Genomic DNA, 57,671 nt, shown 5'->3' with positions numbered 1-57,671 from the left:
AGCACATCAATTTTTTTCGGTTTGTGTTAACAGTTGTTATGTAAAACTAGCTAAACAACAACTAAAAAATACTACAGTAAAAGTATGTAGTGTTATTGGGTTTCCGTTAGGCGCAATGTCTACGGACGCTAAAGTGGCAGAAACAAAAGCCGCCTTAAAAGATGGCGCAGATGAAATTGATATGGTTATAAACGTTGGACTATTAAAGAGTAAAGAGTTTGATGCTGTTTGGAAAGACATTGAGGCTGTAAAAGCTATAATGCCCAACAATGTTTTAAAAGTTATTTTAGAAACCTGTTACCTTGAAGAGGTTGAAATTATTAAAGCCAGCGAATTAGCCATACAAAGCGGTGCCAATTTTATAAAAACATCTACAGGGTTTGGTACAGGTGGCGCTACTATTAATGATGTTAAACTCATGAAAAGTGTTTGTAAATCTTGCGTAAAAATAAAAGCTTCAGGTGGTATTAAGGATAAAAAAACAGCTTTAGAATATATAAATTTAGGTGTTGAAAGACTTGGCACATCATCGGGAATTGCAATTATTAATGACGAAACTTCTAATTCAAATTACTAAAACATGAGCGTACATATTAATGCTAAAAAAGACGCTATAGCAGAAACCATTTTATTACCCGGTGATCCTTTACGTGCTAAATGGATTGCCGAAACATTTTTTGATAACCCTGTTTGTTTTAATGATGTTAGAGGCATGCTTGGTTTTACAGGTACTTACAAGGGTAAACGTATTTCTGTAATGGGCACAGGTATGGGGTTACCTTCTATTTCTATTTATGCACACGAGTTAATAAATGAATACAATGTTAAAAATTTAATACGTGTGGGTAGCGCAGGTTCATATAAAAATGATGTTAAAGTAAGAGATGTGGTTTTAGCCATGGCTGCCTCATCAAATTCTGGTTTAAACAAACAGCTATTTAATGGTGCCGATTATGCTCCTACCGCAAACTTTGAATTATTTCAAAAAGCGGTTGAAGTTGCTAAAACTAAAAATATTCCTATTAAAGCGGGAAATGTTTTGACTTCGGATGCTTTTTATGCTGATAATTTTGAAGATTATAAAAAGTGGGCAAATTTTGGCGTACTTTGTGTTGAAATGGAAACCGCTGGTTTATACACCATTGCTGCTAAGCACAACGTTAACGCTTTGAGTATTTTAACAATTTCCGACTCTTTAGTTACAGGAGACAGATTACCAAGCAAAGACAGAGAAACTACATTTAAAGAAATGATAGAAATAGCCTTAGAGTTGGCTTAATTTACTGCAACTTCTTTTAATTCAATCTTAGATAATAGTTTTAACTTGTTGGCTTCAAACAGAGTTTCTAAGTCTTCCAATTTTGCCTCTCCTTCAAATTTGTAGTTGTTGTAATCTACAAAACGTATCCCTTTTATAATCCGCTCATTGTAAGCTTCTCTAAATCGTAAGCCAATACCATGATCTTCAGCATAGGAATAAGCTAAATAGTCTACTTTAAAATTTTCTTTATTTACGTAATATAGGAATACATCATCAAAGTCCTCTCCTCCTCCATCTTCATTAAATGTAATTCTGATTTTATGGTATGTTTCTCCTTTAATCTTAACTTCACTTATGTAGTTCTTATTAACGGCAGCATCATTTAAACCATATGGTAATACTGAAAAATAATGTACAGAATTAACTGAAGCAGAATACCTTGAAACCATGCTATCAGCAACCTTAATTAATTCTCTGTTTACTGTTCTCTGAAAACCGATATTAGTTAGCCAATCTACAATGGTATCATTCTCTTTTACAAATGTTCTCCCAAGCTCGAATATGCCATTATTTCTATGAGCAGTGTAATGAATATCCCTGAAATTAAATTCTATAGTTGAATTGGAAACTTTGTTACCTCCAGATACCTCAATTGTGCTATCAATGATAGTTTTTGCAGTTAATTTTTCGTCTTGTTTACAGTTAACCAAAACACTAGTGATAAAAACAATTAAACAGATTCTTCTAAGCATATATTTTATTTTGGGTTTTTGTCGTAAACTTTTATAACTAATTACTATTCCTTAAAAGTTTCTTTATGAACGATATTTCCATCTACATCGTAATGAAGAAATTCAATAAATGGTTTATCTCTTTTACGATATACCTTGGTGGCTAAAAAGCCTCCTTTTACTCTTAAAAATTTGTGCTGTGGTAGCACATTACTTTCTTCCCAACCACCAGCATGAAAATCACTCACGGCACCTTGACTAAATTCTCTTAGGCCACTAATAGAGTCTACCGATGCATATTGCCAATGCCTATCGCCATTTACTACAAAAACCTTGTTTTCAGCCAAATACGACCTTAACCAAGCGCCTTCGGTTTGAAATGCTTTGTTTGAATGGTTATCATTCTTTCCTGTTGGCCTATCTGGACCCACAATTGGAGTTGGGCTTATTAAGACTTTAAACGTTGCGTCAGATGCTTCAATAGTTTCTTTAAACCATTGTATTTGTGCTTTACCCCAAATTGTTTTTTCAGCACTATCTTCAATTGTATTATCTGATCTAAATTCTCTAACCTCAACAAACCAAACTTGTAAATCTTTACCCCATCTCTGGGTTCTGTAAGGTTTTTTTCCAATTGGAGTTTGTTCATACCACAGAGCTAATCCGTCTTCAAAAGTAACTTCTCCTAAAGGTGCTCTTCCTGGATACGCATCATCTCTTAACAAGTCATGGTCATCCTTTTCAATGTACAACGGCGTTTGCATATAAAACTCTTTTAAAGAAGGCCACGAGTTCATTGCATGCCACTTATGTCTGGCCATTTCAATAGTTTTAACAAAAGGTCCTGGTTTATCGTAATAGACATAATCTCCTGTTTGTGAATGAAACTTAGGCTTAAGCTTTTTCATTTCATCATAAATTTTGAATCCGCGTTTAGGATCGTCATAACTCCAAAATAATTGACAAGTAGATGACGTAAAAAGAACAGGTTCTATGTCGTTTGGATCTGGAGCTGTGAAAAAACTACCATATACCACAGTCTCTGAAAACTCTGCACCTTTTCTACCGGTTAGCTTAATGTTATAAAAAGTATTAGGTTTTAAGTTTTCAACTTTCCTTTTATAGGTATAATCCTTTAGGGCAGATACAAAAGCCCAATCAATGGAAATAGTATCTTTTGCAGAAAATAATTCTATTTTAACCTCTCCAAAAGTACCTCTAACAGCACCATCCATTTCATCTACAGGAGCATTATTATTAAAATTTATTGGTGGCCTGAATGTTTTTTCTTTTTGCTGGTGGTGAATAGGGACAGGAATCGAATCGGCACATAACCTCGTCCAAATGATAGCAGAACTGTTAGAAACTTCACCTATTTTAAATCCAGTTGTAAAATATACGTTTTCACTTTCCGTTTGCGCACACGCTATGTAAACAAAAACTAAAAAACTTATAGATAATAATAATCTTTTTAAACCCATTTTTACTAATTTAAATTTCTTAATCACAAACTTAAGACTCTTTAAGGAGAAAAACGTATTTATAAAATATTCGTTTTAAAAGTTATTATTTGCCCTGTATATTTTTGTGAAAGTATATTAATACTTGATTCTGAAAGCTGTAAAACTCTTGGGTAACCTCCTGTTGTCTGGCAGTCACGCATTAAAACTATAAGTTTTCCAGAAGGTGTTAGCTGTACTGTACCTGGTTTTACCAAAGAGGTTATTATAGGTTTTAATGTATTTTCTAACACTTCATTAAGTTGATAAGCCATTCTATTATTATCTTTTGAAATACTGAATGTATTACTTAACAAATACTTTTTTTGGTCTTCGGAAAGTTGATCAAACTCAGGACCTTTGGCAACTTCTAGTTTATTTGTTTCTAAATATGTATCTGCTACCTTTATTGAAGCGTTAGCCAGCATTACACTATCTTTAAAAGAAGCAATTTTTAAAACATCACCTTTTTCTACGCTACTTTTAAGCGTGATATTTTGGTACATACTATAACTTTTTAAAACGTTCTCTGTTTTAAAACCTCCTTGAACAGATAGATAAGCACGAAAGCCTTTTTTTAGTTTTCCAAAGGAAAGCACATCGCCCGCTTCAACTAAAATTGACTTATTATTAGAAATAATTTTGTTATTTAATTTTGGCGATATATTTGCTCCAGAAATGCAAATCCTCGTCTTAGTTTCAAATTGTAATTTGGGCCCTAACATGGTAATTTCCATAACTGGTAAATCTAAAGAGTTACCCAAAATAGCATTGGAAAAGGAAGCAGATTGTTTGTCCATTACACCAGAATATGGTATGCCATAATTTTGCACACCAAACCTGCCAAAATCTTGAATAGTAGTGTATAATCCTGCATTTAAAACCTTAATCATTAATCACCTCACTTTCTATTTGATATACACCGGCTTCAACTAAAGTTTTAATATTACTATGTATTTCTTTTGAAACCTGATAAAACTGAATTTCATCTCCTGCATTGGCAAAACATGGAGTTTGTGCTTTTATGTCAAAGAAATTAATTGGAGAATTTCCAATAATATTCCAACCTCCAGGACTTTCACTAGGATATATACCAGTTTGCCCTCCTCCTATAGCTACTGCGCCTTTCTCTATCTTTAATCTTGGAGAGGCTTTCCTTGGTGTATAAAGCGTTTTATCTAAGCCTCCTAAATAAAGGAAACCTGGTAAAAAACCAATAAAATAAACAGTATAACTTATTGTTGAATGGCGCCGTATTACCTCATCAACTGATAGATTATTGGTTAAAGCTAATTCGTGTAAATCTATTCCAAAATGAGTATCGTAACATACTGGTATACGCCATCTTTTAAATGCATATTTATTAACTATATGCGCCGTATTATAAATGGCTTCTAACTCGTTTATTTTAGATTCTAAACCATTGGTAAAATCATTAAAACTAACCAATAACGAATTATATGCATGATTTACGTCATGGATTCTTTTTTCTGCCTCTAACTTAGCTTTAAAACTTAAAACATCTTTAAGGATTTCTTTACTTATAATTTGAGGCCATTCTATTAAAACTGATTGTTCCCCAAACGGTTTATATTTAAGTTGGTACGTCACCTATTGTACTTTAATATTATTTTCTAGCAGGCGTTTATGAAGTTGTTTCACGAGTTCTATGGCTTCAGGATTATCTCCATGAACACAAACGGTTTCTGCTAAAATAGGAATTTCGGTATTATTAATGGTTTTTACCTTTTTGAAAGCCACAAAATTTAAAACATGATTTACCAAAGTATCTGCATCATGTATTACAGCATTCTTTTCTTTTCTAGATACTAAACTTAAATCGTCATTGTAGTTTCTATCAGCAAATGCTTCGTAAGTAATGGCAATACCGTTTTCTTTGGCCAGTTGCGCAATAACAGATTTATAAGGTACATACAATTGCACAGGCCTATGCATACTTTTAACAACTTCAATAATAACATTAGCAACCTTTTCATCTTTAGCTGCTAAATTATAAAGTGCTCCGTGTGGTTTTATATGATGAAGCGTGGCATTTTCTTTGTATAACACACTCAATAAATCTGTAATCTGATGCTTTAATGAAGTGAACAAAGCCGCACAAGATATATCCATTTTTATACGTCCGAAATTCTCCCTATCGGGAAATGATGGATGCGCTCCTATTTTAACTTTATGAGTTTTGGCAAGTTTTACAGCATCGTGCATAGACGTATCATCTCCAGCATGCCCACCACAAGCAATATTGCAAGACGACAGGTAAGGCATTAAATCAGCTTCATTTCCAATACCTTCACCTAAATCGGCATTTATGTCAATAACAAGATGGTTCATAAAAAATACTATAAAAACACTTTACCTAAGGCTACTGCCGAAAGTAAAATAGTTATTCCTAAGATAAGAAATCCTAAAATATTTTGTTTGGTATTATTCTTATATTTTCCAAGAACAGAGGTTTTATTCATAATATATATTAAAATCACTGCTATTACTGGTAATAAAATGCCATTTGCTACTTGGGCAAATTTTATAATTTGAATTGGTTTGATGTTAGTAGATGAAAACGCTACACCCAAAACCAAAATAAACATCCAAACACATCTAAATTTTATAGATTTTAAATTAGAAGACCACCCTAAGCATCCGCTAGCTACATAAGCGGCAGCTAAAGGCGCTGTAATTGCACTGGTTATACCTGCTGCAAACAAACCAATAGCCAAAACGTATTTAGAAAAACTACCAAATAAAGGCTCTAATCCTTTAGCCAAATCTGCAGCACTACTAACAGATTCGCCTTGTATGGCAGAGGCAGAAATTATAATACACATTGACACCAAACCGCCTAGTACAACAGCAACAAAAGTATCTTTTCTTGCTATCCGTAAATCTGATATTTTTTGCCACTTCTCCTTTACTAACGAAGCATGTAAAAAGAGATTGTAAGGCACAACGGTTGTTCCAATAAGTCCAACAATTATCAATAACCCATTTTCGGGAAACTTCGGAATAAAAGCCCCTTTTAGAATATCTAACACATTAGGTTTCGTTAGTATTGCACAGGTAAGAAAGGCCAAACTCATAAGAATAACTAGTGTTATAAGTGCACGTTCAATAACTTTATAATTTCCAATGTAAAGTAATACGAATGCTAAGGCTCCAATTATTAAACTAAAACTTTTAAAAGTTACCCCAAACAAATTTAAGGATGGGTTAACCAAAATAGCTTCTAAACCTAAGACGGCACCAGAAATATTACCAGCTTCATAGGCCGCATTTCCTATTACAATTGCAGAAAGGATTAAAACGACTATAAATGTTTTAAAAACTGGACTCTTAATTTCGGTTCTAATAACTTCAGATAAGCCTTTTTGTGTTATTATGCCTAACCTAGCGGCCATTTCTTGCAGTACAATAGTAACTATTATTGAAATTACCATGGCCCAAAGTAAGGCATAACCAAAACTAACACCTGCAATAGTGCACATAGTAATGGTACCTGGACCAATAAAAGCTGCTGCTAAAAGTGGCCCTGGCCCTAAATTTTTAAACCAGTTTTTAATCATTTACAACAGTACTTAACGCATAAATTGCAAAACTACCTAACCAATGGCTTCCCATGTAATCATCATTAAAAATACTTGGTAAAGAATAATTTATATGTTTATTAGCTAAGTTTTTTAAATGATTGTATTCAGGCATGCCATTGGCAATGGTGTTTAAGTTCCATGCTCTTGAGAAGTTTACACCATCTAAATGCACTAAATGTCCGTCGGTTCTATCAGATACTACACCAACATCCCATGTAAAATTTTTATCTTTTAACTGCGGAAGGAATTCGTGCATCCATACTTTAAACGCGTTTGCTGGCAGTAAGCGCTTCATTAAAGCAGCTTCTTCTAAACAAGGTGATAAAAAATCGCTTCCGCTAGGTTCCCAACTTAGTGGGCAAGCTTTATCATTTTTAAAAAAGTACAACACTCTATCAGTAATTGCTTTTTTTAATGCTTGGTTATTTACAGTTTTGGCATAATCAAACGCAAATGATAACCCAAACGCTGTGTTTGTGTGCGTTCCAACACGTAGTGGATAGTTTAATTTTGGTAAATACTCAATATATTTTTCACAAATTAAATGCGTTAATGGCTGTAAGTTATTTTCTAGTATTCTGGCTGTTTCATCATTCCAAGTGTGTAATTCTTCGGCTAATTTTAAAAGCCATGTCCAACCATACGTACGTTCGTATGAGGTGTTATGTTTTCCTCTAAAATAAGCAACTTCAGCTTCAATATTTTCTTTTGAAATATTTTTAAGCAAACGTTCTTTTATATATTCTGCTTTCTCTAAGTCTGGAAACATTTTTAGTAGTTTAACCAAACTCCAGTGCCCGTGTACAGACGAATGCCAATCAAAACACCCGTAAAATGCCGGATGTAATGTTTTTGGCGATTTTAAATCGGCTTCACTACCCAGGGTTTGCGATAATTTATTGGGGTACTCTATATTCATGCAATGTAATGGTAATTCTGCTAATTTATTGGCCTGTTCTAAGTCTAAATTTGGTACTGTTTCTAAATCAATAGACTTTTCAACATCAATTTTTTCTGAAGCTTTTTTATTGGTTTTATTACATGCCACAAAACTTAAAATTATTAAAATACAAATATGTTTCTTCATTTTGGTGTGTTTGTTATTTACTAATAATGACGTTTTAAAAACCAAAAACCCCTATTTGACCAATTATTGCCTTTTTTTGACTATTTGTTGCATATATAAACTAGGGCTAACCTTTATTAATAAATATCTTTGTGTTTAAGTAAATATAAAACATCTAAACCAAATTAAACAATGAAGTACTTAAGTAGTTTCACTTTATTACTATTCTTTTTTGTTTCCCTGGCAACTGCACAACAGAATGATTGGGAAAACCCTAACGTAAATCAAATAAACAGGCTACCAGCAAAAGCTACGTTTTATAATTTTGATTCAAAAGACCAAGCTCTTAACGGCAATCGTGAGGCTTCTAGTAACTATAAATCTTTAAATGGCAATTGGCAATTTAAATGGGTTGCAAAACCTGCCGATGCCTTAAATGATTTTCAGAATGAAGATTTTGATGCATCAAAGTGGGATGCAATTGATGTGCCTTCAAACTGGGAAATGCGTGGGTATGGCACTCCTATTTACACAAATTCAACCTATCCGTTTTTTAATGATTTCCCATACATAAATCATCATGACAACCCTGTTGGGCATTATATTAAAACATTTAATATTGATGAAACTTGGGCTAATAAAGATATTATTATACATTTTGGAGGCGTTTCATCAGCTTACTACGTATGGGTTAATGGTAAATTTGTTGGGTACAGCGAAGACACCCGTTTACCTGCTGAGTTTGATATTACAAAACATGTAAAACAAGGCGAAAATAAAGTAGCGGTTAAAGTTTACCGTTGGTGTGATGGTAGTTATATGGAAGCACAAGACCACTGGCGTATGAGTGGTATTGAACGTGAAGTATATTTACAAGCCAACCCAAAAGTACGTTTGTCTGACTTTACGGTTAGAACAGATTTTGATGACAATTATGAAAATGCATTACTGCAAATAAGACCTGAAATAATTGTTAACATTCCTAATAAATATGTAGCAAAAGTTGGTGAGTTTGGTAACACAAACCTTAAAACCACTGTTGATGACTGGCAGCTTATTACAGAATTAGTTGATGCTAACGGTAATACTGTTGGAGAGCCTACAACTACAGATTTTAACAAAATATTAGGTGAGTTTTACCCCCAACGTGATAATGTATATTTTGGTTTAATTGAAACTGAAATTACAGCGCCTAAAAAATGGTCATCTGATGTTCCTTATTTGTATACACTACTTTTCACAGTAAAAGATAATAATGGAAACAATATACAACACACAAGCACAAAAGTAGGCTTTAGAGAAGTTAAAATTGATGAGCGTGGTCGTTTTCTTGTTAATGGAAATCCTGTAAAAATGATTGGTGTTAACCGTCATGATCACGATCATATTAATGGTAAAACTGTAACACGTGAAGACATGGAAGCAGATGTTAAACTTATTAAGCAGTTTAACTTTAACGCGGTAAGAACATCACACTACCCTAACGACCCATATTTTTATGATTTATGTGACAAATATGGTATTTATGTTATGGATGAAGCTAACATTGAAACACACGGTACACGTGGAAAACTTTCAAATGTACCAGAATGGAGTAATGCGTATTTAGAACGTGCTGTACGTATGGTTGAGCGTGATAAAAACCACCCAAGTATTGTTATGTGGAGCTTAGGTAACGAATCAGGCACAGGACCAAACCACGCTGCCATGGCTGGTTGGATTAAAGATTTTGACCCAACACGTTACATTCATTATGAAGGAGCTCAAGGCATTCCTAATCATCCAAAATATAAAAAGAATTTCTACAAACAAAACGTTGGTAATCCATCAGACAAACCTTGGGTTGACATGATTAGCCGCATGTATCCACAACCTCAAGAATTACAAGATTTGATTGATGATACTGCAGCGTTTCAAAGTACACCTGTTTTAATGTGTGAATATGCGCATGCCATGGGTAATTCTGTTGGAAATATGAAAACCTATTGGGATATTATTCATAACAACGACCGCGCTTTAGGTGGTTACATTTGGGATTGGATTGACCAAGGTATTTTAAGAAAAGATGAAAATGGTAAAGAATATTATGCTTACGGAGGATCTTATGGAGATACACCTAACGACGGAAGTTTTTGTATAAACGGTATTATTGCTTCTGATAGAACACCAAAACCTGAAATTATTGAGTGTAAAAAAGTAAATCAGCCTGCAGTTATTTCAACTAACAATGCTTTAAACGGTAATTTTGAAATATTAAACCGTCATCATGCATCAACACTATCGCAATACAATGTATCATGGAATATAACTGAAAATGGAAAGGTTATTCAAAAAGGCACTTTAAACACTTTAAATACTAAACCATTTGAAAAAGATAATTTTAACATTAACTTTAAAAAACCAAAACTTAAAGCTGGTAGTATATACCACTTAAACATTTTCGGTACTTTAAAAAATAACACTCTTTGGGCTGAAGCGGGTTATGTAGTATTTGAAGAACAATTTCCTTTAAATTATGATGTTCCGCAGCCTTCTGTATTAAAAAGTAATAGTACATTAGTTGTAAACCAAACAAACAATGTTGTTACCATAAACAACAACAATATTTCTGTTGAAATTAACAAACAAACTGGTTACATTTCATCATACAAAGCTAAAGGTGTAAATATTATGAAATCGCCTTTAAAACTTAACTTTTGGCGTGCTGAAACTGAAAATGATGAAGCGTATAGAGATGCCATGAAATTACATAATGAATTAGACTGGATGCATGCTGGAAACTCATTAAAAGTTGAAAACATTTCTGTTAATGACACTGAAAAAGGTAAAGCAACTATTACCATTACAGGTAAAATTGATAAACCCGAAACGCATGTTACCTTAGCTTACACCATTTTAGGAACTGGAGAAATTAAAGTTGATTACAAGGTTACTATAGCTAAAAACGCACCTAACGCTCCGCGCATTGGCATGCAGTTTGACATTGCTAATAACTATAATGAATTAACATATTTTGGTAAAGGACCACAAGCTAATTATGCCGATAGAAATTATGGCGCCCATGTTGGTTTGTACTCAGGAAAACCAGAAAACATAAACTATAAATACGTTTACCCTGAAGAGTATGGTAACCACACCCAAACACACTGGTTTACGCTTACTAACACAGCTAAAAAAGGTGTTTTAGTTAAAGGTGAACAACCTATAAACTTTAGTGTTTTAGAATACAGTATTGATAATTTACAAGAAGCTAATTTTTTAAATGAATTAGAAGAACGTGATGTTTACACAGTAAATATAGACTTAAGTCAACAAGGTGTTGGTGGAGACAACACATGGTCTAAACGAGCTCAAGCACATGAAGCGTTTAGAAATAAACCTGGAACGTATAAATACACGTTTTATTTAGCACCATTTAGCACAAAAGTAAAAGCTGAGAAAATAAGATTTTAATAAATAATATCTTTATATCGAAAAAAGGATGGTTTTAAAATTAAGCCATCCTTTTTTGGTTTTATTGATTTTGATTTAGAAGTAACTTACCCCAACCAGCCATCTCTATCTAAACTTCGGTATTGTATGGCTTCACTAATATGAGCACCTTCAATATTTTCCGAAGCTTCTAAATCGGCAATAGTTCTAGCTACTTTTAAAATTCTATCATAAGCCCTAGCCGAAAGGTTTAAACGTTCAATAGCTGTTTTTAATAACTGTTTTGAGCTTTCATCTAAAGCGCAATGTTTTCGTATTTGCTTGGTATTCATTTGTGCATTGTAATGTACTTTCTCATTATTTAAAAAGCGCTTACTTTGTATGTTTCTTGCTGCTGTAACACGCTTTCTTATATCTACTGAAGATTCGCCTTTTCTATCTTCTGATAGCTTATCAAAAGGCACTGGTGTTACCTCAATATGAATATCAATTCTATCTAACAATGGTCCTGAAATTTTGCTTAAATACCGTTGCATTTCAGCAGGACTTGAGGTTACAGGTGCATCAGGGTCGTTAAAATAACCACCTGGACTTGGGTTCATGCTAGCTACTAGCATAAATGATGACGGATATGTTACCGTAAATTTTGCCCTTGAAATGGTTACCTCTCTATCTTCTAACGGTTGGCGCATTACCTCTAAAACATCGCGTTTAAATTCTGGTAGTTCATCTAAAAACAACACACCGTTATGCGATAACGATATTTCACCGGGTTGCGGATAACTACCACCGCCTACAAGTGCAACATTTGATATGGTATGATGAGGGCTTCTAAAAGGGCGCTGTGATAATAAACCTGCATCTTTTACCCTACCAACTACCGAGTGTATTTTAGTTGTTTCAAGCGCTTCATGTAACGTCATAGGAGGTAAAATGCTTGGTAGCCGCTTTGCTAACATGGTTTTACCTGCACCTGGCGGACCTATTAAAATAATGTTATGACCTCCAGCAGCAGCAATTTCCATGCAACGCTTAATTCCTTCTTGTCCTTTTACATCGGCAAAATCGTGTTCAGGAAAATCTAGATTTTTTTCAAATTCTTTTCTAGTATCAATAATAGTTTGCTCTAAAGCTTCGCCTTTATCAAAATAGTTAATAACTTGTTTAATATTATCAACGCCATACACCTCTAAATCATTAATTATAGCCGCTTCTTTAGCATTGGCTGCAGGTAAAATGAATCCTTTGAATCCTTCTTCTCTAGCTTTAATAGCTATGGGTAACGCCCCTTTTATAGGGTGTAAACTGCCATCTAAAGACAATTCACCCATAATTAAATATTGTTCTAAGTTTTCAGCTTTAATTTGTTTTGAAGCAGCTAGAATACCTATTGCTAAGGTTAAATCATAAGCACTTCCCTCCTTTCGTAAATCAGCAGGTGCCATATTGATTGTTATCTTTTTTCCAGGAATTTTATAGCCGTTATTTTGAAGTGCAGCAGCAATACGATAATTGCTTTCTTTTATAGCATTATCTGGCAAACCTACTAAATGATAACCAATACCAGAATCTACATTTACCTCTACGGTAATTGTGGTAGCCTCTACACCAAAAACGGCACTACCAAAAACTTTTTTAAGCATAGAATAAGGTTTCTAATCAAATGTAAGAAAATATTTTAACTAGAAATAATAGTCACTAGATTATTCTAAACTTCAAAAATTTTATGTTTTATAGCATACAACACAAGTCCTATTCTATTTTTAAGATGTAATTTTTGAAATAAACTATCTCTGTAACCATCAATGGTTTTAGGACTTAAAAACATTTTTTCTGAAATTTCCTTGTACGTCATTTCAGAACATGCGTATTTAATAAACTCTATTTCTCGTTCTTTTAATTTTATTATTGAAGTGTCTTTTCCGTTTAAAGAATTAACCAATATATGTGAGACATCTTGGGTGTAATAATAGCCATTCTTGATAACTTCTTTTAGTGCTATTTCTAAAATATTCTTTTCTATATCTTTAAGTAAATAGCCTTTTGCTCCTACTTTTAGCATATTTATAATAGTAGCTTCATCCTCAACTACTGATAATGCTATTACTCTTACATCAGGGTATTCTTGGGTAATAATTCGTGTAGTTTCAATACCATTTAGAATTGGCATATTAACATCTATAAGTACTATATCTGGCCTATTTTCTGGTATTTTAAATTTTGTTAACAATTCTTTACCATTGTAGCATAGATACGATACTTTGAATTCTTCAAATGAATTTACTAAACCAGCAATTGCTTGAGACAAGAGTTTATGATCTTCTACTATAACTACAGAGTAGGTTTTCATTTGATTAATATTTGTAGGTTATTGTTAGTTTAGTACCCTCATTAGGTTTAGATACAAAGTCTGCTTTTGCATTTATTAACTTAATTCTACTTTTTATATTGCTTAACCCTATTCCTGAACATGCCTGCTCATTCGTTTCAAAACCTTGCCCATTATCTTCAACCATAATAGTTAAATCTTTAGCTCCATAATTTAGTTCTACATACAATTTACTAGCCTTGGCATGTTTTATTGTATTTGAAAAGAACTCTTGTAAAATTCTAAAAAAAATAAGTTCTTTTTTAGCATTTAATTTTACAGGCTCTCCTATTACCTTTAGTTTAGCTTTAATAACATTTAACCTATTAAAACGTTCAATTTCTAAGGCAATTATTTCTGTAAGCAATTTGTGCTTTAGAATATCTGGATGCACTAACTTAGCTAGACTTCTTAATTCTTTCAAACTAATATTAAGCGTTTCTTTTACATCATCTAAGCCCGTATGACTTTGTACTTGTATTTTAGCTAGTGTTAAAAGTTGACCTATATTATCGTGTAATTCCCAACTGATGTTTCTTAAAATTTGCTCTCTTATTTCTATTTGAGCTTTTGATATTTCTTTTTCAAAATGGCGCTCTGCTTCCTTTTGCTCTATAAGTAATTTATTTTTTCTTTTCTGAAAAATAAGAAATAGAAAAATCATGGTTACTACTAAAGAAACCAAAACAACCGATGAGGTAATTAAAAATGATTGTATTTCTTTTTCGTCCATAAAAAACCTATATTATAACAACCATAAAGAATGACATTTAAGCATAATAAAATTATAAAAAATGTAATACTATCTCCCCAAACGTTAAAGTATCTTGACAATAGCATGAAAGGCACCATGCCTACATAAAATAATATAAGCGCCAGAGCAATCCAAAAGCTTAATTTATATTTTATTGATGAAGTGTTTTCAGAGTTTATTATTTGGTACATATAAAAACCAGTTAATATAACAATAAAAATGGCACCCGTTACAAACCCGTAAACAAGAAACTCATTAGCTCTATTATTTATGAAGTTTAAAAAAAATACTATTGTAAATATAAAACTAAATAATAGCACTAATTTTTTATTCAATTTATATTCTAAAATTAAGTAGTACCAATAAAAATAAAATAAGATACTAATACCAATGTATAAATTATACATCCAATAAATATTGATTAAAAAAAAATCGGCTATTATTCCACTTGTAAAATCAAAAACAAAAGTTACCCAAATAAATGGTAAAAAATATTTTTCATTTGAAAACTTATATTTTTTATAAGATTTTAACGCAATAATTGCAGTAATTAATTGTAGTAAGTTTATTAAATACGGTAAATATTGCATTGATTAATTAATAATTAAAAACTTTATTTTTTACTAAAAAAACAGAACATTCTATAAATCCTTAGGTGGTTTTCCGGCATGTGCAAAATTGAGTGCTTTAAGTGAATTAATATTATCATTCATTAATAATGAAGTGCTAGTATTTACCAAAAAACCTGCTTTTTGTGTATCAGTTTTATTGCCTGTTGGTACTAAAACAACAGTAGAAAAACCGGCATCAGGAGATGCGCTACCTTTAGGGTAAGCCGCATTATAAATACGGATTCCTAAGTTAGAGTACCCCATTTCGTTTGCATGATATTCAACATAATCTATGTATTGTTTCAATGTATCTAAAGAAAATAAGAATTCACGAGTGTCTGCTGCTGGGGTACCATCAGGTGTTTTCAATTTTAAAGTATCATTTAAAATTTGCCATCGTGTCATTTTATATTCTTCTTCTAATGTATTAGCATCATCATAATTAATTGCTTGTTTTGGTGCCTCTGGAACTACTGGTTGAGGTTCATTATAAAACTTCCAAAAAATAAAAAGTAGTAGTAAAACAATAATAATCCAAAGTGGTGTTTTTGATTTCATAATAGTTTAATTTAAAGTTTAAAACACATTAAAACTCATGTGGTTTTTTTTTGAGCTTGCTTTTGATAAATTTTATATCAAAATGATTTTAAATAATTTAGGTAAACAAAATTCCTTTTTTCACACCATTAAGTCAAGGGTGTTTTTCCCCAATTTTATTTTTTTTTCTTTTTTTAAATAAAAAGAGCCTCCTAATTAAGAGACTCTTGGTAAAATTAAAATATATTTAAATTATAGCTTATGCTGCTTCTAAGCAAAAGCCAACTGAAACACTACCTGAATGCTTACCTACTGTAGTACTATTTACTATAGTTCTATCTTCGGCTCTAATATGTACAGTATAGCCACATGCTGGTAAATTGGCGGTATCAATTTTCCAGGTTCCGGTAACATAATCTAAGCTACTATCCTTATCATCTAAAGATATGGTTAAGCTACCTGAAGATACAGTTATATCACTTGAAGTAATATTTGTTGTTTGAATTGTTCCTGCAGGATTAAACGGAGCTAAACTTAGTTTTAAATAATCTAAATGGGTATCATTTTTTACTTCAAAAGTACCTTCAACTACATCTCCTATAGAAAACTTACCACAATTGCCCATACCTGAAGTTATTTCTATTGCTACTTTAGGCGCATCTTTATCTACCATAAATCTAACAGTTTCACTTTGCTCACCAGTGTTGCTTTCTATATATAACTCATGAATTCCAAAATCAGTAGGTTTGAATTTTAATAAAATATCATCGTTAACAAATTTTTGAATGTTTCCTGTTGATTTTGGTATATAATCATAAAAATCTCCTGTTGGTGTTTGTTCAATATTGACACTAGAATTAGTTCCTAAAATAGTATTAAACGTAGTTACATTTACATTAAATTTCTTGTTGAAAGGTAAAAACACACCTCCTGGTTCTTTTATCATTATTTTGTATTTGGTTACAGGAATTTGATTTAAAATTTTCCCTGTAACATACACATTTCCATCAAATGGGCTGTAATCTGCAACAATACTATTTGCCATTAAACTAGGGCCTTTGGCTAAGCCTGATATTGTGTTAATAATTTCAGTATCTACACCACCTAAGCTTTCTATCCATGGTTGATTTTTAAGACCTAAAAAACCTTTAGGTAATGGTTTAATTTCTACATCACAAACTTCCCAATCTCCCCATGTAGCTACAAAATTGGGGGCATTAGGTGTTGGTGGTGTATTCCATGATAATATACCTTTTATTTTTGCTTTACCTTCTTTACAATATTTTTTTTGATGCGGAGTTAAATCTACAGGCATGTACGCATTGTACCAAAGACCTTCTTTTGGTATTTGGTTGATATCAAAAACTGTAACAGAAGATGTTCCCATGAATTCCCAACCAGATCCAAAATCCATATAAAAAGCTACATATTCTTTACTACCACTACTGCACAAATTACCAGAATAACCAGATGACTTTTTTAAATGTATATCTGCATGTATTTCATTTAATTTTCTATTTAAACTAATACATTTCAACTCTTCATATGTTGTATTAAACTTAGGGCTCTTTAAAATATCTAATACTTTAGAAATATCTATTTTAGCTATTTCAAATTGCTTTTTACTTTTTATAATATCTTTTAAGCTAAAATTTGTGTTTACATTTTTTAAAGCCATTGTTACTAAACGGGCTTCATCAACATCGTTCTTGTATTTTTTTTTTAATTCACTAATCTTAACCATTGGGTTTGGAAAACTTAATTCGGGCATACTACCAATTACCGGGTTAATAAAGTCTGATACATCAATTGGATTATCAAAAATTGGAGGAATTTGAAATTGAGGTTTAGGTGCAATTTGTATTCTGGCTTCTTTAACATTTCCCCATACTGGCTTATAGCTTGGTGTGTTTACAGGAGGCTCTACATTCCATGATAAAATAGCTCTTACATTAGGCAACACAGGCTCTTCACTACATCTTTTCCTAATTTTTGGATTAATAATTAGTTTAACACCATAACATAACCCTTTGTGGTCTTCAATATCATGAATTCTAAAACTAGAAACTCCTAAATCTTCCCAGTTTCCATTGTTTTCATAATCAATATAAAAACGAACATACTCATAGCTACCAGAATTACAATGACTTCCTAAATAGCCTGATTGATTTTTAATATGTACAGTGGCTCTTAACGCTCTGTTTTTTGGGTGGTAACTAATACACTTTAGTTCTTCATATTCTGTTGAAGAAACAATTTTTTTTACTGGATACCCAAACGCTTTTGTATCTAAATTTCCATAGTAGTTTAAATTTGATAATAAATTAATTTTGAATCCGGAGCGATCATTTAATTTTAAATCTGATGTTTTCATGGTTTATTGATTTTTTAAATTATTCAACAAATTTGAAAACTATTACATCTTAATGTAAGAGGAAGAACTACCTTTTTGAAAGCGTTTTTTACCCTATTTGAAAGTGTAAAACACCCTTTTTTAATTATCCAATATTAATTAAAAATTAGAGTAATAAGTATTTACCATGAAAATAATGGAAGTATCTGTTTTTTAATTATTTTAATCACTTAACCTTTATAACATGCGTGCTTACTACATCATTATTTACTTTTAAATACACATCAAAAACACCCTTTCGTTTAAATAAACTATTAAACTCCACAACAGAAAAATCTTTATTAAACGCATAGTATGAATGTTTTTTAACAGATACTCCATTAATTATTAAAATCAATTTTTCTTTTTCGCATTTTGAAGGTATTTGAAACCTAAATAACACCTTCTTATTTTTTTTGATAGTGGTAGTCATTTTAAAAGGTGCCAATGGTAATATTTTATGTTTAAAAGTATCACCATACACCAAAGGGCCACTCAAAAAATCTGTTATGTGTATTTTTTGTTCTGTTAAAAGCCATTCTGTATTTAACGGATAATGATTTTTTACAAATAAATTAGGTTCTGATAAAAAATACCCATCATTATAATCATGCTCAAAACGGCCTGTTTCTAAATTAAAAAAACCACTTGCCCAAGTAGGATCGCATAAATACCACTTATTGTTTAATAAAATCACATTCCAAGAATGGTTGGGAATACTTAAGGTTTCAATATTTGATTCAGTGGTTCTACCATAACCATGAACCATTTTGCAATTTAAACCTGCTAAAGAAGCCATTTCTTGAAGTAAATAAGCATAACCAGTACAAATGGTTTTCTTTTGTCTAATAAGTTTTTTTAAAGCCTTTTTTCTAAATTGATTATTCCATGTATTTAGAGCAATACTATCACTTTTAAACTTTTCTCGTTTTCTTAAATTTAAAACGTGGTTTGCATAATCATTTGATATATTAGAGCAAACCCAAATATAAATAGCCCTAAATTTTTCTACATCTGTAGTTAGTTCAGATGTTAGTTGATGTACCAAAACTGGCAAATTTTTAAGTGTAGCACCTTTATTTTTTTTAGCAATAAAATCTGCTTTATTGAAATTTATATGTTCAAAATCTGAAACTTGAGAAAAATGCTTAAAACTTAACAATAATGCTAAAACTAAAAGCAGCCTATTCATTAAACTTATTAATTTTTATTACGTTTAGATGTATAAACTTTGTTAGTACTTACAGCCCCCATTAACTCTACTAATTCAGCATCCATGGTTACGTTTAAATTCTTTTGATTTTCGGCAACTTTTACACGTTTTGGTGAATAACCTAAATAACTAAAAACTAAAACATCATTAGCTTTTAATGGTTTAGGAAAAGTAAATTTGCCTTCAAAATCTGTGGTAACACCAATTTTGGTGCCTTTTAAAACAATACTAACACCTGGTAGCGGTAAATTATCATGATCTAAAACCACACCTGCCAACAATTCATTTTGTACAACTTTTAATGAATTTGTTTGTGTTTTGGTTATTTTTTGAGCTGTTATATTTTGAAATGCAAATAACCAAAAACAAGCTAAACCTAATAACTTAGCATAATTAAACGTATATTTTTTGGGGACGATTGAGGTTTTGTTAAGCGTTTTCATTTGTGATATTTTTAATATTCCGCAGGTATTATTTTTATTTTTTTCGAAGAACTTAACAAGTTCAGTAGCCGTCATTTCTCTGAAGTCTACAACTTCTTTTTGGCAATTTTTACAAAATCCACCTTTATCAGTTTTATCAAATTTATTGAAATTTTCTGAACATGGCTTGTTAATGTTTAAATTTAGTTGATGTTTCATAACGTATAATTTTAATGATGTTATAAAGCTAGCACCTAATTAAAGCACAAAAAAACTACAATGCGTTAAGTATGGGGTTGGTTGAGTAAACATAAAAAGTCTCACTAAAAAGTGAGACTTTTAAAATGAAATAGTCATGATTAACCTGAAAAATCAGATTATATTTTAATATTATTTGGCTGTATTTAAAAACTTAGGCTTAATAACTAACATAGCCCATGCCCAGTTTTGTCCGCTTGCAGCAGCATCTTCACTTATTCCTTTAAGCTCATACATACCATCGGCAGCAAACATGTGCGAGTAACCCATTACTAAAGCATACCCTTTAAAGGCTTTTTTGTATACAATATCAATTTCAGTACCTAAAGATTTTTCTCCACTAGCTAATTCTTTCTCTCCACTAAAATTAAGTGCTTTAACTAATAAGCTAGATTTGTTTCCTAAATCAAAATTAGCACTCACATGAATATCAGATAAACCAATTGAGTTAGCGTGGTTACCTACGTAAAAATAATCCATAAAACCATTAAATTTGTGGTTAGTACCATATAATGGGAAAAATGCTTCAGTTTCAGCAGTATCAGCTTTATCACCACTAATTATCTCAATACCAGCACCAAGTGTTACTTTTTCAGAAGCCTTGTAAGTAGCATCTAAACCTAGTAAAAACGCTGTTTTTCTATCATCACCAAACTGTAAATAACCATTACCAGCAAGACCAAAACTTCCTGCTTTATATGTTAAATGCGTACCAAATGTTTGAATATTATTTACACCATCTGGAGCACTAGCGTCATCAAATTTTTGAAAACCATTATTTAATAATAACAAACTACCTGTAAATTTTTCCCAAGCTTGTTTCATATATAACATTTGCATGGTTTTGTATGAAAAGAAACCTGAAGTATTATAACCTGTACCTACTGATACAAAACCCGTTGGGTTAGAATAATCTTGATTGAAAGCCAATGCAAAGTCTAACATAAACTTACCTTTTTTATGTTTTATCATGGCTGCATCATGGTTTCGGCCCTGTTGTGCCCAATCTAAACCTCCTAAAATTCTTTGATCATCATATGATAAGACCTGGCGACCAATTTTAGTTGACCAGCTTTCGGCTAATTTAATTTCAGCCCAAGCTTCAAAAACAGCAAATGAATTATTTTGATCCCAAGGTAATATTTGACGATTTTCACCCCAAACCATTACATCTTGCAGGCTTAAATACACCTTATAAGCATCGGTAGTCCAACCAGCATTTAAACGCGCTCTTGTAGAAATTCCAAAACCAGCATCGGCATCATCTGCAATAAGGTTTCCAAATCCGTGACGGTATTCTGTACGTGGTCTAAACTCTCCATCTAATGTAAATTGCGCTTGTGCAAATTGTATTGCTAAGGCAAAAACTGCTAATAATACGTATTGTTTTTTCATATTGTTAAATTTTAATTTTAGCATTTTTAATAAGTTGTTTTTTGTAGTTATTTTTAATTAATTGGTAAGCAAATATACTTGCCTACAAGCGGTTGAATTATGATAAAACTCATGTTTAAAACCACTTTAAGTTTTTATTAATGCTCTAAAAAGTCTATTAAATGTTTTCTGTATTTGTAGTAATCGTTGTGCTCTAAAACTGCTTTACGCGTGCGCGGACGTTCAAAATCTATACTAAGCACATCACCAATTTTAGCGCGTGGTCCGCTAGTCATCATTACCACTCTGTCTGCTAAAAAAATAGCTTCATCAACATCATGTGTAATCATAACAGCCGTAATTTTTTCTTTATTCCAAATTTCAATAAGTATATCTTGCAGTTCGCCACGTGTTAAAGAATCTAACATTCCAAAAGGCTCATCTAACAATAAAACTTTAGGTTTAATAGCAAACGCACGGGCAATACCAACACGTTGCTGCATACCTTGCGATAAATCTGCAGCTTTTTTATGAAACGCATCTTCTAAACCTACTTTTTGTAGGTAATACTTAGCAATATCATTACGTTGTGCTTTTGTTGCATGTGGAAACACTTGGTTTACGCCCAACAATACATTTTGAAGTGATGTCATCCAAGGCATCAAACTTGGTGCTTGAAAAATAACACCTCTATCTGGCCCTGGCCCTTTTATGTGCTTTCCTAAAACTGAAATGTTACCACCTGAAATGTTGTTTAAACCCGCTATCATTGATAACATGGTAGTTTTACCACAGCCCGAATGCCCTATAATGGTTACAAATTCTTCTTTTCTAATTTGAAGGTTTAAGTTTTCTAAAACTACATAATCTCCCTTTGGTGTTGGGTATACTTTTTTTAGGTTTTTTAAATCTAACATGACATCATTTGATGGAAAAATGCCATTTTCAACATAACCTTTAGTTGTTGTATTTGTTGTAATTGTACTCATAATGCGCATGTTATTTAAATTGGTTTACAAAATCTTTAGGTGTTAAGTCTGGCAAAGCGTATGCTGTTTGGGCTTCAGCCTTTCGTTCATTACCTATATCCATTAAATATTCAATAATGGCATTACGCGTTTGTTTAAAGTTTTCATTATCATTCAATTCAGTTTTATCACGTGGGCGTTCAATATCAATTTTAAACTCTGGCCCCAAAGTGGCGTTTGGCCCAGGACGCAACGGAATTATTCTATCGGCCATATAAATACCTTCATCAACATCATTAGTAATAAGCAAGGCTGTACGTTTATCTTTTCCCCAAATATTTAAAATTTCATCTTGTAAATTACCTCTTGTTAAAGCATCTAAAGCACCTAAAGGTTCATCCATAATAATCATTTCGGGTTTCATAGCTAAAGCTCTTGCTACTGCAACACGCTGGCGCATACCTCCAGATAATTCTCTTGGTAATTTATTTATAGCTGGCGTTAAACTTACCATATCTACATAGTTTGCTACCATTTGGTTAAGCTCTTTTTTTGGTGTTTTAGGAAACGCTTCTTTTACAGCCATAAACACATTTTGCCCTACTGTTAACCATGGTAATAATGAGTAATTTTGAAAAATTACACCTCGTTCATGGCTAGTACCAGTAACGGGCTGCCCTTTAAAAAGCACTTCGCCTCTGGTTGGTTGCAATAAACCATTTATTAAGTTTACCAATGTTGTTTTACCACTACCAGTAAACCCAACAATAGCTACAAACTCGCCTTCTTCAATAGTTAAATTTATATTTGAAAGCACTTCATCTTCGCCTTGTACATATGTTTTGTGTACATTATTTAATTGTAAGTATGCCATGTTTTTAGTGTTTGTTAGTTTATGTGTTGATGTGTTTATTCTACTCCAGGATTAAACAGTTAAACAATTCAACCTAGTTTATATAGCATCAGTTTTTACAAAAGACACTGAGTTTTGAATGGTTAACATTAACCTATCTAACAAGAATCCTATAATACCAATAACAAACATGGCTACTATAATTTTTGCGTTAGAATCATTTGCACCATTTTGAAATTCTTCCCATACAAAAGTTCCTAAACCAGGACTTTGTGCTAATAATTCAATAGCAATTAATACCATCCAACCTACAGAGATTGTAATTTTTAAACCGGTAAAAATTAATGGTAAAGACGAAGGCAAAATAACTTTGAATATTTTTTGAAACGTACCTAACTTCAATACTTTAGCTACATTGATATAATCTTTATCAACCGATGAAACACCCATGGCTGTATTTACTAATGTTGCCCACATTGAGCATAAACCAACACTTATAAATGAAATAGTGAATGAGCTGTCTTCACTAGAATCTATTAATAATGTTTTCACAATCATAAAAACTAATAAGTACCAAACTACTGGCGATACAGGTTTAAAAATTTGAATAAACCAGTTAAAAGCACTTTTTAATGTAGGGCTTAACCCTATAAAAATACCTAGTGGCACAGCAATTACTAAAGCAAGTAAAAAACCTGCAAATACTGTTTTTAAACTTCTAAAAATTTGATCAACAAACGATGGACGGCCTGTATAAACAATAGGATTTTTACCTTCGGCAATACGCTTTTCATTTAAAGCCGCTGTTTTTTCTTTAAAAGCAGCTTTATCTGCACTAATTGTACTGTGGTCTCTTAAGAGTGATTTATAAGAATCCCATACTTGTGCCGGTGATGGCAATGAATTAGGCTGGCAAGTTACATTACCTGATGCTATACAAGCTGCTTCGGCATCGGCAGCTGCTTGTCCGCGTTCTTCTAAAGCTTTATTTATTTTAAAATCTGCCTCAATATTATACAATGTTTTAGCGCCCATATGCCATAACCCAACAAATAATAATATAGATACTATTGGCACAACTACTTTACGTAAAAAACTTTTAAAATCTTCTTTATCTAATTTACCTGTAAACAAATCTTTAAGGGTGGTTAAAAAACCTAAGCCCATAAATTTTGTTACTTTTCCTAATGTTATACTTTGTTTCATGACTACGTTTGTTTCTATTTATTCTATTTACTTGTATTTTAATATGTTGTTTAATTATGAAGTATGAGAAACCTCATAGTTTTTATTATGAGGTTTCTACTCATACTTCACACTAGGAACGACATAAAAAAATTAATCTTAATCTTTATTACCTATTTTAAAGCTATTGATGTATGCTACAGGATCTTTAGCATCATATGAATTTCCGTCTATAAAATCTGTTGTTGCAGGTTTATAGCCATCAGTATCAGGAATGTCTGCAGCAGGAATGTTACCCTCAGCTACTAACAACTCCGCGGCTTTTTTCCAGATATCTGGTCTGTAAATATCTTTAATAGTTTCAGCGTACCATTCAGCTGGTTTTGCCTCAGGAATTTGCCCCCAACGTCTCATTTGCGTTAAAAACCAAATACCATCAGAGTAAAACGGATAAGTGGCATTGTATTTGTAGAATACGTTAAAATCTGGCATTGAACGCTTGTCGCCTTTCTCAAACTCAAACGTACCAGTCATTGAGTTAGCTAAAACAGCTTCATCTGCTCCAACATATTGCGACATTGATAATATTTTAACAGCCTCTGCTCTGTTTCCAGGCTCATCTAGCCATTTACCAGCTCTAATTAAAGCTTTGGTTACAGCTATAGCGGTGTTTGGGTTTTCATCTACAAACTTTTTGGTCATTACAAATACTTTTTCTGGGTTATTTTTCCAGATATCATAATTTGTAGTTACAGGCACACCAATACCTTTAAATACAGCTTGTTGGTTCCATGGTTCACCCACACAATAACCGTAAATAGTACCAGCCTCTAAAGTTGCAGGCATTTGTGGTGGTGGCGTTACAGAAAGTAAAACCTCTGCATCAATTTGTCCTTGTACATTTTCAGCAGTGTACATACCCGGATGAATTCCGGCAGCGGCTAACCAATATCTAATTTCATAATTGTGTGTAGATACAGGGAAAACCATACCCATTTTAAAGGCTTTACCTGAATTTTTATAATCTGCAATTACAGGTTTTAAGGCATCGGCTTTTATAGGATGTATTGGTTTACCATCGGCATCTTTTGGCACATTAGCTTTCATTTTACTCCAAACATCATTTGAAACTGTAATACCATTACCATTTAAATCCATTGAAAAAGGCGTGACTAATTCGGCTTGACGCCCAAAACCTGCGCCTGCAGCAATTGGTTGGCCTGCTAGCATGTGTGAGCCATCTAACTGCCCATCAATTACACGATCTAAAACGTTTTTCCAGTTAGATTGCGCTTCAACAGACACAAATAAACCTTCATCTTCAAAAAAGCCTTTTTCTTTTGCAATGGCTAGTGGTGCCATATCAGTAAGTTTAATAAAACCAAATGTTAATTGAGGCTTTTCAATTTCTAATTGTTTTGTTTTTGAAACTTCGGCAGCTGTTTTTTCTACATCTGCTTCTTTCTTTTTTTCTTTACCACCGCAAGCAAATAGTAAAACTGCCACTGGCAGTATAAAAATTGTTTTTTTGATTAGTGTTTTCATATTTAAGATGTTAATTAATTTCTAAGTATTTATACTTAATTTTGAAACAAATATATAAGTAGTAATTTATACTTAGTATGATAAACACCATAGATAAAACACTTTTTTATCCACAAAAAAACCTGCCATTTGGCAGGTTTAAAAAGCAACTAACTAATCTTTAAATATTTAAAATGTGCTTTTTAGAAAAAATTATTCTATGTTTTTTTAATTAAATTAAGTATTTACTTAGTTTTTATATGCAGCATTAATCATAAAATTTGAAACTGTTGTAAAGGTTTGCTCCCAAGCGTTTTGTACTTCGGTAGTAAAATCTTCTTTCAAACCTTCTTTTAAAGTAGCCATTAACGCCTCTCCTATAATATGGTAATGAAATGCTTCTACTTTATATTCTAAATGCCTTTTGGCTAAATCTTCTAAGGCTGGTTTTAGTGTATCTAAGTCTTTTAAGCTTGTTACTGCTACACCTAACATAGACATTAATTTACTACTTTGTTGTTGCATATCTGCCTCATTTGTAGGAAATAGCGCTTTTAAAGGCGGATCTAACTGAAATAATTTGTTATAGAATAATTGAGATACAGCCAAAGCATTGGGACTTACTTTTTTAAACGATTCTTGCACTAAAGTGATTGTTTTTGTTTCCATAACGTTTGTGTTTGAAGCAAAACTAAAACGGTTTTACTGCAAATACTATAGACAATGTCAGGTAAAAAACTGTTTTTACACCATGTTTTGAAAGCAAACACTAGCTATCTAGAAAGAAATTATGATCGCTAATTTCCTTTTTAAGTACGTTAACATCAACAATGCCAACTTTTTTACCGCTGGCTACAATAAGACCTTCTTTTTTTAATGCTGAAAAAACTCTTATAACTTGTTCTTCTGATGTACCAGCATAATCAGCATATTCTTTTCTACTTAAAGGCAAGTTTAAAAATCCTTTTAAGGTGCCAAACTTTCGGTTTATATATAATAAGGTATCAACCACACGTTCACGAACCGTCATTTGTGAGAGTGATTTTACTTTAGATTCGCTTCTGTTTAATTCATTGGCATAAAAAAGCATCATATCATAAGTAAAATCAGGGTTTTCTTTAAGCGCCGTTTGTAAATCATCTTTAGAGAAATAACATAAATCTACATTCTGTAAAGCAATTGCTCCAATAGAATAATACTCTTCAGTACCAAAACCTCTGTGTCCAATAATTTCACCTTCTTTAGCAAACCTTACTATTTGTTCTTTACCATTAATTCCCGTTCTAAATACTTTTACTTTTCCTTTTAAAATAAAAAACAAACCATTAACAGGAGCACCTTCAATAATAAACTGCTGCCCTTTTTTACAGAATATTTCGCTTTTATTTTTCAAAAAATCTGAATTTTCTAACACCGAAGTATTACTGCTTATTAAGCAATTTTTGTTTTCGCAATTTGTACAGGTTACTTTCATTAGTTGGATTTTTATAAACTATTTGGGAAGATTTAAAAAATTTAGATGTAAACAAATATACGTAACAATACTTAGTTTTAAGTGTAATCATTAATTTTTATGGGTATCATAAAAAACAAATACATTTTTTTTGAGATAAAAATAATACACAGATAAAAAATACGGAATAATCATATATACAATCAATGCAATTAAAATTCATAATCGCTATATTTGTATGAATATAACGAAAAAAGTAATGGTTACCATACAAGAAGCAATTACAACAGTAACAACAAACACTAACAAGCTAGTAAAACCAACAGTAAAACCCATTGAAAAGGCTAATGGATATTTGCTTTTTGAAGACATATTATCTCCTATTAACATGCCTCCTTTTAGGCAATCTGCAATGGATGGTTACGCCTTAAATTTACATGATAGCCTAACTTATATGGTAATTGATGAAGTAAAAGCGGGTGATGGACATAAACCTGCTTTAAAACCCGGTGAAGCTGTTAGAATTTTTACTGGCGCACCAGTACCAAATACTGCCAACGCAGTTATAATGCAAGAAAAAGTAGTAGCAACTAATAATAAAATTGAGCTTGCCCACAACATTGATTTAGAGCAAAATATTCGCCCTTTGGGTGAACAAGTTAAACAAGGAAACGTTGCTTTAAAAAAAGGCACTAAACTAACACCTGCAGGTATTGGCTACCTATTGTCTTTGGGTATTACAGAGGTTAACGTTTACAAAAAACCAACTATAGCCATTGTAACTACTGGTAACGAACTTATAGAACCTGGGCAAACACTTACGCATGGTAAAATTTATGAAAGCAACTCTAAAATGCTTTTAAGCGCATTATATAGTTTAAAATTTTACGATATTACACTTTATAAAGTTGAAGATGATTATAAGCAAACTGTAAACACTTTAAAATATGCCGTAAACACTCATAATTTGGTGTTAATTACTGGAGGTATTTCGGTTGGCGATTATGATTTTGTTGGAAAAGCCTTGAAAGAAATACAAGTTGAAGAAGTGTTTTATAAAGTGAAACAAAAACCTGGTAAACCATTATTTTTTGGTAAAAAAGAAAACACCGCTGTTTTTGCTTTACCCGGAAATCCTGCAGCAGCTCTATCTTGTTTTTATGTTTATGTTTATATTGCTTTACAAAAAATGATGGGTTTTAAAACTACTAACCTGCCAAGAGTAACAGCAAAATCAACTTCAAAATTTATAAAAAAGGGCGACAGACCACAATTTTTAAAAGCTATATACTCTAATGGTAATGTAGCATTTTTAGAAGGCCAAAACTCATCAATGCTGCAAACCTTTGCACTTTCAAACGCTTTAGTTTTTATTCCTGAAACAGTTACTGAAGTTAATATTGGTGATGAAGTAGAAACTATTTTATTACCTGTTTAAAATTTACTGAAATGAATTATAAAATTAAAAGTAGAATTTGGATAGAAACAAACAATAATGTGTTGTTAGGTGAAGGACGTGTGCATTTATTAAAAGCCATTCAAAAAACAGGATCTTTATCAAAAGCTGCAAAAAGTTTAAACATTTCCTATAAAAAAGCATGGACACTTTTAAATTCTGTTAATAAATCTGCTAAAAAGCCTGTAACCATAAATAGTATTGGAGGAAAAGGCGGTGGTGGTGCACAGTTAACTCAGTATGGAGAAGCACTTGTAAATGCCTTTGATGAAATAAATAAAAATTGTTGGGCATTTTTAGATGAGCAATTGGAAAAAATAAATCAATTATAACTTTAAATACGCTAGGCACTTTAAGTACTTATAACTTTTATGCTACAAACAGAAAATATATATTTATTTTTACTAATACTTCCAACGGTATCGTTTTTATACGCTAGCGTAGGTCATGGTGGGGCTAGTGGTTATTTAGCATTAATGGCTTTATTTTCTTTTGCTCCTGAAACCATGAAACCTACCGCCTTATTACTAAATTTATTTGTAGCTGGTATATCATTTTACTATTACTATAAAGAAGGGTTTTTTAACAAAAAGTTATTCACCTCGTTTGCAGTAGCTTCAATACCATTAGCTTTTTTAGGAGGTACTATTGAGGTTGATGCCTCTGTTTACAAAAAAATATTAGCCGTTTTACTCATTTTTGCCATCTTAAAAATGCTAAATGTATTTGGTAAAGAAGGTAATACTATAAAACCAGTAAAACTTTGGCAAGCACTTGTTTTTGGCGGTATTATTGGGTTCTTTTCAGGGCTTATTGGTATTGGTGGCGGTATCATTTTAAGTCCTGTAATTTTACTTTTACATTGGGGTAAAATGAAAGAAGCTGCCGCAGTATCTGCTTTATTTATTTGGGTAAATTCCGCTTCAGGTTTAATAGGCCAAATTAGCAGCGGTATCATTTTAGAAAAAGATGCTTTTATACTAGTAGCCATTGCCTTAATTGGAGGTTTTTTAGGTGGTTACTACGGAAGTAAAAAACTAAACAACAACAGTTTACGATACATTTTAGCCTTTGTTTTAATAATAGCCTGTGCTAAACTATTTTTTACTTAAAATGAAACAACAAAATAACATAACAGGTATAATTTTAGCTGGAGGAAAAAGCTCTAGAATGGGCACAGACAAAGGTTTTGTAAAATTAAACAACAAACAATTTGTTCAATATAGTATTGAAGCATTAAAACCTTTAGTTTCAAAAATTTTAATTGTTACAGACAATGAAGATTATAACGTTTTTGGTTACCAATTAGTTAAAGATATTTATAAAAACCAAGGTCCTGTTGCCGGTATTTACTCGGGTTTACATGCGTCTGAAACTAAAAACAACCTAATTCTTAGTTGTGATATACCGTTGATAAAAACCGAAATTTTACACAAATTAATTGAGAGTATTGATGATTCTGATGTTATTCTAATTGAAAGCAACGGTAAAACCATGCCTTTAATTGCACTTTACAAAAAACAATGTGCGCCTATTTTCCTTAAAGCTTTAAAAAATGATGAAAGACGGTTAAGGCATGTGTTAAAAATGTGTAATACTAAAACCATCGTATTAAACACCAACCATAAAACAACTATGAATGTGAATACAAAAGAAGAACTAAAAACTATTGAAAATGAATATAAAAGTTAAATATTTCGGACAAATAGTTGATGCTACCAACACAAACGAAGAGCTTGTAAATGTTAATGGTGAGCAAATCTCTGATTTATTAGAAACACTTAACAACAAGTACAGCCAATTAAAAAACAAAGATTTCAAAATAGCTCAAAATAAAGAGCTAGTTAGTTTAGACACTAAGTTAAATGGCTCAGAAATAGCATTATTACCACCTTTTTCTGGCGGATAAATAAAATATATAACACATTAAAATGAACAATAAAAAAATTAAAAACGTATTCATGGAAGGTGCTATTTCTTCCAATTTCATAGGCAATTCAATATACAAACATCAAACAAAAACTAGTATTGGGGCTCATAACATATTTTTGGGTCAGGTACGCGCCGATGTTATTGATGGTAAAACAGTAGCCGCTATACAATATACGGCGTATGAAGACATGGCCAACCAAAAATTTCATGATATTAGAGAAGCAGCTTTTAAAAAATTTGATTTAACATGCATGCACATTTATCATAGTTTAGGTACTGTTAAAGCTGGAGAAATTTGCTTATTTGTTTTTGTATCATCACCTAGGCGCAAAGTGGTTTTTAAAGCCTTAGAATACATAGTTGAGGCCATTAAAGCCGAAGTTCCTGTTTTTGGAAAAGAAATTTTTGAAGATGAAACACATCAATGGAAAGTAAATAATTAAGTTATGGTTGACATTACATTTAAAAATACAACATTAAGAACTGCAATAGCACAAGCCAAAGTTGTTGTAAGTAAACCTGAAACAATTGAAGCTATTAAAAACAACACTGTACCCAAAGGCAACGTATTTGCCATGAGTAAAGCCGCTGGGTTATTAGGTGTAAAGCGCACACCAGATATTTTACCAGATTGTCATCCCTTACCCATTGAATTTACAGGCGTTGAATATGAAATTAACGAACTAGAAATAACTGTGCTTTTTACCGTTAAAACTATTTATAAAACAGGCGTTGAAGTTGAAGCCATGCATGGTGCCAGTGTGGTTGCTTTAAACATGTACGATATGCTTAAACCTATTGATAAAGGCATTGAAATACATGCCATTAAACTTCTTAAAAAGAAAGGCGGAAAATCTGATTTTAAAGATACTTTTAGAAATGATTTAACCGCTGCAGTTGTTGTTTGTAGTGATAGTATTTCGGCTGGAAATAAAGAAGATAAAGCAGGAAAAGCTATAATTGAAAAACTAAAATCATGTAACGTTTCAATTTTAGAATACACTATAATTCCTGATGAGATTGAAGCTATACAAAACAAAGTTAAAACTTATAAAAACCAGGGTATAGATATGGTTATTTATACAGGTGGCACAGGACTTTCGGTTAGAGACATAACACCCGAAGCCTTATTACCACTTTTAGATAGAAGAATTCCTGGTATTGAAGAAGCCATTAGAAACTATGGCCAACAACGTATGCCTTTTGCAATGTTATCACGCAGTATTGCTGGTACAATTAACAATACCTTAGTTTTAGCTTTACCAGGTTCTACAAATGGTGCCAAAGAATCAATGGATGCTATTTTCCCTTCAGTATTACACGTTTTTAGAATATTGAAAGGCGCCAGACATGATTGATTTTAGCCATTAGTTGATGATAGTTTATTGAAAATATAATATGACGAAAAATTCCAAAATATTACAAGATTCTTTTGGTAGAGAACACACCTATTTGCGTATTTCTTTAACTGAAAGATGTAATTTACGCTGCACATATTGTATGCCTGCTGAAGGTGTGCAATTATCTCCTAAAAGCCATTTAATGACCTATGAAGAAGTTTTTGAAATAGCAAAAACCTTTGTTAATAATGGTGTTACAAAAATTAGATTAACAGGTGGCGAACCTTTTGTTAGAAAAGATATTCCTATAATTTTAGAAAAACTAGCATCGTTACCAGTAGAACTATCCATCACCTCAAACGCTGTAATTATTGATAAGTTTATTGATGTTTTAAAAGCTAATAACATCAATAAAATTAATGTAAGTTTAGATTCTTTAAACAAAGAAAAATTTAACCATATAACCCTTAGAAATCAATTTAATAAAGTTTTTAAAAACATTCATCTTTTAGTTAAAGAAGGATTTAAAGTTAAAGTAAATGCCGTTTTAATTAAAGGTTTCAATGATAATGAAATTATTGATTTTATTGAACTCACTAAAAAACTTCCTATTTCTATTAGGTTTATAGAGTTTATGCCTTTTGATGGTAATAAATGGGATTTAAGTAAAATGGTATCATATGCTGAAGTTATGCAAAAGGTAAACGAAACATTTAATAAAAACACTATTACAAAACTTGAAGATGCCGCTAATGACACTGCTAAAAATTATAAAATTAACAATTATAAAGGTAGTTTTGCTATTATAAGCTCTGTAACCAATCCGTTTTGCGATAGTTGTAACAGGCTGCGCTTAACTGCCAATGGGCAATTAAAAAACTGTTTGTTTTCGGCAAAAGAATCTAATTTACTTACAACGTTACGTAGTGGTAATGCTATTGAGCCTATTATAAAAAAAGCGGTTCTTGCAAAACTTAAAGTTCGTGGCGGAATGGATACCCTTAAAAAACTACAAGAACCGCAATTACACGGTAAAAACCGAAGTATGATTACTATTGGCGGATAGTGTTTATGAACCTGATTTCTTATACAAATTAAAACTTAATGTTTCATTTTTATAATCTACAGATATTTCATTTTTAATAGCCTTTTTAGGTAAAGGTATATTCATTTTAAACAAAGCAGACGGGTAGCAATATGTATGCTTATTAGTAGTATGCGCTGTTTTTAATGCCTCTTTTTGCGTGGTTACTACCAAATCGTTTTTTGTAACATAAAACCTAAAATCATCTTTAATATATCCAGGTATTTTAAGTTTGTATTGAAAACCAAAATCTGTTTCTAATACGTTTAATGGATTTTTAGTTTGTGGTTTTGTGTTGTTAGTGGTAATTGAACTTTTTCTCTTTTGCGGTTTTTGAATAGTTAAACTAGATGCAGGTGACATAATTGTTAGGAATTATTAGGTTATATTATGCGTACTAAGAAAATAGAATAGAAAGAACATCTATCTAGCTGAAGGTCAATGCTAAATATAGCATAAAAAAACAAAAAACACAATTACTTTAGGGCATATTATAAAAAAACTATCCGCCCAATGTTTCAACACTTGTTAAAACAATGAACGGACAGCAAAATAAAACGCTATTAATTAGGCTGCTATACTACCATATAATTCTCAATGATATGGTTATAAACCGCTTGTTCTTTTTCGTAATCTTTAATTCTTAAAAAATATGTTACGCCATGAAATGAAATTTTTCTTAAGCTTTTCAATACTGGTAAATCTTTCACATTAGTTGCTTGTTTAATTTCAATACCGTGATTTAAAATAAATGATACTTCATCTGCATGACTTATGCCATTATCTTCATTTAAAAAAGTAACTTGTTTTTCTCGTAATGCATTTTTTTTAGCATGTTTATCTTTAAAGAAGTTTTTTATGTTTTCTAATAAATTATTATCAACAAAATCAAATTCTAAATTCTCTAAATATTCTTTAATTCCTACTGACATTTTAATATCCGCTGTATCTGTTGCAAAGTTCTTTTTCATAGCATTTTAATATTTAGGGGTTATACCACAAATATACACCACAACAAGAGGCAGCATTACTATTTTTAGGCGAATGAAGCTTATGTGTAGATGAGTTGTATAAAATTATAAACAAAGCATTTAAGCCTGTATTTTATCGATTATTTGAATACTATCAAATACAGTTTCTTGCATAAAAAAAGAGGCCTCACATTACTGTAAGGCCTCAGTGGTTGTAATTGATTTAAAAAATCAACTTACCAATAAACAAAAAACACCATATTTTTAATTCACTAATTCATTCAAACTATAATCTTTAACTTTTAATTTTAATACACTAAAATACTTTAATATTGAAAAAATATTTTTTACTGTTACTCTAGTATTTTGATTGCTTTTTAACACACTTAAATTATGCATTATAACTTGTTGTTTACTTTTGTTAAATGCAGCTAATATTTTATTTAAATGCTGAATATTACTTAAATCATTCACATTTATATAACCTATGTGTTTTAAAGAACCTTTGTTTAATAAATACCTTGCTCCTGCTTTATTTGCAGCTTCTAAAGCTTGCTTTTTCTTTATATCTACAACGGTTATTTGAGACTCAAATAAATCTTTTAAATCTAGAAGTTTCTCTAAGGTTGCATCATTACTTCCATTATTTACTAGGCATAACTCAAAATTATTTGCTATGTGTAGTAACTCATTAAAAAATGTACTATTTAAGCTGGTTTCGTTGTTATTAAAAATAATTATTAAACCTAATTTCATTTCCTCTTTTTAAATTAAGAGTGTAACGTATACTCAACTTGCTGACTTTTATATTTTTTTAAGTTCTTTTTACGGTACACCCAAGCTATTTGCCCTAACTGCATTACAATTTTTATAGAATCTTTCATTGATAACTTTGATCCATCAGCATGTATCCAACGTTTTAATGGTTGTTCACATATTAGGCTTTTTGCTTTTTCAGTACCAAAATAGCCTGCCATTCTTTTAAATATTTCTACATCAAAAATCCACTGCGTAACAAACTTTTCTCTGAATGCTATTTGTATAACATCTTTACTAAAAATTTTGGCGCCACATTGCGTGTCTTTAAAATTCATACCTAAAATTTTTCTAATTATATAGTTAATAGTCATACTTATAATTTTTCTAGCAGATTCTTTGGTAATATTTGCACCCATTCTGCTAATTCTAGAGCCACTAACTATTTTGAAGTTTGAATTTTCAATAGTTGTTACTAAATCATCAAAATCTGATAAATCTGTAGACAAATCGGCGTCAAGAAAACCTATGTAATCTAAATCTTCTTTTTTAGCCATGTGTAACATGCCAAGTCTTACAGCTTCGGCTTTACCTCCATTTTTCTCACAATCGTACACTGTTATAAAATCTTCACGACCTTTACGCAAATTATTTAAAACTTCTAACGTACCATCTTTACTTCCATCATTAACAAAACATAAATGATACCCCGTGTGTTTTTGTATGTAATCTGTAAATTCTTTACTTAATAAACGTTCTTCTTCATTATAACACGGTATAACTACCCCAACACAACGTTGTTGTATAACAGCATTTGATGACGAATTGTTAGCTACCGCAATATTTGGCTGGCCAATTAAACGTTTTATTCTTGCTGTAATTTCATTTAAACTTAAAGGCTTTTTCATATAATCACTTATACCTAAATCAAAACCTTCAGTTATAATATTATCTTGTGTATTTCCTGATAAAACCATAATTTGTGTATCAGGATTTTTTGAGCTTCTTATGTATTTTACAATTTCTAAACCAGAAACATAAGGCATATTTATATCAACAATAACTAAATTAGGGTTAAAAGCATCAAAAGTAGAAAGGCCTTTTTTGGCATCGGTTTCTATTTTTACATCATAACCTAATTCTTTTAATCTTTTTTCTAGTGGTAGGAGCACTAGCTGCTGATCATCAATTGCTAAAATTTTCATGACTTGGGAGTTTTGTTGTTTACAGTGTAAAAATACTATGCGAAGTCTCAGAAAAATTTTAATTTAGCTAAAGTCTAGGATTAGCTTAGACGAATGACCGATTTGTATAGATAAATAAAATTATACTACTATTGAAAACCGAAAAAACCAATACACTTTTAATTCTTGCTTTAATTGTAGGTATTGCGTTTCATGGGTCGGCAATCTTTTTTACTTTAGAATATACGTACGATGCTTTAATACATTTATTTTTTGCTGATAGCTACGCCGATAGTTGGTTTGACCCTTGGGAATACCGCTGGTACACTGGTTTTACAGTACAATCGTACCCGCCTTTAGTACACCAATCTATTGCATTATTATCATACATTGGTGGCCTTAAATTTGGTATGTATACCGTAGCATTAATTGGTATTGTACTTTTTATAACTGGCGCTTACCGTTATACATTATTAATGACAGGTAGCCGAAGAATTGCTGGTTACGGCTCTGTTTTAGCTGTGTTTTCATCTACTTTTGTTGAAACCCTCCATATTTTTGGTCAATTACCCAGCATTGTTGCCCTATCTGTATTAATGCACTCTATGGTAGAAATTTACTTGTATATAAAAACAGGTAAATTAAAATACTTTTTAACATCGGTTTCAATGCTGGCTGTTACTGTTACCTGCCACCATGTTACACCTATTTTTGGTATGGTTTTCTTTTTAGCACCGCTTATAGGCATGGTAGTAATGGATGCATCAAGAGAACAAGTAAACTCATATAAAGAACTTACTTTTAAAGTATTTTGGCGTACTACACTTAAACACTTTTGGCGTATTGCTACTTTTGGTGGTAGCGGTTTGTTTTTAATTGTATTTTGCATTTTTCCGTATTGGTATAACTCAAAACGCAACCCTATTACCCAAGTACCTATACCGCATGGCTCTAGAGACAATTTTTTAGAAGTAACCTCTTCAGGTTTAGTGTTTTTTTTAATTCCATGGGGAGTTTTACTGTTTATTCTACCCTACTTTTTTTATAGATATTATAGCAAACGCTACCTTTTTTTTGGTTTATCTTTCACTATGTTAACCATTTTAGGTACTGGCGGAACCACTCCTGTGCCTTTAATGCTTTTAGGTGAAACTGCTTTTAATATTTTAACTTTAGATAGGTTCACGCTTTGGGCAACTATTATGGCTTTACCAATTTTTGCAGAATTTGGTTATCGTATGGTTGAAGGCGATTTAAAAACCTTGGTGCAAAAAAAGTTTGGCGAAGTGTATCACAGAGTATTGGGTGGTTTAATTGCAGGTGGTATGCTTTTTATGGTAATATTCACCATGACGTTGAGCTATTTTAGGCCATCGCAACCGGCACAAATTAATATGCTACCTATTGTTAACTTTTTAGGCGCCGATTCACACGACTCTTGGCGTTATTTACCTTTAGGATTTGGCGATCAAATGGCATGGTTATCTGCCCAAACCAATGCTATGACTGTAGATGGAAATTACCATTCTGCAAGACGTTTACCTGAGCTTACCACACGTGCCATTGAACGCATTGAAAACTCAAAATTTAGAGGTGTTGAAGGCATAGGCTCTTTACAACAATTTTTAACTGTTCCCGAAAAATATAATTTAAAATACATTTTTTCAAATGATAAGTTTTATGATCCTATTTTATATTACTGCGGTTGGCAACGGTTACAACAGCTAGAAAATGGTATTATGGTTTGGGAAAAACTTAATGTTGCGCCAATTCCACAAATAATGCCGAAACAAGATGTACCAACGGTAATGAAAATTATGTGGGGCATTATCCCTATTACTACTGTATTAATAGCTTTCTTTATTAATATTCAAATGATTTGGATACGACTGTTAAAATCTAAAAAAGTTGAAAAATCGCCGTTTAAATCTTTTGAACTTCAGTATAAAAAATTCCCATCTAAACTTTTAATATTCTCACATTTTTGGGCGGTAATTGTACTAGCTTGTATTGGTTATGGTATTTATTTATTTTATGTGAAAAACACAACGCAGCTATCTCCAAAAAATGTATTAACCGCTTATTATGATGCCTTAGATTTTAAAGAGTTTAACCGCGCACATTCTTATTTAGATCCTGATAGCAATGTAACTATTGCACAATATATGCTTGAAGTATCAGTTACCGATGGTATTTTAAGTTCGTATGCAAAAATGGATTCTTTAGGTATTGAAGTGTTTGATGTTACTAAAAATAGCGCCAAGGCAAAAGTGGCAACAAACTGGATAACACCTTTAGAAAAAGTGCAACACACCAATTACCATGAACTTATTAAACAAAAAGGTAAATGGTATATTAAACCTTCAAAATTTGATAATGATATACCGCCCGATCAATTATTCACGCAAAACACAACTACTTTTTATAACCACGGAAGGCGTAAAATAACCACGCAAGAAACCTATCACGAAGACGTATTAAAACAACCTGTTTTAGAAATTCTTTCGGCTAAATTGGTTAAAAATAAAGGGCAATATAGTATTATTGGCGAGCTACAAAACGTAGATAACTCACCGGCCGATGTTGTTATAAAAGCCACTTTGTACAATGATAATAATAAAGAATTGGCTAACTATAACGCTAAACACCATATTAAACATAAATTAATGCCCAAAGAAACTACAACTTTTAAAATTAATTTTGAAGGTATAGCGTGGTCATCAACAAAAGACACCATTCCGCCAACGTTTAATCCTGATGAGTTTACACCATTAAATTTTGAAGAACAACCCACAAAATTCAACCTACAATCTGCCGGAAATACAGCCAATACCGATTTATACAAGCAAGTTGCCCTACAAAGTTTAGAATTTACAAACCAAGGTATTAATGGCGTTTTATTTAACCATGGCGTGCAAGAAGTTACCATTCCGCAGTTAATTGTATCTTATTACAATGAAGATGCCGAATTACTTTGGGTAGACCACAAGTTTATTCCGGAAGGTGTGCGTATTCAACGCAAGCAATTTTTTAATTATAAACCTGTAAGTTTAGATAGTTTAACCATAATTAATAGTAGTTTAGAAAACTGTTATGTTAACGGCTTACCCAATAAAGCAGTGGCCGAAAAAGTGTTACCCAATAGAATTTATAACCATGGGCCAAACCAAATACAACCATATAAAGGCAATGGTTATGCATTTATAAAATTTGAAATTAACAGTTACATTGGTAACCCCAAATAATATGAAATTAGGTTTAATATTAGCACTATTTATATGCATTGGTTGTACTTCAAAAAAAGAACAACCTAGTAAAAACGTGCAAAACCCTAAGGTTTCATTACAAACAACACAAACTAATTTTATTGCAGGAAGCCCTATTAATTTAAAATTTAAAACATCAAATAATAACGCCCCATTAAAGCTTCTGCTTAAAAATGCCTTTGGCAGCGTTATTATAAAAAAAGACACTACAAATACAGCTTTAGCTTCTTTTAATATTCCTAAAAATTACTGCCGATTAGCAGGCAACTTACATTGGAAATTATTACACCAAAACATACCCCTTTTAAAAGGTAAATTATATATTGAAACCAATACTAAAAACAAAACACATGTAGAAACTTATTTTGGACCAAGAAGTATAACCGCTGGTTATAACGACTACTCCATGCTTACGGTTGTACCTACCGATATTTATGATAATCCTGTTGATGATAGCACACAGGTAACCGTAAAGTATCAATTTCAAAAAAACATAAACGAAACCTCGCTTAATACCAATAATTTTATTGCATGGTACAATGTAAGGTCTACCACAAAAGCGGGCAGAATTTTAGTAACTTCAGAAAGTAACGGTACAACATCAAAAGAATTAACTACCATAGTGTTCCCTTCAAACGCTGAAGACTTTAAAATTACAGCATCAAGTGCTCATAATTATGCCGATGGTAATCAAATTATAACCTTTAAATCCAACATTATTAAAGATAAATATGGTAATACAGTTAGTGATGGCACCTTGGTTAATTTTATAATTAAAGACGAAAAAGGTGCTTACTTAAATACTGTTGGTACTACTATTAGTGGTATAGCCGAAACTAGAACACTGCACCCTGATTATGCAGCAAAATGGACTATTAAAGCCTTTATAACAGGTGCTGCCGAAAGCAACACTATTAATTTTAATTTTGAAGCAGCTATAAAAGATTATCCTATTCAATTTTATGAAAACAACAGAAAACTAGTTATTGGTCCTTTTAAAAGTTTTATGAAACAGTTAGTACCCGATGGTATTTTAGTTAAAATTGATATTTATGATAAAAAAGGTAATTTTATTGAAACAAAAAATACAACCACCAAAAACGGTGTTAGCAGCATATATTTAGAAACACATTATTTACCAAATGACACTTATAATTTTAAAATAAAAGCGGCTGGTATTACTAAAGAATACACTAAAGATTTATATGGCAATTAAATTAAATAAAACACTTTATAGAACCGTTTTAATAGCAACATTTGTTGCTGTAAACGCCCTTATTATTGCGGGTATTGGTTCTGTTTTAGCCTTTATGAATACCGGCGCAGATCGTACATCTATGCTACACTTAGAAGTGCCCATGGCCGATGTTTATAAACCTAGCCTAACCTGGATTGATACTATAAACCCAGGTAGACCCATGGAAAAACAAGCCTTAGGTGAAATTACGAATGATTACATGAATGCATGGCATGTTAGAAATATTGCTTACAAAAAAAATGATCCTTACGGAATTAATGATTTTTACACCGATAGCGCCAGAGTTAGAATTTTTGAAAACATTCACTTAAATAAAGCCAATAACAATTGGTTTAAAAGAACCACATTAAAACACCACACCGATTTAGATTTTTACAGTGCCGATGGTACCATGGTTGTTTTTAAAGATTTTGGAGTTGAAGAATACCAAGAAGTTTATGAAAACGAAACATTGGTTTTAACCGAAAAAGATACTACAAGCTACCAAGTAATGATGCTGTTAGAAGACGGCTTTTGGCGTATTAGGCATTTAAAAGAAATACCAACTCCTAATGATACCACACAAACAAAACCCAGAAATATAGCAAACAAATTAGCAAAAACACGAAATATTAAAGGCTTAAATTATTATCCAAAAGATTCGCCTTGGGATACGTTTGGTAAAAAATTTAATGACAGTATTATTAATGCCGATTTTAAAATAGTTAACAAAATGGGCTTAAATACTATTAGAATTTTTATTCAATATGAAGATTTTGGTAAAAATAATGTTGAAGCCAAAAAATTAGAACTTCTAAAAAAGTTATTAGATATAGCACAAAATAATAACATTGATGTTTTAATTACTTTATTTGATTTTTATGGTGATTATGATGTATCAAACTGGACTTTAACACACAGGCATGCAGAAGCTATTGTAAATGCGGTTAAAAACCATCCGGCTTTATTAGGTTGGGATATTAAAAATGAACCTGATTTAGATTTTGATTCTAGAGGAAGACAGCGTGTTTTAGCTTGGTTAGAACAAATGCTTATTAACATAAAAAAATGGGATACAAACCACCCTGTAACCATAGGTTGGTCTGCCCCTGAAGCAGCAACAAACTTGCTTAATAATGTAGATTTTGTATCATACCACTACTACCGCAATATTGATGATTTTTTAGTAGCACATAACACATTAGCTAAAAACATTAACAACAAACCTTTAGTCTTGCAAGAATATGGTATATCATCATATAAAGGTTTATGGAATCCGTTTGGAAATAACAAAGAAGACCAAGCTGACTTTCATAAAAAAACCCAACGTATTTTTAAAGAAGAAAATATACAGTTTATGTTCTGGACACTTTACGACTTTAATAAAATACCAAAGGAAGTCGTGGGCAGACTTCCTTGGCGTAAAAAAGTGCAAGAGCACTTTGGTTGCATTGATAAAGATGGAAACCTAAAACCATCTTTTCAACAATTAACTAAACAATAACTTCTTTTCCTTTTATAATTTTATCTGGAGATTTGCGGGCTATAATACTTTTAAATGTGTTTAAATACATTTCGGTAATTTGAGACATTGGGTGTGAGGTTGCCGCTTTGTAATTAGCTTTACCTAAGGTTACCCTATAGTCTTCATCTGTTACAATTCTTTCAATAGCAAGCGCTAAACTTTCAACGCTTGTTGGGTTAAAAAATTCGCCTCTGTAACCTTCATCTTGCACTAATAGAGCTAAATCACCTAAATCTGGCATTACAACGGCTTTACCATAGCTTCCGGCTTGGTGTAATACACCAGAACTTCCTGTGGTTGATGTATATGGAAATACAACAACAGTACTTTCATTAAATAGTACGGGTACTTCTTCTTCTTCAACATAACCGGTAAAACGTAGTTTAGGTACATTTTTGTAAGTTTCTTTAACACCGGCTAAGTATCCTGGTACATTTGGGTTATCGGTTCCTGCTATTACAACTTCTAAATTTAATCCTGTTTTGGCACGAACTTTTTCAACAGCTTCAATCATGCCTTCAACTTTTTTGTAGGTACCAAACTTACCAAATGTCATAATTTGTTTAGGGCCATCAGGTATTGCATAATTTGGTTCTTCTGGAATTTCAAAAGTTCCGTGAGGTATTAATTTTACATTATTTGCTTTGTATTTAGCTTGTAAAATATCTACATATTTTTGCATTGTTACGGCAACGGTATCGGCTTGTAAAATTAAACGTGTTAATGTGCTTCCAATAAAACCATAAATTTTCTGCATTAACTTATTACTTGTAAAACCTGCGCTACCTAAATCTACTTCTTCAAGTATATTATGTAATAACACTATGTTTGGTATTTTTTTAAGTTTACAAACTAGTGGCAACATTAAACCTAAAGCTGCTGCTACTTTTTTATCACCAAACTTCATAAATTGTAAGTTGAACAATACAGCATCTGGTTTTTCTTGTTTTAATGCTTTGTTAACACTTAAAATATTTTTATAGTTGTTAAAAGCCCAACATTCATTAATTGTAATTTTGCAGCCATTTTTATCAAAATTGATATCTTTTTCTCCTTCAGTTTTATCTGTTAACAAAACTATTTCGCTTATATCCTCTTTTTGTGCAAAGTGTTTAACCAAATGGTAAGCATACTCATTTAACGTTACTTTACTTGGCGGATACGCTGTTACAATTGCTAATTTCATAATTAATAGTGGTTTTATTTATTGTAAAATTGGGGCTTATTTATTTAATATTTTGGCAGATATAGACTAAGCAGCTTTTAGTGTAGACCAGTGGTAATTTACTTTAGACTAACCGCTTTTTTATTATGGCTTAGTTTAAAAAACACCAGTTGAATGCATAATAACAAAAACATTGCGATTATTTGAACGTGAACAACTTGTGCTAAACTTTCATGATAAAAAACAACTAAAGCTATTTGAAGCACACCAAATATGCCTGAAATTACAACTGGTATATATTTATCTAAAGACAGATAGTAATATGCAAATATGTTAGAAATGGCAAACATTGATGTTGCAATGGCGTATTTCCATAACAAAGGTGCCATTGCTATATAACTTTTACCAAATAGTATAGTTATTATAGTTTGTGGCATTATTGAGCAAACCAAAACTATGGTTGTAGAAATAGCTGCAATATAGCCTACGTATTTAAACAATGTTGGTGCTGTATCTAATCCGTCTTTTTTCTGTTGAACAACAGTTGGTAACAGTAGCATTACAAACATCCACGCTATAAAATAAACTATACGCCCAATTAATGCTAATGATGCGTATAATCCGGCTTCGTATGATTCAAAATAATGTTTAACCAATAATATATCACTATTGTTAATTATAATTTGGGTTAACTCATAAAATGCAGTAATTACAAAAAAGTTACGTATGTTTTTTGTTTGTGTTTCTGAAAGCGAAATATGTCCTTTAAAGTTTAATAAACTGAATTTAAATGGTATTAAACCAAAGGCAAAAGACAATAATATACCAATAGCAATAACTACTGAAGATTGTATGTTAAGCAAAAATATAATACCTAAAGTAATAAGTAACCTACTCAACATTTCTAGTTGATAGGTTATTGATAAATTTTTAAACGCTTTTTTACCTTGGTAAACACCACGGTTTACGCTCATTAAAAAATACAAAGGCACACCTACACCAAAAATTACAAACATATTTGATGACGATGTATTAAATACTATTTGCAGCTGTTTAGAAAACACCACAATAGCAATACCCATTAACACACCTACTAATAAAGCTTGTTTATAAATTTTAGTTACAAAATTACCAAGAACATCATTTTCAAATAATACTGAAAATTTTGCAGTTACTAACTGAAACGTCATAGCTGCAAATGATAGTACCAATAAAAATGTAATTAACACAGCGGCATCAGCAAATTGTGCGGGCCCCAATATGCGCCCTAGTATTAAATTATACAGGTAATTACCGCCATTTACAAGTAAAACACTAAGCATAAATATTTGCTCTGGTGTTATTTTTCTAGATTTTAAAACTGCTAAAATTTGCATAACTACACTTTTAAATTATGCTTTATTAATGTTAAACTGCTTTAAAATAGCGTTACTTTTTTTTCCGGTGAGTTTGAAATTCACATTTTTTATTAAAGCATTTTTATATGCTTTGTAAATAGCAAACACGCCATTATTATCAATGTTTTTTACTAAATCTAAATTTAGCGTTAAACTTTTTTCGCTATTAATTAAATGATTTAAATGAGTTAATAAGTTGAATGACGTTGATGCATTAATAGTACCTTCTGCAAAATAAATTCCATTATTTTCTTTAATTTTAAGAGCCATAATTCATAATATTTGGGGTTATTATTTCATCTGTTTAACACAAATATCAGCCAACTTGCAGTGAATAAACCTTTTATTTCGGTGAGTGGCAATTTGCTGTAGATGAATGATTGAAAAGTAATGCCTAACTTGCAGTTATATAAAACCAACCCCAAAATCATGCTTAAAAAACACCTATATTTATTAGTTTTTTTATTAATTAATTCCTTTTGCTTTTCACAAAACATGCAAGAAGGCTTTACATTATTAGAAACTGGTAAATACCCCGAAGCCGAAGTTTTTTTCAACAACATTTTAAAAGAATACCCAAAGAATAAAACTGCAAAACTTTGTTACGGAAGAGCTGTTGGGTTAGCTGGAAACGCCCCAAAAGCTGTAACTATATTCACAGAATTACTTGATGTGTATCCTAATGATTTTGAAGTAAAATTAAACTATGCCGAATCGTTATTATGGGGTTCAAATTTTGCTGATGCCAAAGTATACTATGAAAAGCTTTTAAAAGAAAACAACAAAAGTTTTGCGGCATTATTAGGGTACGCAAACACACTTTCTAACCTAAAAATTTATGACCAAGCTCTTATACAAGTAAACAACGCTCTAGAAGTTTCACCTGGCAACCCTAATGCTATGGTTTCAAAAAAATACATTTATTTGGGCTATGCTTACCAAAAACAACAAGCACAACAATATAATGAAGCTGAAACCTTGCTTAAAAAGAATTTAGAGCTTTTTAATAATGATAAGTCTACTTTATTAAACCTTGCCAACCTATACATTATTGCTGGAAAATTTGATGAAGCCGAAGCTACCTACCAAATAATTAAAACATTGCCCAAAAGTGAAACCACTGCACTTAATGGCATTGCACTTGTAAAACATTTAAAAGGTAAAGAAAAAGATGCTTTAAAAACAAGCAAATTAGCTTTTAACGACATACCAAATGTAAAAGACACGCTTATAGTTAACCAAACAAAAGAACGCTATATACAGGCTTTAATTTGGAATAAAAAATTTAAAGAAGCTAATACTTTAATAAATCAACTTAAAACAGAAAAGCCAAATCAGACTTGGGTTTTATCACTAAGCGCTACTTTAAATATTTACAAAAGTGAATTTAAAAACAGTATTGCAGACTATAACCGTATTTTAGAAATAGATAGCAGCTCATTTGATGGCAACTTAGGTAAAGCAAACGCTTTAAAAGCAACTGGTCGTTACCAAGATGCTTACCAATGGGCAAATAACACTTTAACGTTTTATGAAAAACAAAAAGATGCCTCAAACTTTATTAAGAATTTAGACAAAAATTTCACACCTTTTTGGGAAACAAAAGCCTCCTACTCTTTTGATAATGGTAACAACAAAGCCTATGCTGTAAATACCAGCATTGAGTTTCCTATGTCTACCAAATTTAAGTTAAAAGCTGCGTACGGTTACAGAACAACCAGTAATAAAGTTACTGATAATGAAGCAAACTCAAATACTTTTACTTTTGGCTTAGGCTATCAACTATTACCTAATATTACATTTAACGGCACTGTGGGTGTTACAGCTGCTAATGCTAATGATAAAGCTTACACACAATTAGAAACCGATGTTTCATTGCATATTAAACCCATGAAATTGCAAGTTTTAGATGTTGGCTACAAGCGTGAAATACAAAGTTTTAATGCCGAATTATTAGACCGCCAAATAGTGATGAACAATATTTACGCCAATTACAGCTTAAGTACAAACGTTAATATTGGTTGGTTTACACAGTATTTTTACACGTGGCAAAATGATGATAATGCAAGAAACCTATTATTCACCTCATTGTATTACAACATTTTAAGCAAACCTTCTTTGAAGGCCGGATTAAACTACCAATACATAACCTTTAAAAACCAAGTACCAACTATATATTTTAGTCCTGAAATGTTTAATGCTGCCGAAATTTTTGTAAATCTTATTAAAACAGATGGTATTGCAAAAGCTAAAGAATGGTTTTATGAACTTACTGCAGCAACAGGTATTCAATTTATTGAAAAAGACCCAAAACAAAGTACTTACAGAGTTCAAGCTAAATTAGGCTATAAATTCTCAGAACGATGTCAACTTAATTTATTTGGTACGCGTAGTAATATAGCCTCTGCAACTGCTGCTGGTTTTACGTTTAATGAAATTGGTTTGCGCTTTAAATGGTATTTTTTAGAAAAACCAATTTTTAAAAAGAACGAAGAATAATACCAAAAAAGCTTTAAAATTTCACACCCATTTTAACCTGCTAAATCTACTAGCAGGTTTTTTATGCATTTTAATAACGAAACAAAGGCATGCCTGTTTAGCAATAATCTTAAATAGTATTACCACAATTTATAATTGCAAATTATTAGTTTTGTTCTCTTTTAAAAGCATAAAATTATGACTGCAAACGAGATTTCTGAAAAGTACATTGCCTATTTAGAGCATGGTGACGTTGACAGTATTATAAAATTATTTACCCCAAATGGTATTGTAGATTCACCTATTTACGGTATTAAAAAAGCTGAAGTATTTTATAATGAATTAAAAAATGACACATCAAATTCAAAATTAAAATTGAAAGGCGTTTTTCAAAATACCAACACAAATGAATTTGCTATCTATTTTAATTACGTATGGACACTAAAAAACAATGAAATTGTAACTTTTGATGTTGTTGATATTATTGAACTTAATGCTGAAAATAAAATAAAAACCTTAAAAATAATTTATGATACTGTAGCAGCACGAGCTCTTGTAAACAAACTATAAAAAAAGGCAAAACTAGTTAGTTTTGCCTTTGTTTCTAAAAAATAAACTGTTGCTATTAATTTATTCTATTATTAATTTCACTGTTTTATAATTGGTTGCTTTACTGTTAATTTTACAGAAATACAGCCCAGAGCTTAAGTTTCCTCGGTCTAATTTAATTTGGTTATTTCCGTAAGTAGCGTTGTGCTCTAGTTGTTTAACTAAACGTCCGTCTTGGTTAAAAACATCTAATGTTATTAGCTCTGTGGCATTTGCTGTAAATGTTATATTTGTTGTATTAAACATTGGATTTGGTACTGCTGTAGTTACAACACCTTCTTCTTCAGAAATTTGACTATCCGACAAACTACTTTTAGAAAAATGTAACTGTTTTAAATCCATTTTTTTAGTTTCTTCTGCACCATAAGCTAACATTGTAAATACAATGGATACCACATCATTAGCTTCAAACTCTGCTCCTGTTGACGATAAAAAGGTATTAAATGGTACACTATAATTGGTTAATGTGTTTGTTAATGGTATGGTTACTTTGTATTGCTCTTCCCAATTGCTAATATCTTCTTTAACAAGTCTTACAACCATATTACCAGTACCTTTAGCTTCAAAATTAAAAGTATCAAAAGCTGTTAAATTTACTGGACTAAATTTAGCTGTTAATGATCTGTAAGCAGCTACATAATTATTAGTGGTTGCCTCTAGAGATAAATTTCTCTCTACAGCAAATTGGTTATCATCAAAAGATAATGTATTTGGTTCTACAGCATAATTGGTAACAGTTGCATCAGCATCATCATAACCCCAAGAACCATCAGAAAGAAATAAATCATCTGGTGTTGCAACGCCATCGCCAATTCTAAAACCTACATCAAATAAAGTACCCGCATCAACTTCAACATTAGAAATATAACTTCCGCTAGATAAATCAATGTTTGATGAAATGTAATTTACTGTTTCAGTTTCTGAAGCTCTAACACCTGCATCAAAAGTTACAGCTTGCGTTCTGTTTGTGTTTACTATTTGCAAATCTAATTTACCGTTATGGTACTTTCCTTTTTTAATAAACACGGTTGGTGGTGTAGAGTTGTTGTATCCAACTATTGGTTTTTGTACTTCTAAAAGATTTAAAACTTCATCACCTAACCTATATAAATCATCTAATGAATTTGCCCAAATTTGAAAATTATAAAATGAGGCACCACTTTGGTATTTATCTATATTCCAATGGCTTTCAATTTCAAAATCGTTACCATTATTTACGTTTTTGGCCGCTAAGCTTAAAACAAACTCAACACCTCCATCAACATTTTTAAACAATGTTTTTATAAATGCCTGTTCTCTAATTTCAATTGTAGATACAGAAATTATTTCAGCCCCCAATAATCTATCACAAATTACTTTAGTATGTTCATAAACACCGTTTTGAGTTTCTAAAAGTAATATTGAAGCTGCAGTAACATTGTTTTTTATGTAATCTACTGAATATACATTGGTTGCATTTGTAATACCAATTAAATCATTTGGTGATGATTCTATTGCACTATCCTCGCTAACAACTCCTAAAGGAACTAAATCTTCTAACTGAATAGCACCTGTATTTTTACTTGTTTTTTTTCCGTATTTAGAACTTTTTTTAACTTTTTTTGCCGTATTTACATCAAACTTATAACTGTTTTTAACTCTGTTAAAGTTTCTTTTGCTTATTTTTTCAGATAATCTATTGTTACTTTCTAAACCACCGGTATTGGCACTAGAAGCAGATACTGTTATAATTGGACACGTAAATGTTCCTGAACATGAAGGGTCATCACAATCTACTAAACCATCACCGTCATCATCAATACCATTTATACAATCTTCTTGTGGTACTGGTGCTGTTGGACATCTTGCTCCGTCATTTTGAGAACTTGCAGGACCAAAAGCAAACAAATTAGAATTTATAGCATTGCTACCTGTTAAATCTTGAACACTTTGTATAACATAAATAGTGCCTGTTTGGTTGGCTGATACATAAAAACGCCCAGAAGCATCAAAGTATACGGCTCCGTATGTGTAATTTAATCCGGCTAGAATAGGCACTTCTCCTAAACTAATAACATTACCTGTTTCGGCATTAACTCTATATAAAATATTTGTGCCTTTTTCAACGGTGTATAAAAAGCCATCTACAGCATTAAAAGCCCAATCATGTATATTTAAATTTTGAGACATGGTTAGTGTTTGATGATGCTTACCAAAGTTTGCAGATTCCGGATCTAAATCTACTGCATAGTAAGTTGTTCCGCCTCCTTTTAAATAATAAATACCAGTGGCACTAACATCGCCAATATATCTACCTCCTGATGAAAGCTCATCTATGTAATATGTTGTAGTTTGAAAATTTTTACCTATGCGAACTATAGTTTTTGAAGGCGAACTTAATGAGCCCCATATATAACCATCTTTAGGGTTATAAGCGGCTGCATTTATATTACCTGGTGTAACATCGGCTGCAACTTGGTAGGCATTACCCGATGCTAAGTCTATAGCATAAACATCATTGTATTGGAATAAATACGCATTGTAATCGCAGTTAAAAGGCTCATTTTGAGCATAAAAACTTGTTGAATAAATTAATAATAAAAGTAGAATTCTTTTCATGACACTCGATTTGGTGTCATAAAATTAGTTTAAACTTAATTTTTTTTAGATTAACTTCGGTAAATGAAAGATAAGTGTAGACGAATGAATGTGTTTTAAAGATAAAGCTATAATAGGTTTAAACGCTTCATTAGTTCTGGCCTATTTGACCTGCTTACGGGTATTACATCTTTTTTAATTAGCACACTATTATCTTCAATATCTATAATTTTTTTTACATTAATTACGTACGAGCGGTGTACCTTTAAAAAGGTATCTGTTGGTAATTTTTCTTCTATTTTTTTAAGTGTAGAATGTACTGTGTAGTTTTTATTTTCAGTTTTAATATTTATGTAGTCACCTTTTGCTTCAATTAAATAAATACTAGGCATATCAATTTTTATTAGGCGTCTATCAATATTTACATATAAATCTTTTTCTGAAATACGCTCTTCTTTTTCTGTTTCTGATATTAACTTATCTTGCTTATCAACTTGTTTTTGTCTTGCTTGTGCTTTTAAAACAGCTTTGTTAAACCTTTGTATTTCAACTGGTTTCACTAAATAATCTACAATGCAGTTATATTCAAAAGCTTCAATAGCAAATTTAGGATCACTGGTTGTTAAAATGATATTTGGTGGGTTTTTTAGGGTTTGAATAAAATCAAATCCTGTAAAATCGGGCATGTGTATATCTAAAAATATTAAATCTACAGTGTTCTGATTTAAATATTTAATAGCCTGAATAGCGTTTGGAAATTCTTCAACAACATTTAAACTTGAGAAATTTGTACATAGTTGCGCAATTATAGCTCTTGCGGTTTGTTCATCATCTATAATAATACAATTCATAATAAATACACTACATGTTTGGTAAACTGATGTTTAATTAGCTATAAATAACTTTAGAGATTAGCGTGCGATATAAATCTAACTAAAAATACGAATTTTATACAAGTTTTAACACGTTTTTTCTTTTAAATAATTGTTTTAAAATAATCTATTGTTTTTAAAAGTCCTGTTTCTAATGCTACTTTAGGTTGCCAGTTTAATTGTTTTTTGGCAAGTGTAATATCTGGCTTACGCATTAAAGGATCATCAGAAGGCATTGGTTTATATATTATTTTAGAATTAGAATTTGTTAATTCTATTACTTTTTTTGCTAATTCTAAAATAGTAAACTCTCCCGGATTACCAATATTAACTGGCCCTATAAAATTATTAGGTGTATTGTTCATCATGGAAATCATACCTTCAACCAAATCATCAACATACTGAAAACTTCGGGTTTGTTTGCCTTCACCGTACACTGTAATATCTTCATTTTTTAAGGCTTGTACAATAAAGTTTGATACTACTCTACCATCATTAGGATGCATTTTAGGGCCATAAGTATTAAAAATACGTACTATTTTAACATCTACATTATTAGATTTATGATAATCTACAAACAACGTTTCTGCGGCTCTTTTACCTTCATCATAGCATGAACGCTCGCCTATTGGATTTACATTACCCCAATACGATTCAGTTTGCGGGTGCTGCAAAGGGTTGCCATACACTTCACTTGTAGATGCTTGTAATATTTTGGCTTTAACACGTTTAGCTAACCCTAGCATATTTATAGACCCCATAACCGAGGTTTTCATTGTTTTTATTGGGTTGTATTGATAATGTATTGGTGATGCTGGACACGCCAGATTATAAATTTCATCGGTTTCTATAAAAAATGGACTTGTAATATCATGCCTAATAAGCTCAAAATAAGGGTTATTTAGCAAATGGACTATATTTTGTTTTTGCCCGGTAAAAAAGTTATCTAAACAGTATACTTCATTATTTTCATTTAATAAACGTTCACATAAATGAGAACCTACAAAACCTGCACCGCCTGTAACTAGAATTTTTTTTCTAATCATTATCTAATTAAATTAATATTATGCCAAACAAGACAAAAATATTGTTTGTTTGTAAAAATATTATAATTAAATATAAATGAAAATTATTAGGGTATTATAATTTGTAGAAAATGTTTAGCGTTAATTATATTACAAACCATTAAGAAAGTTAGTGATTGCTTGCAGAATATTGGCAAAATCGTCTTTCCCCTCGGTAATATTATCAATTAAATTATGTTCATATTTTTCAGCCACTTTATAGCTTTCATTTAAGCCCAAAATATTTATTTTGTGTTTTAATTTATGAACATTTTCAGCTGCTAATTTGTAATTTTTTGCCTTGAAATTTTTAAAATAAACATCGCGCTCTTCAGGATATTCTTGCTTTATTATACCTATAAGTTTGGTTTCAAAAGCTTTATCACCTCCTGATAATGTATTAATGTATGATAAGTTTGGTTGCTCCATGGTTTATTTTTTTAACGTGAAATAGAACGTAGTGCCTTCACCTAAAGTAGAATTTAACCATATTTTTCCGCCATAGGCATTCACTATTTTTTTAGATATTGATAAACCTATACCTGTAGCATTGGTGTTATTTTCTAGCTTTTGAAAAGGTTTAAAAATTTTATCAAAATATGCTTTTTCAATACCTTTACCGTTATCTTTTACATAAAATTGCCAATGTAACCCTTCTTCTTTTACACCAATTTCTATAAAACCTTTTTCTTTATCAATATATTTAATAGCGTTGCCTATTAAACTTTCAAAAAGCTGCCTAATTCTTGGTTTATCAGCTTCAATTTCAGGCAATTTATCTACAATTTTTATGGTAATGTGGCTTGGTATTGAAAGATCATTAACTATATCTTTAACAAAGGTATTGGTGTTTATAATTCCTATTTGAGAATCTGTTTTATTAACGGTTGAATAGTTTAAAATGCCCGTAATTAAATTATCCATACGCTCAACATTGGCTCTAATTAATTGTAAATTTTGAGCTTTATTATTGGTTTCACTACCGTTTGTTTCTTCATTTAACCAAGTTGTAAGGGCATCAATACTACGAAGAGGTGATTTTAAATCATGAGATACTAAATACGCATAATTACTTAACTCTTCATTTTGTCGTTCAAGCTCTCCCATTAATTTTTCACGCTGCTTGTTCATCTCAACAATTTCTTGCGTTTGTTTTTCTATAAATTCAGCTAGTTTTATACCATCTAAATTTGCGGTTGATTGCTGGGTGTTTTTTGATGTTTCTAAAGGCCCCGTAAAGTTTAAGGTTTCAATAACTTTATTAAGTTTGTCAATTAAATTACTTTGTATTTCGGTTTCCTTTTTTAAATTTTTATTGGCTTCAAATAATTCTTCAGAGCTAATTTCCATGGCTCTTTGTTGCATTAAAATTTGTTCATCAAAGTTATCATACGATCTGTTTACAGCATCTAAAAACGCCATCAAATCTTCATTTGAAACATTTTTGTTGCTTAAGTATTTTTTAACTTGATGTTTTAATAATGAATTCATTATTCACTTATTAATGTTAATGCTACGGTTTGATTGTGTAATTGACACATGTTTTCATTGTTAAACGGTGCTATTTCTCCGTATGAATGAAACCCTGTTACAAAAACGTTGTTTCCTACTATTTCTTTTACTTCTTCTAATTCTTCAACAGCTCTTTGGTCTAATAATATTTTTCTGCCAATACAGCTTACCAATAATGCTAATTGTGGTTTATTTACTCTGCCCTCTAATGCTTTATTTGCAGCTTGTTCTGAGGCATGTATTAAATTATCCACATTAGACATCATGAGTTGTACTTTAGAATTTACTGGCACATCGCCTGCAAAAATCATGGCATTATATTCTTCATTTATATTTAAAATAGACCGAACGAACGATTGCTCATCGGTTTCTATTTTTACACCTAACGGATAATAAAGCGCGGCTCCGGGCAAATCTTTAGCCTTTTCGCCTAGGTATTTTTTGTACAAATCTAAAGCTGGTTTATTGTCTAATTCATACAATATATTGCCTTTGGCTTTTGTTACTACGCGTTCTGGACCAAATGGTTTCCAACCACCTTCTATTGATGATGATACATCAATAGTATCTCCATATAAACCAATACCTACTATTTCACCATCTTTTGGGTTTTCATTGTATGATACTAAGGTTCTTTCAAACCTGGCATCATCACCACATAAACCTCCGGTAATTAAAACATTGTTATCTGCAGCAAAATTCATGCCTCTAGCTAACTCACTTCCGTTTACAAAACTACCATCAGATAAAACAATAATATTTTTTAAACCTTCTTTTGGCAATTTGTTAACTAAACTTGCTCCTGCTTGAAAGCTATCTAACTTGGTTTCGTTTAGGTTAATTGTTTGTATTTTGAAGGTGCTTTTTTCAAATTCAATAGCTGTAATGGTTAAGCAATCATCTTCAACCGATGCTGTTGTTATATTACCACTAGTTGAAGCAAACACAATATGCCCGCTTGGAAACATTTTAGAAATTGCTTTATAAATTTGTGGATTTTCAAGCTCAAAACGACTACCAAACACCATTACCAAAGGCTGCTTTAGTTCTAGGTAAGGCGTAATAGCTTCCCATTCTTTATCTTTATGTTTTTTTAGCTGAACAACTTTCATCTTTTTACTTTTTTAATGTGAAAAAGAAGGTAGTACCTTCATTTAGCTTACTTGTTAACCAAATTTTACCTTCATGTAGCTCCACTACTTTTTTAACTATTGATAAACCAATACCCGATGAATCTTTACGTTTATTAACAGATTGGAATACTTTAAATATTTTTGAATGATATTTTTCATCTATACCAATACCATTATCTTTTATTGAAAACTTGTAATGTGTACTTATATCTTCTACTGAAACTTTTACATAACCTTCTGGTTTATCAATAAACTTTATAGCATTACTTATTAAGTTTTGAAATACTTGCTGAAGCTTAGTTTTATCACCTTTAATAGTTGGTAGTTTATTTAAAATTTCAACTTTAATATGTTCTGGTTTATACATTATTTGAATTAAATCTGCAATTAGTGTGTCTAGATTTACTTCGGTTAATTCATCATCATCACTTCCTATACTTGAATACTCTAAAACATCAGAAATTAACTGATCCATCTTTTCCAATGTAGTTTCAATAAGTGCTATATTTTGTAAGCTTACATTATCAAGCTTATCTACGTTATCTTCTTTTAACCAAGTAACTAGTGCATTAATACTACGTAATGGTGACTTCAAATCATGTGATACAATGTGCGCATACTCTTGCAACTCATTATTACTTTTAGCTAGTTTTTCTAGAAGCTCTTCATTTTTTGATTCTATACGCTGCTTTTCCCTTAAATTAATAGCGCTTTTTAACTGCATTGCTACTAAACTTGCAATACGTTCAATGGTTTGTAATTGTTTATTAGAAAAATAATTTTTAGCGGCATGTCTTGCATCAATTACTCCAATAACTTTACCATCATTAGATATAGGCACTGTTATTTTAGAGTTTAACTGTTTACCCGAAAACACATATTTACTGTTTGAAGATGCATCTTTAGTTAAAATTGGTTTTCCTGTTTGAACTACTGTTTTAACCACACCATGCTCTATAGGAAATTTAGCATTTTCAATATTTTTCTCTCTGCTATCAGCATCAACGCCGTAGCCTGCAATTGGCTCAATATAATCACCGTATTTGTTAACCAAATAAATAATACAATAATCTGTATTTAAATATTCGGCAATTCTAGAAGTAATAACGTTGGCTATTTCATAAATATCAATTTTTCCTAGAATAGCGTTGGTAATTTCATTTACCATGCCTAATATTAAAGAGCGCTCTCTTTCTGAAGTTACATCTTCTACTAAACCTAACCTGTATTTTACACTACCATCACTATTTCTTACGGCAGCAACACTAGTTTTTGCCCAAAAAACAGAACCGTTTTTCCTTATATAACGTCTATGAAGCACAAAATTATCAATATCTCCAGAGGCCATTTTCCCAATGTATTGTTTTACTTGCTCTACATCTGAATTATCAGCTATTTCATTAATAGTTTTCTTTAGTAACTCTTCTTCTGAAAAACCTAATAATCTTTGAAATGCCTCATTGGTTCTAATAATTTTTTGATCTTGGGCAAGTACAATGCCTAATGATGAATTTTGTACAATTGCATCAAGCTCCTTTTTTTGAGCTTCAATTAACTCTGCTGTTCTACGTTCTTCAGTAACATCTCTAACAATACCTTGTGCTGCTACAGGAATGCCTTGATCATAAATTATACTAGCATTAATGTGTACTAATTTTATAACATTTTTTTTTGTGTTTATTTTTATAATAAAATCAGTAACTGCACCATCTTTAAGCAATGTTTTAAATGATTGTGATACTTTTTCTTGCTCTTCGGCTATAGGAAAATCTAAAAGGTTAGCATTTACATTCTGGGTATCAAAACCTAATAAATTTACTGCGGCATCATTCATTTTTAAAATGTTCCCCATTAAATCCATTATAACGTAGGCATCAACAATATTTTCAAAAACACCTTGTAACTGAGAATCAGTTTTATCAAGAAGTGCTTCTAATTCTAAATATGATTTTTCTAGCTTTTTATTAGCACTGTAAAGCTCAGCCGCTTTTTGTTCTAATATTTTTTCAGCGGCTTTTCTTGCTGCTTTTTCTCTAGCTAAAGCACGTTCTAGTATTTCGGCTCTATTTGGGGTCATTTAGTTCTTATTAATTAAAAACTTAACTTCGGTACCGTCCTCTTTTATTTTTTCAACTTCTATGCTAGCTGTTGTATCAAAAAACTCAAATGTTTTACGCATTAAACCTAAACCAAAGCTATACATTGCTCTGCTAGATTTATAAATCATTACTAATTTTTTGTTTGATTTTTCTAGAACTTCAAACGTTGGTAGCTCTGCATCAGGATATATTTTTCTTACTTCTACATGAATATGATTTTCTATAGAAGCTAGCATTTCCATGGGGTTTTTATAATTATTTAATAAATCTCCATAGCTGTTTTCTATAACTTTGAAAAAATGCTCTGCATATACTTGCAACAAATCATCTGTTGAAATGCCTGTGTTTTTGCTTAAATTAGTTAACAACTGTAGCATTTCAGAAAACTCATAAGTACCTACAGATGTGTAAACACCTCCGGACTCTAGTTTTGACTGATTTATAATTTGATCTACCATTTCTAAACCAAATTTATCTTCTACAAGTTCTAGAAACTCAGAAAACACAA

The 57,671-nt window shown here is 31.5% G+C and carries 52 protein-coding genes (2 of these 52 cut by a window edge); 16 read left to right on the top strand and 36 right to left on the bottom strand.

The window, feature by feature from the left end; genetic code table 11:
* A protein-coding gene (gene deoC / locus FUA26_RS00540; RefSeq protein ID WP_147130418.1) for a deoxyribose-phosphate aldolase crosses the window boundary here: on the top strand, positions 1-577 show its 3' portion. It extends 89 nt beyond the left edge of the window; the window shows 577 of its 666 coding nt (coding positions 90-666); its start codon lies off the left edge, out of view; it ends in the stop codon at positions 575-577.
* A 3-nt stretch (positions 578-580) separates the two neighbouring features.
* Positions 581-1,279, top strand: coding sequence for a purine-nucleoside phosphorylase (deoD, locus tag FUA26_RS00535; RefSeq protein WP_147130416.1), 699 nt, complete (start codon positions 581-583; stop codon positions 1,277-1,279).
* Here deoD and FUA26_RS00530 read toward each other — a convergent pair.
* Genes FUA26_RS00530 through FUA26_RS00500 form a run of 7 tightly spaced genes read right to left on the bottom strand, consistent with a single transcriptional unit; the run spans position 1,276 to position 8,183 of the window.
* The gene (locus FUA26_RS00530; protein ID WP_147130414.1) at positions 1,276-2,013 is read right to left on the bottom strand and encodes a DUF6503 family protein; all 738 of its coding nucleotides are present in this window, start codon (positions 2,011-2,013) and stop codon (positions 1,276-1,278) included. The genes deoD and FUA26_RS00530 overlap by 4 nt on opposite strands.
* A gap of 44 nt (positions 2,014-2,057) precedes the next feature.
* Positions 2,058-3,473 (bottom strand): alkaline phosphatase D family protein, encoded by a 1,416-nt coding sequence (locus FUA26_RS00525; RefSeq protein WP_147130413.1) that lies wholly within the window; start codon positions 3,471-3,473, stop codon positions 2,058-2,060.
* A gap of 59 nt (positions 3,474-3,532) precedes the next feature.
* The gene (locus FUA26_RS00520) at positions 3,533-4,384 is read right to left on the bottom strand and encodes a 5-oxoprolinase subunit C family protein (protein WP_147130411.1); all 852 of its coding nucleotides are present in this window, start codon (positions 4,382-4,384) and stop codon (positions 3,533-3,535) included.
* Positions 4,377-5,102, bottom strand: coding sequence for a 5-oxoprolinase subunit PxpB (pxpB, locus tag FUA26_RS00515; protein ID WP_147130409.1), 726 nt, complete (start codon positions 5,100-5,102; stop codon positions 4,377-4,379). Before pxpB ends, FUA26_RS00520 begins: the two co-directional genes overlap by 8 nt.
* On the bottom strand, positions 5,103-5,843 hold the full coding sequence (pxpA, locus tag FUA26_RS00510) for a 5-oxoprolinase subunit PxpA (RefSeq protein ID WP_147130408.1): 741 nt from the start codon (positions 5,841-5,843) through the stop codon (positions 5,103-5,105).
* A gap of 8 nt (positions 5,844-5,851) precedes the next feature.
* Positions 5,852-7,072: an Nramp family divalent metal transporter gene (locus FUA26_RS00505; protein ID WP_147130406.1), complete on the bottom strand. Its 1,221-nt coding sequence runs from the start codon at positions 7,070-7,072 to the stop codon at positions 5,852-5,854.
* Positions 7,065-8,183, bottom strand: coding sequence for a DUF2891 domain-containing protein (locus tag FUA26_RS00500; RefSeq protein WP_147130404.1), 1,119 nt, complete (start codon positions 8,181-8,183; stop codon positions 7,065-7,067). The genes FUA26_RS00505 and FUA26_RS00500 overlap by 8 nt, the downstream gene beginning before the upstream one ends.
* Before the next feature lie 171 nt (positions 8,184-8,354).
* Here FUA26_RS00500 and FUA26_RS00495 point away from each other — a divergent pair, with 171 nt between their 5' ends.
* Positions 8,355-11,615 carry a glycoside hydrolase family 2 TIM barrel-domain containing protein gene (locus FUA26_RS00495; RefSeq protein WP_147130402.1) on the top strand — a complete coding sequence of 1,087 codons (3,261 nt, stop codon included), beginning with the start codon at positions 8,355-8,357 and terminating at the stop codon, positions 11,613-11,615.
* Between the two features lie 86 nt (positions 11,616-11,701).
* Here FUA26_RS00495 and FUA26_RS00490 read toward each other — a convergent pair whose 3' ends face one another.
* The 14 genes from FUA26_RS00490 to FUA26_RS00425 all read right to left on the bottom strand — a co-directional run bounded on the left by FUA26_RS00490 (position 11,702) and on the right by FUA26_RS00425 (position 27,527).
* Positions 11,702-13,237 (bottom strand): YifB family Mg chelatase-like AAA ATPase, encoded by a 1,536-nt coding sequence (locus FUA26_RS00490; RefSeq protein WP_147130400.1) that lies wholly within the window; start codon positions 13,235-13,237, stop codon positions 11,702-11,704.
* A gap of 65 nt (positions 13,238-13,302) precedes the next feature.
* On the bottom strand, positions 13,303-13,944 hold the full coding sequence (locus FUA26_RS00485; protein WP_147130398.1) for a response regulator: 642 nt from the start codon (positions 13,942-13,944) through the stop codon (positions 13,303-13,305).
* 4 nt (positions 13,945-13,948) lie between these two features.
* The gene (locus FUA26_RS00480) at positions 13,949-14,695 is read right to left on the bottom strand and encodes a sensor histidine kinase (protein WP_147130396.1); all 747 of its coding nucleotides are present in this window, start codon (positions 14,693-14,695) and stop codon (positions 13,949-13,951) included.
* 662 nt (positions 14,696-15,357) lie between these two features.
* Entirely contained in the window at positions 15,358-15,885 is a 528-nt protein-coding gene (locus FUA26_RS00475; protein ID WP_147130395.1) for a hypothetical protein, read from the bottom strand.
* A 238-nt stretch (positions 15,886-16,123) separates the two neighbouring features.
* Positions 16,124-18,238, bottom strand: coding sequence for a hypothetical protein (locus FUA26_RS00470; RefSeq protein ID WP_147130393.1), 2,115 nt, complete (start codon positions 18,236-18,238; stop codon positions 16,124-16,126).
* A 205-nt stretch (positions 18,239-18,443) separates the two neighbouring features.
* A complete protein-coding gene (locus FUA26_RS00465; RefSeq protein WP_147130391.1) occupies positions 18,444-19,448 on the bottom strand; it encodes a transglutaminase domain-containing protein in 1,005 nt (334 codons plus the stop codon).
* An 8-nt stretch (positions 19,449-19,456) separates the two neighbouring features.
* Complete coding sequence (locus FUA26_RS00460; RefSeq protein WP_147130389.1) at positions 19,457-20,110, bottom strand: carboxypeptidase-like regulatory domain-containing protein; 654 nt, start codon at positions 20,108-20,110, stop codon at positions 19,457-19,459.
* A 171-nt stretch (positions 20,111-20,281) separates the two neighbouring features.
* Entirely contained in the window at positions 20,282-21,544 is a 1,263-nt protein-coding gene (locus FUA26_RS00455; protein WP_147130388.1) for an alginate export family protein, read from the bottom strand.
* Positions 21,545-21,681: 137 nt separating this feature from the next.
* A complete protein-coding gene (locus FUA26_RS00450; RefSeq protein ID WP_147130386.1) occupies positions 21,682-22,512 on the bottom strand; it encodes an ABC transporter ATP-binding protein in 831 nt (276 codons plus the stop codon).
* A 10-nt stretch (positions 22,513-22,522) separates the two neighbouring features.
* Positions 22,523-23,365, bottom strand: coding sequence for an ABC transporter ATP-binding protein (locus tag FUA26_RS00445; RefSeq protein ID WP_147130384.1), 843 nt, complete (start codon positions 23,363-23,365; stop codon positions 22,523-22,525).
* A gap of 78 nt (positions 23,366-23,443) precedes the next feature.
* The gene (locus FUA26_RS00440) at positions 23,444-24,550 is read right to left on the bottom strand and encodes an ABC transporter permease (RefSeq protein ID WP_147130383.1); all 1,107 of its coding nucleotides are present in this window, start codon (positions 24,548-24,550) and stop codon (positions 23,444-23,446) included.
* Positions 24,551-24,688: 138 nt separating this feature from the next.
* Positions 24,689-26,074: a CmpA/NrtA family ABC transporter substrate-binding protein gene (locus FUA26_RS00435; protein WP_147130381.1), complete on the bottom strand. Its 1,386-nt coding sequence runs from the start codon at positions 26,072-26,074 to the stop codon at positions 24,689-24,691.
* Positions 26,075-26,302: 228 nt separating this feature from the next.
* Positions 26,303-26,722 carry a globin domain-containing protein gene (locus FUA26_RS00430; RefSeq protein WP_147130380.1) on the bottom strand — a complete coding sequence of 140 codons (420 nt, stop codon included), beginning with the start codon at positions 26,720-26,722 and terminating at the stop codon, positions 26,303-26,305.
* A gap of 100 nt (positions 26,723-26,822) precedes the next feature.
* On the bottom strand, positions 26,823-27,527 hold the full coding sequence (locus FUA26_RS00425) for a Crp/Fnr family transcriptional regulator (RefSeq protein WP_147130378.1): 705 nt from the start codon (positions 27,525-27,527) through the stop codon (positions 26,823-26,825).
* A 217-nt stretch (positions 27,528-27,744) separates the two neighbouring features.
* Here FUA26_RS00425 and FUA26_RS00420 point away from each other — a divergent pair, with 217 nt between their 5' ends.
* Genes FUA26_RS00420 through moaA form a run of 8 tightly spaced genes read left to right on the top strand, consistent with a single transcriptional unit; the run spans position 27,745 to position 33,300 of the window.
* Entirely contained in the window at positions 27,745-28,944 is a 1,200-nt protein-coding gene (locus FUA26_RS00420) for a molybdopterin molybdotransferase MoeA (protein ID WP_246109039.1), read from the top strand.
* A gap of 11 nt (positions 28,945-28,955) precedes the next feature.
* Complete coding sequence (locus FUA26_RS00415) at positions 28,956-29,294, top strand: winged helix-turn-helix domain-containing protein (protein WP_147130376.1); 339 nt, start codon at positions 28,956-28,958, stop codon at positions 29,292-29,294.
* Between the two features lie 39 nt (positions 29,295-29,333).
* Complete coding sequence (locus FUA26_RS00410; RefSeq protein WP_147130374.1) at positions 29,334-30,074, top strand: sulfite exporter TauE/SafE family protein; 741 nt, start codon at positions 29,334-29,336, stop codon at positions 30,072-30,074.
* 1 nt (position 30,075) lies between these two features.
* Positions 30,076-30,654: a molybdenum cofactor guanylyltransferase gene (gene mobA / locus FUA26_RS00405; protein WP_147130372.1), complete on the top strand. Its 579-nt coding sequence runs from the start codon at positions 30,076-30,078 to the stop codon at positions 30,652-30,654.
* A complete protein-coding gene (locus FUA26_RS00400) occupies positions 30,638-30,871 on the top strand; it encodes a MoaD/ThiS family protein (protein ID WP_147130371.1) in 234 nt (77 codons plus the stop codon). The genes mobA and FUA26_RS00400 overlap by 17 nt, the downstream gene beginning before the upstream one ends.
* A gap of 22 nt (positions 30,872-30,893) precedes the next feature.
* Positions 30,894-31,337, top strand: a complete 444-nt coding sequence (locus FUA26_RS00395) for a molybdenum cofactor biosynthesis protein MoaE (RefSeq protein ID WP_186826828.1) — start codon at positions 30,894-30,896, stop codon at positions 31,335-31,337.
* Positions 31,338-31,340: 3 nt separating this feature from the next.
* Positions 31,341-32,252 (top strand): bifunctional molybdenum cofactor biosynthesis protein MoaC/MoaB, encoded by a 912-nt coding sequence (moaCB, locus tag FUA26_RS00390; protein ID WP_147130369.1) that lies wholly within the window; start codon positions 31,341-31,343, stop codon positions 32,250-32,252.
* 40 nt (positions 32,253-32,292) lie between these two features.
* Positions 32,293-33,300, top strand: coding sequence for a GTP 3',8-cyclase MoaA (gene moaA, locus FUA26_RS00385; protein WP_147130367.1), 1,008 nt, complete (start codon positions 32,293-32,295; stop codon positions 33,298-33,300).
* Positions 33,301-33,303: 3 nt separating this feature from the next.
* Here moaA and FUA26_RS00380 read toward each other — a convergent pair whose 3' ends face one another.
* The 4 genes from FUA26_RS00380 to FUA26_RS00365 form a co-directional block, all read right to left on the bottom strand.
* Positions 33,304-33,681, bottom strand: coding sequence for an Hsp20/alpha crystallin family protein (locus FUA26_RS00380; RefSeq protein ID WP_147130365.1), 378 nt, complete (start codon positions 33,679-33,681; stop codon positions 33,304-33,306).
* Between the two features lie 212 nt (positions 33,682-33,893).
* Positions 33,894-34,289 carry a hypothetical protein gene (locus FUA26_RS00375; RefSeq protein WP_147130363.1) on the bottom strand — a complete coding sequence of 132 codons (396 nt, stop codon included), beginning with the start codon at positions 34,287-34,289 and terminating at the stop codon, positions 33,894-33,896.
* 264 nt (positions 34,290-34,553) lie between these two features.
* Positions 34,554-35,045: a glycosyltransferase gene (locus tag FUA26_RS00370; RefSeq protein ID WP_147130361.1), complete on the bottom strand. Its 492-nt coding sequence runs from the start codon at positions 35,043-35,045 to the stop codon at positions 34,554-34,556.
* Between the two features lie 14 nt (positions 35,046-35,059).
* Positions 35,060-36,250, bottom strand: a complete 1,191-nt coding sequence (locus FUA26_RS00365; protein ID WP_147130359.1) for a response regulator — start codon at positions 36,248-36,250, stop codon at positions 35,060-35,062.
* 131 nt (positions 36,251-36,381) lie between these two features.
* Here FUA26_RS00365 and FUA26_RS00360 point away from each other — a divergent pair, with 131 nt between their 5' ends.
* The 3 genes from FUA26_RS00360 to FUA26_RS00350 are packed head-to-tail and all read left to right on the top strand — an operon-like array spanning position 36,382 to position 42,236.
* On the top strand, positions 36,382-39,474 hold the full coding sequence (locus tag FUA26_RS00360; protein WP_147130357.1) for a hypothetical protein: 3,093 nt from the start codon (positions 36,382-36,384) through the stop codon (positions 39,472-39,474).
* A gap of 1 nt (position 39,475) precedes the next feature.
* Positions 39,476-40,711, top strand: coding sequence for a hypothetical protein (locus FUA26_RS00355; protein WP_147130355.1), 1,236 nt, complete (start codon positions 39,476-39,478; stop codon positions 40,709-40,711).
* Positions 40,701-42,236 (top strand): glycoside hydrolase family 2 TIM barrel-domain containing protein, encoded by a 1,536-nt coding sequence (locus FUA26_RS00350; RefSeq protein WP_147130353.1) that lies wholly within the window; start codon positions 40,701-40,703, stop codon positions 42,234-42,236. The genes FUA26_RS00355 and FUA26_RS00350 overlap by 11 nt, the downstream gene beginning before the upstream one ends.
* Here FUA26_RS00350 and FUA26_RS00345 read toward each other — a convergent pair.
* The 3 genes from FUA26_RS00345 to FUA26_RS00335 form a co-directional block, all read right to left on the bottom strand.
* The gene (locus FUA26_RS00345) at positions 42,226-43,443 is read right to left on the bottom strand and encodes a glycosyltransferase (protein ID WP_147130351.1); all 1,218 of its coding nucleotides are present in this window, start codon (positions 43,441-43,443) and stop codon (positions 42,226-42,228) included. The genes FUA26_RS00350 and FUA26_RS00345 overlap by 11 nt on opposite strands.
* 98 nt (positions 43,444-43,541) lie before the next feature.
* Entirely contained in the window at positions 43,542-44,798 is a 1,257-nt protein-coding gene (locus tag FUA26_RS00340) for an oligosaccharide flippase family protein (protein WP_147130349.1), read from the bottom strand.
* Positions 44,799-44,813: 15 nt separating this feature from the next.
* A complete protein-coding gene (locus tag FUA26_RS00335) occupies positions 44,814-45,089 on the bottom strand; it encodes an STAS domain-containing protein (RefSeq protein ID WP_147130347.1) in 276 nt (91 codons plus the stop codon).
* 159 nt (positions 45,090-45,248) lie between these two features.
* On the opposite strand from FUA26_RS00335, the gene FUA26_RS00330 reads away from it, so the two are divergent.
* Together FUA26_RS00330 and FUA26_RS00325 are read left to right on the top strand one after the other, a co-directional pair.
* Positions 45,249-47,318, top strand: a complete 2,070-nt coding sequence (locus FUA26_RS00330; RefSeq protein WP_147130346.1) for a tetratricopeptide repeat protein — start codon at positions 45,249-45,251, stop codon at positions 47,316-47,318.
* Between the two features lie 177 nt (positions 47,319-47,495).
* Positions 47,496-47,867 (top strand): nuclear transport factor 2-like protein, encoded by a 372-nt coding sequence (locus FUA26_RS00325; RefSeq protein WP_147130344.1) that lies wholly within the window; start codon positions 47,496-47,498, stop codon positions 47,865-47,867.
* 60 nt (positions 47,868-47,927) lie between these two features.
* Here the strand turns inward: FUA26_RS00325 and FUA26_RS00320 are convergent, their stop codons facing one another.
* The 8 genes from FUA26_RS00320 to FUA26_RS00285 all read right to left on the bottom strand — a co-directional run.
* Positions 47,928-50,504: a T9SS type A sorting domain-containing protein gene (locus FUA26_RS00320; protein ID WP_147130342.1), complete on the bottom strand. Its 2,577-nt coding sequence runs from the start codon at positions 50,502-50,504 to the stop codon at positions 47,928-47,930.
* Positions 50,505-50,611: 107 nt separating this feature from the next.
* A complete protein-coding gene (locus FUA26_RS00315; protein ID WP_147130340.1) occupies positions 50,612-51,334 on the bottom strand; it encodes a LytR/AlgR family response regulator transcription factor in 723 nt (240 codons plus the stop codon).
* Positions 51,335-51,459: 125 nt separating this feature from the next.
* Entirely contained in the window at positions 51,460-52,401 is a 942-nt protein-coding gene (locus FUA26_RS00310; RefSeq protein ID WP_147130338.1) for a UDP-glucuronic acid decarboxylase family protein, read from the bottom strand.
* A 129-nt stretch (positions 52,402-52,530) separates the two neighbouring features.
* Positions 52,531-52,848, bottom strand: a complete 318-nt coding sequence (locus FUA26_RS00305; RefSeq protein WP_147130336.1) for an Hpt domain-containing protein — start codon at positions 52,846-52,848, stop codon at positions 52,531-52,533.
* Positions 52,849-52,851: 3 nt separating this feature from the next.
* Entirely contained in the window at positions 52,852-53,910 is a 1,059-nt protein-coding gene (locus FUA26_RS00300; RefSeq protein ID WP_147130334.1) for a sensor histidine kinase, read from the bottom strand.
* A complete protein-coding gene (locus FUA26_RS00295) occupies positions 53,910-55,043 on the bottom strand; it encodes an FIST signal transduction protein (protein ID WP_147130332.1) in 1,134 nt (377 codons plus the stop codon). Before FUA26_RS00295 ends, FUA26_RS00300 begins: the two co-directional genes overlap by 1 nt.
* Positions 55,044-55,047: 4 nt before the next feature.
* Entirely contained in the window at positions 55,048-57,141 is a 2,094-nt protein-coding gene (locus FUA26_RS00290; RefSeq protein ID WP_147130330.1) for a PAS domain S-box protein, read from the bottom strand.
* Positions 57,142-57,671, bottom strand: the 3' portion of a protein-coding gene (locus tag FUA26_RS00285; protein ID WP_147130328.1) for a heme NO-binding domain-containing protein. 10 nt of this gene lie beyond the right edge of the window; the window shows 530 of its 540 coding nt (coding positions 11-540); its start codon lies off the right edge, out of view; it ends in the stop codon at positions 57,142-57,144.

Source organism: Seonamhaeicola algicola (genome assembly GCF_007997385.1).
GTDB classification, from domain to species: domain Bacteria; phylum Bacteroidota; class Bacteroidia; order Flavobacteriales; family Flavobacteriaceae; genus Seonamhaeicola; species Seonamhaeicola algicola.
This window is presented reverse-complemented; position numbering and strand designations above follow the sequence as displayed.

Excerpts from the sequence above, each read along its gene's own strand:
- deoD (WP_147130416.1), top strand. The coding sequence starts at position 581 with ATGAGCGTACATATTAATGCTAAAAAAGACGCTATAGCAGAAACCATT.
- FUA26_RS00530 (WP_147130414.1), bottom strand. The coding sequence starts at position 2,013 with ATGCTTAGAAGAATCTGTTTAATTGTTTTTATCACTAGTGTTTTGGTT.
- FUA26_RS00525 (WP_147130413.1), bottom strand. The coding sequence starts at position 3,473 with ATGGGTTTAAAAAGATTATTATTATCTATAAGTTTTTTAGTTTTTGTT.
- FUA26_RS00520 (WP_147130411.1), bottom strand. The coding sequence starts at position 4,384 with ATGATTAAGGTTTTAAATGCAGGATTATACACTACTATTCAAGATTTT.
- pxpA (WP_147130408.1), bottom strand. The coding sequence starts at position 5,843 with ATGAACCATCTTGTTATTGACATAAATGCCGATTTAGGTGAAGGTATT.
- FUA26_RS00505 (WP_147130406.1), bottom strand. The coding sequence starts at position 7,072 with ATGATTAAAAACTGGTTTAAAAATTTAGGGCCAGGGCCACTTTTAGCA.
- FUA26_RS00500 (WP_147130404.1), bottom strand. The coding sequence starts at position 8,183 with ATGAAGAAACATATTTGTATTTTAATAATTTTAAGTTTTGTGGCATGT.
- FUA26_RS00495 (WP_147130402.1), top strand. The coding sequence starts at position 8,355 with ATGAAGTACTTAAGTAGTTTCACTTTATTACTATTCTTTTTTGTTTCC.
- FUA26_RS00490 (WP_147130400.1), bottom strand. The coding sequence starts at position 13,237 with ATGCTTAAAAAAGTTTTTGGTAGTGCCGTTTTTGGTGTAGAGGCTACC.
- FUA26_RS00485 (WP_147130398.1), bottom strand. The coding sequence starts at position 13,944 with ATGAAAACCTACTCTGTAGTTATAGTAGAAGATCATAAACTCTTGTCT.
- FUA26_RS00480 (WP_147130396.1), bottom strand. The coding sequence starts at position 14,695 with ATGGACGAAAAAGAAATACAATCATTTTTAATTACCTCATCGGTTGTT.
- FUA26_RS00475 (WP_147130395.1), bottom strand. The coding sequence starts at position 15,885 with ATGAAATCAAAAACACCACTTTGGATTATTATTGTTTTACTACTACTT.
- FUA26_RS00470 (WP_147130393.1), bottom strand. The coding sequence starts at position 18,238 with ATGAAAACATCAGATTTAAAATTAAATGATCGCTCCGGATTCAAAATT.
- FUA26_RS00465 (WP_147130391.1), bottom strand. The coding sequence starts at position 19,448 with ATGAATAGGCTGCTTTTAGTTTTAGCATTATTGTTAAGTTTTAAGCAT.
- FUA26_RS00460 (WP_147130389.1), bottom strand. The coding sequence starts at position 20,110 with ATGAAACATCAACTAAATTTAAACATTAACAAGCCATGTTCAGAAAAT.
- FUA26_RS00455 (WP_147130388.1), bottom strand. The coding sequence starts at position 21,544 with ATGAAAAAACAATACGTATTATTAGCAGTTTTTGCCTTAGCAATACAA.
- FUA26_RS00450 (WP_147130386.1), bottom strand. The coding sequence starts at position 22,512 with ATGAGTACAATTACAACAAATACAACAACTAAAGGTTATGTTGAAAAT.
- FUA26_RS00445 (WP_147130384.1), bottom strand. The coding sequence starts at position 23,365 with ATGGCATACTTACAATTAAATAATGTACACAAAACATATGTACAAGGC.
- FUA26_RS00440 (WP_147130383.1), bottom strand. The coding sequence starts at position 24,550 with ATGAAACAAAGTATAACATTAGGAAAAGTAACAAAATTTATGGGCTTA.
- FUA26_RS00435 (WP_147130381.1), bottom strand. The coding sequence starts at position 26,074 with ATGAAAACACTAATCAAAAAAACAATTTTTATACTGCCAGTGGCAGTT.
- FUA26_RS00430 (WP_147130380.1), bottom strand. The coding sequence starts at position 26,722 with ATGGAAACAAAAACAATCACTTTAGTGCAAGAATCGTTTAAAAAAGTA.
- FUA26_RS00425 (WP_147130378.1), bottom strand. The coding sequence starts at position 27,527 with ATGAAAGTAACCTGTACAAATTGCGAAAACAAAAATTGCTTAATAAGC.
- FUA26_RS00420 (WP_246109039.1), top strand. The coding sequence starts at position 27,745 with ATGAATATAACGAAAAAAGTAATGGTTACCATACAAGAAGCAATTACA.
- FUA26_RS00415 (WP_147130376.1), top strand. The coding sequence starts at position 28,956 with ATGAATTATAAAATTAAAAGTAGAATTTGGATAGAAACAAACAATAAT.
- FUA26_RS00410 (WP_147130374.1), top strand. The coding sequence starts at position 29,334 with ATGCTACAAACAGAAAATATATATTTATTTTTACTAATACTTCCAACG.
- mobA (WP_147130372.1), top strand. The coding sequence starts at position 30,076 with ATGAAACAACAAAATAACATAACAGGTATAATTTTAGCTGGAGGAAAA.
- FUA26_RS00400 (WP_147130371.1), top strand. The coding sequence starts at position 30,638 with ATGAATATAAAAGTTAAATATTTCGGACAAATAGTTGATGCTACCAAC.
- FUA26_RS00395 (WP_186826828.1), top strand. The coding sequence starts at position 30,894 with ATGAACAATAAAAAAATTAAAAACGTATTCATGGAAGGTGCTATTTCT.
- moaCB (WP_147130369.1), top strand. The coding sequence starts at position 31,341 with ATGGTTGACATTACATTTAAAAATACAACATTAAGAACTGCAATAGCA.
- moaA (WP_147130367.1), top strand. The coding sequence starts at position 32,293 with ATGACGAAAAATTCCAAAATATTACAAGATTCTTTTGGTAGAGAACAC.
- FUA26_RS00380 (WP_147130365.1), bottom strand. The coding sequence starts at position 33,681 with ATGTCACCTGCATCTAGTTTAACTATTCAAAAACCGCAAAAGAGAAAA.
- FUA26_RS00375 (WP_147130363.1), bottom strand. The coding sequence starts at position 34,289 with ATGAAAAAGAACTTTGCAACAGATACAGCGGATATTAAAATGTCAGTA.
- FUA26_RS00370 (WP_147130361.1), bottom strand. The coding sequence starts at position 35,045 with ATGAAATTAGGTTTAATAATTATTTTTAATAACAACGAAACCAGCTTA.
- FUA26_RS00365 (WP_147130359.1), bottom strand. The coding sequence starts at position 36,250 with ATGAAAATTTTAGCAATTGATGATCAGCAGCTAGTGCTCCTACCACTA.
- FUA26_RS00355 (WP_147130355.1), top strand. The coding sequence starts at position 39,476 with ATGAAATTAGGTTTAATATTAGCACTATTTATATGCATTGGTTGTACT.
- FUA26_RS00350 (WP_147130353.1), top strand. The coding sequence starts at position 40,701 with ATGGCAATTAAATTAAATAAAACACTTTATAGAACCGTTTTAATAGCA.
- FUA26_RS00345 (WP_147130351.1), bottom strand. The coding sequence starts at position 43,443 with ATGAAATTAGCAATTGTAACAGCGTATCCGCCAAGTAAAGTAACGTTA.
- FUA26_RS00340 (WP_147130349.1), bottom strand. The coding sequence starts at position 44,798 with ATGCAAATTTTAGCAGTTTTAAAATCTAGAAAAATAACACCAGAGCAA.
- FUA26_RS00335 (WP_147130347.1), bottom strand. The coding sequence starts at position 45,089 with ATGGCTCTTAAAATTAAAGAAAATAATGGAATTTATTTTGCAGAAGGT.
- FUA26_RS00330 (WP_147130346.1), top strand. The coding sequence starts at position 45,249 with ATGCTTAAAAAACACCTATATTTATTAGTTTTTTTATTAATTAATTCC.
- FUA26_RS00325 (WP_147130344.1), top strand. The coding sequence starts at position 47,496 with ATGACTGCAAACGAGATTTCTGAAAAGTACATTGCCTATTTAGAGCAT.
- FUA26_RS00320 (WP_147130342.1), bottom strand. The coding sequence starts at position 50,504 with ATGAAAAGAATTCTACTTTTATTATTAATTTATTCAACAAGTTTTTAT.
- FUA26_RS00315 (WP_147130340.1), bottom strand. The coding sequence starts at position 51,334 with ATGAATTGTATTATTATAGATGATGAACAAACCGCAAGAGCTATAATT.
- FUA26_RS00310 (WP_147130338.1), bottom strand. The coding sequence starts at position 52,401 with ATGATTAGAAAAAAAATTCTAGTTACAGGCGGTGCAGGTTTTGTAGGT.
- FUA26_RS00305 (WP_147130336.1), bottom strand. The coding sequence starts at position 52,848 with ATGGAGCAACCAAACTTATCATACATTAATACATTATCAGGAGGTGAT.
- FUA26_RS00300 (WP_147130334.1), bottom strand. The coding sequence starts at position 53,910 with ATGAATTCATTATTAAAACATCAAGTTAAAAAATACTTAAGCAACAAA.
- FUA26_RS00295 (WP_147130332.1), bottom strand. The coding sequence starts at position 55,043 with ATGAAAGTTGTTCAGCTAAAAAAACATAAAGATAAAGAATGGGAAGCT.
- FUA26_RS00290 (WP_147130330.1), bottom strand. The coding sequence starts at position 57,141 with ATGACCCCAAATAGAGCCGAAATACTAGAACGTGCTTTAGCTAGAGAA.